Source organism: Salipaludibacillus sp. CF4.18 (genome assembly GCF_051262595.1).
GTDB classification, from domain to species: Bacteria; Bacillota; Bacilli; order Bacillales; family Salisediminibacteriaceae; genus Salipaludibacillus; species Salipaludibacillus neizhouensis.
On sequence record NZ_JBIMEV010000031.1, the window covers coordinates 1 to 53,956 of the forward strand.

A 53,956-nucleotide genomic window follows, 5' to 3' on the forward strand; every position below is an offset into this window, starting at 1 on the left:
CCTCCTTGCTCGCAATGAGCAAAGAGGACCGAACCCTTGATATAAAAGGGATATTAACGCTTTGAGAACTGAGGAGCACGACGTGCACCTTTAAGTCCGTATTTCTTACGCTCTTTCATACGAGAGTCACGAGTTAAGAAACCAGCTTTTTTAAGTGATCCGCGGTATTCTGGATCTGCAATAAGAAGTGCACGAGCAACTCCGTGACGGATTGCTCCAGCTTGACCAGTGTAACCTCCACCTTCAACTTTAACAAGAATATCGTACGTACCCTCTGTTTGTGTTTCATTAAGTGGTTGTTTAACGATAACTTTTAATGTTTCAAGGTCAAAGTACTCGTCGATGTTTCTATTGTTGATCACGATTTTACCGTCTCCAGGAACGAGACGTACACGTGCGACAGAGTTCTTACGACGACCTGTTCCATAATATTCAACTTGTGCCAAGAAAATTCCCTCCTTCTATATTAACCTTTTAATTCAAAAACTTCAGGCTTTTGAGCAGCATGTGGATGCTCAGTACCAGTGTACACGTTAAGCTTCTTATACATTTGACGACCTAAAGATCCTTTAGGAAGCATTCCTTTAATAGAAAGTTCAAGAAGTTTAACTGGTTTACGGTCACGCATTTCTCCTGCACTCATTGACTTCAATGAACCAGGATATTGGCTGTGACGGTAGTACATTTTGTCCTGTAATTTGTTTCCTGTTAAATGAATCTTTTCCGCATTAATAATGATTACGTGATCTCCTGTATCAATATGCGGTGTGAACATTGGCTTGTGCTTTCCGCGAAGAAGGCTAGCTACTTCAGTCGATAAACGACCTAGTGTCTTGTCTTCAGCGTCAACCACATGCCATTTACGTTCAACTTCGCTTGGCTTTGCCATATATGTTGTGCGCATGTGTTTCCCTCCTAATTAACTATAACTATCTCAAAAACTTTCCAACATTTCAACGTTCGATTCCGTACCCGGGGCTAGTGGGCATAAGAATACCATAGATCATCATATAACATCTGAAAGCTGATGTCAACAAAATGTTACACCAGGATTCGTTGTCATTCAATACTTTTTATAATTCAGCTAAATATTTTTCCAAATGATCTCTTTCATAAAAAACTTGCGCCAAATATAATCCACAGCCAGGAGCTGTTGGACCGGCTAACGTTCTGTCCATGCCCACGATGATTCGAGAGATATCTGAAGAATTAATGTCTCCAATCCCAGCCTGTATAATTGTTCCCATTAAAATACGCACCATTTGATATAAAAAACCACTGCCTATAAACCGGAACGTCCACTCATTCTCATATCTCGTAATGTTAACTCGAAAGATTGTACGTACTTTATCTACCACATCGGTTTTAGGAGACGACAGGCTCGTGAAATTATGTGTACCTAATAAATACTCTGCGGCTTCACTCATAGCAGTAAGATCTAAATTTTTCGGTAAATGGTAGACGTAGTTGCGTTTAAAAACGTCCGGTTGCACAGCTGTACTCATGCGATAAACGTATTCTTTCCCAACCGCATCATAACGTGCATGAAAGGTGGAAGGGACATACTGACAAGACTGGACATGCATATCATTTGGAAGGATACTATTCAGGGCCACTGCCCAGCGATCCTCAGGTATTGATAGGGGCGTATCGAAGTGAACTGGTTGATTCAGCCCATGGACTCCTGCATCCGTTCTTCCTGAAGAAGTAGAAGGCCAGAATTCTGCTTTATGAATGATGCGTAATGCCTTTTCTATTTCTCCCTGCACAGAACGTGATACCGGCTGCCGTTGATATCCATGGAAATTTGTCCCGTCATACGATAAGATCGCAAGTACTCTCTGCATGAAGCGTCACTCCTTATGTGTAGACCCTAAAAATAACCGTTATTAAAGCAAAACTCAGCAATACACCTATTGCAATAGTATCCTTACGCTTCCATTGTAACCGCCGAAATTTAGTCCGTCCTTTACTGCCATTATAACCACGAGCCTCCATCGCTGTTGCTAAATCTTCCGCACGCTTAAATGACTGTATAAAAAGTGGCACCAAAATTGGAATAAGTGCTTTTAATCGTGTCCACAGCGAACCCTTTGAGAAGTTGGCGCCTCGTGCCATTTGTGCATTTATGATTTTAGACGTTTCTTCCAACAATGTAGGAATGAACCTCAATGCAATAGACATCATTAAAGCTAATTCATGCGTCGGAATTCCCATTGCTCCTAACGGCTTCATTAATCGTTCTAATCCATCCGTTAAGTCCATAGGCATCGTTGATAATGTTAGAAGAGAAGCCATCAGCACTAACAAAAATAATCGCAAGGCTATTAAACTTCCCTCGGTTACGCCACCTGAATAAACAGTAATCCAAGGGAGATCCAGAAGTACTTTTCCGTCACTGGTCATAAATAAATGCAATAAAAATGTTAATAGTATAATAATAGCAATAAAACGCATTCCTTTTATGTAATAACGAAAAGGTATATTAGCCAATAAAAACGTTACTCCTGTAAGAACAGCTGCCAACGTTAAAACAATCGGGTGACGACTGATAAAAAGAAAAACCATAAAGATAAATATCGCGATAATTTTCGCCCGAGGGTCCATCCGGTGTACAAAGGATTCTCGAGGGACATACTGTCCTATAATCACATTATCAAAAATCGTGATCACTACCCTTCATATTTAAAAACGAAAGGATACTTTCTACCGTTGCCTCTTTCGTAAACTTCCCTGTTTCCAGTTCGATTCCTGACTGGGACTGAATCGCTGAGAGAAGCTTTACAGACTCTGGTACCGATAGGCCATTTTTCTTAAGTTTCTCGACTTGAGAAAAGATCTTTTCAGGCGTCCCAATTTCCAGAACTTTACCCGAACTCATCACAATGACCTGGTCAGAAAACTGTGCAGCATCCTCCATCTGATGAGTCACTAAAACGATCGATCTTTTTTCTTTTGCCTTATACCATTCAGAAAACAATGTCATCATTGCCTGTTGACCTTGAGGATCCAACCCAACTGTTGGTTCGTCTAAAACGAGTAAAAGAGGTTCAATTGCTAAAACACCGGCAATTGCTACTCTTCTCATTTGCCCGCCACTTAATTCAAAAGGGGAACGAGTAAATAAGTCAGCTCCAATACCGACCAATTCCAAGTACTCAGTCGCTTTTCTTTCAGCTTCTACTTTTGACAGACCGAAATTTATTGGACCGTATGCAACATCCTGTAATACCGTCTCATGGAACAATTGATGCTCTGGGAATTGAAATACCATCCCCACTTGCCGACGTAAATCAAAGAGGTGCTTTTGTTTTGTATCGGAGCTAATGGTCCAATCGCCTACCTTAATTTCACCTTTTGATGGTTTAATGAGACCATTCATGTGTTGAATGAAGGTGGACTTACCTGAACCTGTATGACCAATAATAGAGGTAAATTGTCCTGAATCAAGTGTTATATTAAGATCACTTAATGCTTCTCTCTCAAAGGGTGTATCCTTCATATACGTGTAACTTAGATTATTCGTTTGTAACTGCATATAGCATTCACCAACTCTTCATGAGTTAACACTTTCTCATCTATCAATATTTGACGTTTTCGAAGTTCCTTAGCAACATCAACTATAAACGGAGATGAAAGATTATTTGCCGTCAAAACTTCTCCGTTTGCAAATAATTCCCTTGGTATTCCTTCATAGACAATACTCCCGTCATTTAGCACAATGATGCGGTCAGAAGCGATCGCCTCATTCACATCATGTGTAATTGAAATGATGGTTACGTCGTCCTCTTCATTCAATTTCCGAACCATAGAAAGTACTTCATTTCTGCCCTGGGGGTCCAGCATCGATGTTGCTTCATCTAATACAATTACCCTCGGCTTAAGCGCCAGTGCACCAGCTAAAGCCACACGTTGCTTCTGTCCACCTGATAAGTTATGTGGCTCAGTTTTCTCAAATCCTTCGAGTCCTAATCGCTGTATACTATCCTTTACGCGTTGATGCATTTCGTAATATGGTATTCCCGCACTTTCTAGCCCAAACGCCACATCGCCCTCAACAGTCGGTGCCACAAGCTGATTATCTGGATTTTGAAAAACCATCGCTACATCTCTTCGAATGGAAGACCATTCTGCTGAGTCAACAGTATTCTTACCACATGAAACTACTTCCCCTGTCAGAGGTATCAATAGGGCATTAAAAAACTTCGCTAAGGTGGATTTACCAGAACCATTTGGACCGAGAATGGTAAGCCACTCGCCTTTTTTGACATTTAAGGAGATATGCTTTAACACATACGGTAAACTATCCTGATATCTGAAACTCAAATTACGAACACTAATTTCATTAGGCATTAAAGTACTCCTTCTAAAGAAAGTAAGTGTATTAGCATTGAAAAAGTATCTCTAATTTCAACAGTAGCACCTACTAAAAAACGTAGGTGCTACTCAAAAAATATGATTATTATTTGTATCTAATCTCACTCAACGTAAATACTAAAAAAGGGCCAAGACCGACATCTGTTGCCAGACGTGGTGTCTCGCCCTTTGAAGAATCAATGCATCACGAGTTAAACAAGCTCAATAATAGCCATCTCTGCACCGTCTCCACGGCGAGGTCCAAGCTTCATAACTCGAGTATAACCGCCTTGACGGTCTTCATATCGTTTTGCTACATCATCAAAAAGTTTTTGGACTGCGTACTGTCCAGTTTCTTCATCAGCAATCTCATTACGGATAAATGCTGCAACTTGACGACGAGCATGCAAGTCACCACGCTTACCAAATGTGATCATTTTCTCAACGATTGAACGAAGCTCTTTCGCTTTAGGCTCAGTAGTTTCAATTCTTTCGTTAATGATTAAGTCAGTAGCTAAGTCACGGAATAGTGCTTTACGGGCACTACTATTACGACCTAATTTTCTGTATGCCATGTTAGTCCCTCCTTCTCAGGTGAATATACATCTACAGGAACAGTTTGATCACTCAAACTGGCATGGGTAGATTTATTCTTCGTCTCGAAGACCAAGACTAAGCTCTGCAAGTTTCTCTTGCACCTCTTCTAAACTCTTGCGTCCAAGGTTACGAACTTTCATCATGTCTTCCTCTGATTTTTGTGTTAATTCTTGTACGGTGTTAATTCCTGCTCGCTTAAGACAGTTGTATGAGCGAACAGATAAGTCTAATTCTTCGATGGTCATTTCAAGAACCTTTTCTTTCTGGTCCTCTTCCTTTTCAACCATGATCTCTGCATGTTGTGCTTGATCGGTTAAACCTACGAAGATATTTAAATGTTCATTCATGATTTTTGCACCAAGTGACACAGCTTCTTCCGGACGAATACTTCCATCTGTCCACACGTCCAAAGTTAATTTATCGAAGTTAGTAATTTGACCAACTCGAGTATTTTCAACTTGGAAATTCACACGTGAAACAGGTGTGAAGATAGAATCCACTGGGATAACCCCGATTGGTAAATCGTCAGAGTTGTTTCCTTCTGCAGGAACATATCCTCTTCCACGACTTGCCGTCACTTTCATCTGGAACTGTGCTCCTTTAGAAAGAGTGGCAATGTGCAGGTCAGGGTTTAGAACCTCTACATCGCTGTCATGCATCAAATCTGCTGCAGTAACAATTCCTTCTCCCGAAGCATCAATTTCTAGTGTTTTTTCATCATCTGAATAAATCTTTAGTGCGAGTTTCTTCAAGCTGAGAATGATGGATGTAACATCTTCTACGACACCTTCAATGGTTGAAAACTCGTGAAGCACTCCATTAAACTGAACGCTTGTCACTGCAGATCCGGGTAATGACGAAAGCAGGATTCGGCGAAGGGAGTTCCCCAGCGTTGTTCCATAACCTCGTTCTAGAGGTTCTACGACAAATTTACCGTAGGTTACGTCTTCACTCATTTCGACAGCTTCAATTTTCGGTTTTTCTATTTCAATCATTAAACAAACCCTCCTTCAAAACGTCGAAACCCCGGTTGTGAATTAGGCACAACCGGAATCCCTCATTGGGCACACCTTGACCTGTCACGAAACTATAGTTCCTTTTCGTGTCCATTTTATGGACCTAGGTTCTTACACCATTATTGACATAGGCATGAATATTCATACCTCTGATGTACTATACTCTACGACGTTTTGGTGGTCGGCAACCGTTATGTGGAACCGGGGTGACGTCTCTAATCATGTTCACTTCTAAGCCAGTAGCTTGAAGCGAACGAATTGCTGCTTCACGTCCAGCTCCAGGACCTTTAACGGAGACTTCTACAGATTTCATTCCATGATCCATTGCAGCTTTAGCAGCTGTTTCTGCAGCTGTTTGTGCAGCGAATGGAGTCGATTTACGAGAACCTTTGAAGCCAAGTGCACCAGCACTTGCCCAAGATATTGCATTTCCTTGTGGGTCAGTGATTGTGACGATTGTATTATTAAACGTTGAACGAATGTGCGCAATTCCGGACTCTATATTTTTACGTTGACGACGCTTTGAACGAGTCGTTTTTGGTTTAGCCATAATCTAACATGACCTCCTTTACTTTTTCTTGTTCGCAACAGTTCGACGAGGACCTTTACGTGTTCTTGCATTGTTCTTCGTCTTTTGTCCACGAACAGGTAGTCCTCTACGGTGGCGAATACCACGATATGAACCAATTTCAATGAGACGCTTGATATTAAGAGATACTTCTCTGCGAAGATCCCCTTCAACTTTTACTCCGTCTACTACTTCACGGATTTTACCTAATTCATCTTCTGTTAAATCACGAACGCGTGTGTCTTCAGAGACACCAGCTTGTTCCAGAATTTTGATAGATCTAGACTTACCAATTCCGAAAACGTACGTGAGAGATACGACAACTCGCTTATCACGAGGAATGTCGACACCAGCAATACGTGCCATACTTTACACCTCCTGGGTTGTTATCCTTGCTTCTGTTTGTGTTTAGGATTTTCGCAAATTACCATGACGGTACCTTTTCGGCGAATAACTTTGCATTTTTCACAAATCGGTTTCACTGATGGTCTTACCTTCATGCTTTCTACCTCCTTATAGTACGGAGTGACTATAACCTTGCCAGATTATTTATAACGATATGTGATACGACCGCGAGTTAAGTCGTACGGAGATAATTCTACAGTAACCTTGTCTCCAGGTAAAATGCGAATAAAGTGCATTCGAATCTTTCCGGAAACATGGGCCAAGACTTTATGACCGTTTTCTAACTCTACGCGGAACATAGCATTTGGAAGCGGCTCAATGACCGTTCCTTCTACTTCAATTACATCTTCTTTGGCCATGAATTTACTCTCCTTCCTTCAGTAAATTACCAACAATATATGTTGAAATTGCAAACCGCAATTTAGCATTAGTAACACGGCCCGTTTCTACAATACTATTCTTCACTTCTGGAACAACAATGTTCATTCGCTCTACATGCTGGAGGTTTTTTCTTTTCGCACGGTCAACTTTCCTTTTATCCCCGTCCGCGATCCGAATAAAACGTTCATCCAGAATTTCAATAATACAAGCGAATTGCTCTTTGTCCCTTCCGTTAAGAATCCGCACAAGTTCACCAACTTGTGGAATCGAGTCAGGATCTTTCATTTAATGACCACCTTCAACTTTCTTTGGCTTTTGTCAAAATCTCATATCCTGTGTCAACAATAGCAATTGTGTGTTCGAAATGGGCACACATTTCTCCATCGGTCGTTACAACAGTCCAATTGTCTCTCAACGTCCGGACATGTCTCTTTCCAGCATTCACCATTGGTTCAATGGCTAAAACCATACCTTCTTTCAGGCGTGGTCCTTTCCCTGGAGGACCGAAGTGAGGAATTTGAGGATCCTCGTGCAGACTTTGTCCAACCCCATGACCGACATACTCTCTCACTACAGAAAAGTTATGAGCCTCTACATGCTTTTGTATCGCATGAGAAATATTAGAGAGTCTTTCACCAGGTTTCGCTTCAGCAAGTCCTTTGTATAATGATTCTTCTGTTACTTCAAGGAGCTTACTTGTCTTATCATCAATCGTTCCCACTGGATACGTCCATGCGGAGTCTCCGTGGTATCCTTGAAAGTCAGCGCCAATATCTATACTAATAATGTCACCGTCTTTCAAAGCCCGATCTCCTGGAATCCCGTGTACCAATTGATCATTCACTGAAGCGCAAATACTCCCAGTAAATCCATTATAGCCTTTAAAAGATGGAACCGCATCATACGATCGAATAAATGTATCGGCAATGTGATCCAATTCCTTCGTCGTAATACCGGGCTTGATGTGTTTCTGAAGTTCTCTGTGCGTGAGTGCAACAATATTACCAGCCTGCCGCATGATCTCTAGCTCTCGAGCTGTCTTACAGATTATCATTGATGACTTCCTTTCAGAAGTTGATCAATATCCTCAAAAACATCTTGAATATCTTTTTGCCCGTTAATATTACGAAGGTAGCCTTTTTCACTATAGAAGTCAACAAGGGGCTGTGTTTGCTCCATATTAACATCTATTCGCTTTTTAACTGTATCAGGCTTATCATCTTTTCGTTGAGTCAAGTCACTTCCGTCTTTATCACATTTACCTTGTACCTTAGGAGGATTATAAATCTCATGGTAAGTCGCGCCACATTCTGGACAAATCCAACGACCAGTGAGACGTTTGAAAAGATCCTCTTCTGGTACTTTAATATATAAAACATGATCCAATTGACGATCTAGACTTTTCAGAATTTCCTCTAGTGCGGATGCTTGTGCAACAGTCCGGGGAAAACCATCCAGCAGAAAACCTTTTTGGCAATCATCTTTACTTAATCGTTCCTCAACAATTCCAACAGTGACCTCATCAGGAACTAAGTTCCCTTCGTCCATAAAAGCCTTTGCTCTCAGACCTAGTTCCGTGCCATCTTTAATTGCAGCTCGAAACATATCTCCTGTTGAAATGTGGGGAACGCCGTATTTAGCGACAACTTTTTCTGCCTGTGTTCCTTTTCCCGCGCCTGGAAGTCCCATTAAGATTAAGTTCATCTGCTTCTCCTCCATCGTCTTTCTAATTCTACGATCGAAGGCAAAAGGAAAAGTATCCCTTTTATTTAATAAAACCTTTATATGATCGTTTAATTAGTTGACTTTCTATTTGTTTCATCGTATCTAACGCTACACCAACAACAATCAATAACCCGGTTCCTCCAATTTGTACTGCTGGAGGAAGACCTGCTAATTCAGTAAAAAACACAGGTATCGTAGCTACTGTCGCTAGGAATAGGGCCCCGACGAATGTCAAACGATAAAGGATACGAGTAATGTAGACCTGAGTCGTTTTACCGGGTCGGATGCCAGGAACGTAACCACCCTGTTTTTTCAAGTTATCCGCCATTTGTTCAGGGTTAACCTGAACGAACGTATAGAAGTACGTAAAACCAATGATTAAAATCGCATAGGCTAACAAACCAAATGGCTGACTGTAATCAAAATTCGTCGTAATCCAACCGGCTATTGCATTATCATCTCCAAAGAATCCAGCCACAGTAGGAGGGAAAATAAAGAGTGACATTGCAAATATAACTGGAATAACCCCGGCTGAGTTAACCTTTAACGGCAAGTGGGTCGATTGACCTCCTTGCGGCTTCCCAGCAACCAATCGCTTGGCGTATTGAACAGGTATTTTTCTTAATGCTTGTTGAACAAATATAACCCCTACAATGATCGCTAAAGTTGCCAACAGAAGTAACAATACGGTTATGATGTTTATAAACAAGGCATCTCCTGCGTCTTCGAATTGAGTTACATAAATTTGATTAACTCCATTCGGAATCCCAGCAGCAATCCCACCAAAAATCATAATCGAAATCCCATTACCTACACCATGTGCGGTAATCTGCTCACCTAACCAAAGTAAGAAAGCAGTACCGGCAGTTAATGTAAGAGCAATCATCAAGTAAGTTGATATTGTCGGGTCCGGTACGAGACCTGGAAACAAGTTATTAAAGCCAATAGACATTCCTAAAGCTTGAATAAGCGCGATCCCGATTGTACCGTATCTCGTAACCTGTGCCAACTTTTTACGACCTGCTTCCCCTTGTTTAGACCATTCGGCAAACTTGGGAACAACATCCATTCGTAGCAATTGTACGATAATGGATGCCGTAATGTAAGGCATTATACCTGTCGCAAAAATAGAAAAGTTTTCAAGCGCTCCACCGCCAAAGGTATTTAAAAACCCAAAGGCATTCATCTCACCCTGAAAATCCAAAATGTCAGCATCCACTCCCGGAGCAGGGATGTGGGCACCAATGCGGAAAACGATTAACATCGCTAAAGTGAAGAGAATTTTATTTCTCAAATCACCGACTCGCATAATATTGGAGATCGTCTGGAACATTAAACCACCTCAGTCGTTCCGCCGGCAGCCTCAATCGCTTCCTTCGCTGATCCTGAGAATTTATGAGCTTTAACTGTAAGTTTAGACTCTAGAGTTCCTTTTCCAAGTACCTTGATACCACTTTTTTCGTTTTTCACTACACCCGATTCTACTAAAAGAGCCGGAGTAACTTCTGTACCATTATCAAAACGATTTAATGTGTCAAGGTTCACGATAGCGTATTCTGTACGGTTAGGGTTGTTAAATCCACGTTTTGGTAAACGACGGAAGATAGGCATTTGACCACCTTCAAATCCTGGACGAACACCACCACCCGAACGAGCGTTTTGACCTTTGTGACCTTTACCAGCAGTTTTACCATTACCAGTACCGATTCCACGACCTTTACGCTTACGTTCTTTACGAGAGCCTACTGAAGGCTTTAATTCGTGAAGTTGCATATTGACACCTCCTCAACTGTTAATTCTGAATTACGCTTCTACTTCTGTTACTTTAACGAGATGGGAAACTTTGTTTACCATTCCGCGCATTGCTTCGTTATCCTCTTGAACTACCGTGTGGTGCATTTTACGAAGACCTAAAGTCTTCACAGTCACACGCTGATCTTCTGGACGACCGATCAGACTTCTTACGAGGGTAATTTCTAACTTCTTTGCCATGCCAAATCCCTCCTTAACCTAGCAACTCTTCAACAGATTTGCCGCGTAGTTTCGCAACTTCTTCCGGACTTTTTAGGCTTTCAAGTCCTTGGATAGTAGCACGTACCATGTTAATTGGGTTATTTGACCCTAGTGATTTGGAAAGGACATCGCCTACTCCAGCTAATAATAGCACCGCACGAACTGGTCCGCCTGCGATAACTCCAGTACCTTCAGATGCTGGTTTTAGAAATACACTACCTGCGCCAAATTTCCCAGTAATTTGGTGAGGAATAGTTGTACCTTGAACAGGTACGCGAATCATATTTTTCTTACCGTCTTCGATAGCTTTGCGAATAGCTTCAGGTACTTCAAGTGCCTTACCCATTCCAAAACCAACGTGACCATTTTTATCACCAACGACAACTAGTGCTGAAAAGCGGAAGCGACGTCCACCTTTTACTACTTTAGCAACCCGGTTAATCGTTACAACTGTTTCTTCAATTTCCAATTTTGATGCATCGATATGCAAAGTGTTTCCCTCCTTTTAGCCTTGATTAAAACTTCAGACCAGCTTTACGAGCACCGTCTGCAAGTTCTTGTACGCGACCGTGGTAGAGGTAACCGCCACGATCAAATACTACGGATTCATGACCCTTTTCAAGGGCACGCTTAGCTACAAGTTCTCCAACTTGTTGCGCTGCCTCTTTGTTCCCGCCTTTTTCTATGTTTAGTTCTTTATCTAAGCTTGAAGCACCTGCAACCGTGACACCAGAAACGTCATCGATTAATTGTGCATAAATGTGCTTATTAGAACGGAAAACATTCAAGCGAGGACGTTCAGCAGTTCCTGTGATCGAACGACGAACGTGTGCGTGTCGTTTCTTACGTACCGCGTTCTTGTCAGTCTTTGTGATCATCGAACGTCATTCCTTTCTTTCCGTTATTAGGAATTACTTCCCTGTTTTACCTTCTTTGCGTCGTACATATTCACCTTCGTAGCGAACACCTTTACCTTTGTAAGGTTCAGGTTTTCTTGTTGCACGGATGTTTGAAGCCAATGCTCCGACACGTTCTTTATCGATACCTTTCACGATAACTTCCGTGTTTTTCGGAACTTCAATTTCCAAACCATCTTCTTGTACGAATTCTACTGGATGAGAAAGTCCAAGATTAAGGACTAGTTTATTTCCTGACATTTGCGCTCTGTAACCTACACCCACAAGCTCAAGCTTCTTTTGAAAGCCTTTTGTTACACCTTCAACCATGTTGTTGATGACGCTGCGAGTAGTTCCGTGTAGAGCACGGTGATCTTTATGGTCAGAAGGACGTGCTACAACGACTTGATTGTCTTCAACTTTAACAATCATTTCGTGATGAATTTGACGAGTCAATTCACCTTTTGGTCCTTTTACCGATACTGTCGTATTGTCGATTTTCACTTCTACTCCAGAAGGAATCTCAACTGGCTTTAAACCAATTCGAGACATGCCTTACACCTCCATTCTCTTACGTTCTACTTACCAAATATAAGCTAGTACTTCGCCGCCTACTTTTTGTTGACGAGCTTCTTTATCCGTGATTACTCCAGTTGATGAAGAAATAACCGCGATTCCTAATCCACCAAGCACTCTTGGTAGTTCATCAGATTTTGCGTAAACGCGTAAACCTGGTTTACTAATTCTCTTAAGTCCAGTGATAACTTTTTCGTTATTTGCACCGTACTTAAGGAAAATACGAAGGATACCTTGTTTGCTATCCTCAATGAATTCATAATCGCGAATAAATCCTTCGCGCTTTAAAATATCTGCTACTTCTTTTTTAACCTTTGAAGCCGGAAGCTCCAAACTTGTATGACGTACTGTATTCGCATTACGAATACGAGTCAGCATATCAGCAATAGGATCTGTCATTACCATCGTATTTACCTCCTTCCCTAAACGGAATTACCAGCTAGCTTTTCTTACGCCCGGAATTTGACCTTTATGTGCAAGTTCTCGGAAGCAGATACGGCAAAGCTTGAACTTGCGTATAACACTGTGAGGGCGTCCACAACGTTCGCATCTTGTATATTCTTGAACCTTAAATTTCTGCGTGCGCTTTTGTTTTGCGATCATAGATTTTTTCGCCAAGGTCTTCACTCCTTTCTTCGGCAATCATCTTATTTTTGAAACGGCATGCCCATTTGAGTGAGAAGCTCTCGTGCTTCTTCGTCAGTGTTCGCTGTAGTAACAACAACGATATCCATACCTCGAATTTTGTCTACATTATCATAATTGATTTCAGGGAAAATTAATTGTTCTTTAACTCCCATTGTATAATTTCCACGACCGTCAAATGCTTTTTTAGAAACACCGCGGAAGTCACGAACACGTGGTAAGGATACTGAAATTAGCTTATCCAAGAAATCATACATACGCTCTCCACGTAAGGTAACTTTTGCACCGATCGGCATACCTTCACGAAGTTTAAAACCTGCAATAGATTTTTTAGCTTTCGTGATTAAAGGCTTTTGACCAGTAATTAATCTGAGTTCTTCAACAGCTTTATCCAAAACCTTAGAGTTTTGAACAGCCTCTCCAACACCCATGTTAATAACAATTTTTTCAATATGTGGTACTTCCATTACAGAAGTGTAATTGAATTTCTCTGTTAATACAGGAGTAATCTCCTGATTAAATCTATCTTTCAATCGACTCATTGAGTTAACCTCCTTCCAGCCACTAGCGCTTACTTATCTAAAGATTCGCCAGATTTTTTAGCAATGCGTACTTTCTTACCGTTCTCTACTTTATATCCAACGCGTGTTGGTTCACCCGATTTAGGGTCAATTGGCATCACATTAGATACATGAATAGCTGCTTCTTGATTAAGAATTCCACCTTGAGGATTTGATTGGGATGGTTTAGCATGTTTTTTAACCATGTTAATGCCTTCCACTAGCACACGAGAACTATTCGGGTATGCTTCAAGGATTTTACCTTCTTTGCCTTTGTCTTTACCGGAAATAATTTTTACGTTATCACCTTGTTTGACATGCAATTTAGTTTGAGACATGAGGGCACCTCCTCTTAAGACGTATATATCCATTTATTTTATCTAACATTAAAGTACTTCAGGAGCTAAAGAAACGATCTTCATGAATTGGTTTTCACGTAATTCACGTGCAACTGGTCCAAAGATACGAGTTCCTCGAGGTCCTTTATCGTCTTTGACGATTACCGCTGCGTTTTCATCAAACTTGATATAAGATCCATCTTGACGACGTGCACCGCTCTTTGTACGAACGATTACTGCACGAACAACTTCACCTTTCTTGACAACGCCACCAGGTGTTGCTTGCTTTACAGTACAGACGATAACGTCTCCAATGTTCGCAGTTTTACGGCCAGAGCCACCAAGAACTTTAATACATAATACTTCACGAGCTCCAGAATTATCGGCTACTTTTAATCGGCTTTCTTGTTGAATCATAAACTTCTTTACCTCCCTTCAGGTAAGTAAACATAAATATGAAGTTAAACGATGACTGACTCTTCAACGATTTCAGTAAGACGGAAACGCTTGTCTTTAGATAATGGACGAGTCTCCATCACACGTACAACGTCACCTATTTTCGCTGTGTTATTTTCATCATGCGCTTTTAACTTTTTAGAATCTTTAACACGCTTTCCGTAGAGCGAGTGTGTTTTATAAGTTTCTATAACTACTGTTATCGTCTTATCCATCTTATCAGATGTTACACGACCAACATAGCTTTTGCGGTTATTACGTTCTTCCACTGTGCAAACCTCCTCTCCGGACTATTCGTTCGTGATTCCGAGTTCTCGTTCACGTAAAACTGTCTTTGCACGAGCAATTGCTTTTTTCACTTCACGAATGCGGGCTGGATTATCAAGCTGTCCAGTCGCAAGCTGAAAGCGAAGGTTAAAAAGCTCTTCCTTTAACGATTTCGATTTCTGTTCGATTTCGGTAGTGGTTAGGTTTCTAATCTCATTAGCTTTCATTTGCGTCACCACCCACTTCTTCACGTTTTACGAACTTTGTTCTAATTGGTAATTTATGAGACGCAAGACGTAATGCCTCACGAGCTACTTCCTCAGATACACCTGCGATTTCAAACAATATCTTCCCTGGCTTCACTACCGCAACCCAACCTTCTGGTGCCCCTTTACCGGAACCCATTCTTACTTCTAGAGGTTTAGCTGTATAAGGCTTATCTGGGAAAATTTTGATCCACACCTTACCACCACGCTTCATATAACGTGTCATGGAAATACGTGCAGCTTCTATTTGACGGTTCGTGATCCACGAAGCTTCTAAAGCTTGCAAACCATACTCACCGAAATTTACTTCTGTTCCGCCCTTAGCACGACCGCGCATCTTACCACGGTGTTCGCGACGGTATTTAACACGTTTTGGCATAAGCATGATTATTTTCCTCCTTCCTCTTGTTTCGTTCCTTTCGTTGGAAGGACCTCACCTTTGTAGATCCAAGTCTTCACACCGAGTTTTCCATAAGTCGTATCTGCTTCTGCAAATCCGTAATCTATGTCTGCTCTTAATGTATGAAGAGGAACAGTTCCTTCGTTATATGATTCAGAACGAGCAATATCAGCACCGCCAAGTCGACCAGAAACTTCTGTTTTAATTCCTAAAGCGCCTGAACGCATTGTACGTTGAATAGTTTGTTTCATCGCACGACGGAATGAAATACGGTTTTCTAATTGACGAGCAATGTTTTCAGCAACAAGTTTTCCATCAAGATCAGGTCTCTTAATTTCGTTGATGTTAATGTGAACTTTTTTGCCTGTTAATTGATTTAAAGCTTTACGTAGAGCTTCTACTTCAGATCCACCTTTACCGATTACCATACCTGGCTTAGCAGTGAAAATCGTTACGTTCACACGATTTGCTGCACGTTCGATTTCAATAGTAGAGACAGAAGCTTCGCTCAAACGCTTCTCCAAGTATTCACGAATTTTAATATCTTCGTGAAGTAGGTCAGCATAGTCTTTATCAGCGTACCACTTTGACTCCCAGCCGCGAATAACGCCGACACGAAGTCCATTAGGATTTATCTTTTGACCCACACTTATCCCTCCTTCTTTTCTGATAGAACGAGCGTGATATGGCTCGTACGTTTATTGATTCGACTCGCACGTCCCATAGCACGTGGGCGAAATCTCTTTAATGTAACACCTTCATCTACAAATACTTTACTAACAATTAAATTGTCAGGTTCCATTTCATAGTTATGCTCTGCGTTCGCAATGGCTGAATTCAAAAGTTTCTCAACTACAATTGATGACTTCTGAGGTGTAAGACGTAAAATAGATACGGCTTCGCCAACTTTTTTGCCTCGAATCAAGTCAACGACTAAGCGAACTTTGCGAGGAGCAATACGCACTTGTTTTGCAATTGCTTTTGCTTCCATGAATAGTACCTCCCCTCTTTATTAACGTCGTGTTTTCTTATCGTCAGATGCATGGCCTTTGTACGTTCTTGATGGTGCAAACTCACCAAGCTTGTGTCCAACCATATCTTCCGAAATATAAACTGGTACATGTTTACGACCGTCATATACTGCAATCGTGTGACCGACAAATTGTGGAAAAATAGTAGAACGTCTAGACCAAGTCTTGATAACTCTGCGACTCTCGCCCTCACCCATTGCTTCCACTTTCTTCATAAGATGATCATCGACGAATGGTCCTTTTTTCAAACTGCGACCCATAAGTGTACCTCCCTTCGTGATTGACCTACGGTTCGTCTAAAGAACCGTAGCACAACCGCGTTATTTTTTACGACGACGCACAATATATTTATCCGTGTCTTTGTTTTTATTACGAGTCTTATATCCAAGGGTTGGTTTGCCCCAAGGAGACATTGGTGATTTACGTCCGATTGGCGCACGTCCTTCACCACCACCGTGTGGGTGATCAACCGGGTTCATAACAGAACCACGAACTGTTGGACGAATACCTTTCCAACGTGAACGACCAGCTTTACCGACATTCACTAGTTCGTGCTCAACATTACCAACCTGACCAATTGTCGCACGGCAAGTTGCTAAGATTAAACGCGTTTCACTAGAGCGTAAGCGAACAAGAACATACTTACCTTCTTTACCTAAAACCTGTGCTTCCGCACCAGCTGAGCGAACTAGCTGTCCACCTTTACCTGGACGAAGCTCAATGTTGTGAATAATAGTACCTACCGGAATGTCTTGCAGTTGAAGTGCGTTACCAATTTTGATATCCGCATCTTTACCTGACAGAATTACAGTACCAACCTTCAAGTTTTTAGGAGCTATGATGTAACGCTTTTCTCCGTCTGCGTAGTTGATAAGAGCGATATTTGCAGTGCGGTTCGGATCGTATTCAATCGTAGCAACGCGCCCTGGAATTCCATCTTTATCACGTTTAAAATCCATTATTCTATATTGACGTTTGTGTCCGCCACCTTGATGACGCACTGTCAATCTACCTTGGTTGTTACGTCCACCATTTCGCTTAACTGGAGCGAGCAATGATTTCTCTGGTCGATCTGTAGTTAACTCTTGAAAGTCAAGAGTAGTCATACCACGACGACCCGGTGTGGTTGGTTTATACTTTTTGATAGCCATCAGCTTTTCCCTCCTTCTCTAATTATTTGTTATACACTCTCAAAGAACTCTAATTCTTTACTATCAGCAGAAAGTTTAACAATTGCTTTCTTGCGTTTTGGAGTGTAGCCTGAATGACGGCCGAAACGCTTGAATTTACCTTTGTAGTTCATCGTGTGAACACTAACTACTTTCACGCTGAAGATTTCTTCAATAGCATCTTTGATTTGAGATTTATTCGAACGAGGGTCTACCTCAAACGTATATTTCTTATCAGCCATCAAGTCTGTTGTTCGCTCAGTGATGAGCGGGCGCTTAATAATATCTCTTACGTCTGCCATTATGCAAGCACCTCCTCTACCTGTTTCACAGCATCTTGAGTAATGATTAGCTTCTCATGTTTAAGAATATCAAGTACATTTACTCCATCAGCTGTTATAAATTTTACTCCTGGAAGGTTACCAACAGATAATGCAACAGCAGCGTTGTATTCAGATGTTACAACCAGTGTCTTCTTTTCTGCAGATAATCCTGAAAGAATTACTTTCATTTCCTTCGTTTTAGGAGTTTCTAGGCTCAATCCTTCCACTACGCGAATGTTTTCATCATTCACCTTGGAAGAAAGAGCAGATTTTAAAGCCAAACGACGTTGCTTTTTAGGCATTTTAAAACCATATTTACGTGGTGTTGGACCGAATGTAACTCCACCACCAACCCAAATTGGCGAACGGATAGATCCGTGACGAGCACGTCCCGTTCCTTTTTGACGCCATGGTTTTTTACCGCCACCGCGAACATCTGCACGACCTTTTGTTGAATGCGTTCCTTGACGTTGAGATGCTTGTTGCATCAAAACTGCTTCAAATAGGACACTTTCATTTGGTGTAATACCGAAAACATCGGCTGAAAGTTCAATATCGCCTACTTCTGAGCCAGCTTGGTTATATAAAGTAACTTTAGGCATCTGGGCTCCTCCTTTCCTTTTCAATATTAGTCAGCTTTGATCGCTGATTTCACAGTAATATAACTTTTGTTAGCTCCAGGAACATTTCCTTTAACTAATAACAAATTAGTTTCTGTATCTACTTTTACTACTACAAGATTTTGAACGGTGACTTGCTCTCCACCCATGCGACCAGGTAGTAATTTACCAGGGCGTACGTGGTTAGGTGCAACAGGTCCCATTGAACCAGGACGACGGTGATAACGCGAACCGTGAGACATTGGTCCTCGAGATTGGTTATGACGCTTGATAGCACCTTGGAAACCTTTCCCTTTAGAAGTACCAGTTACATCTACAGTTTCACCTTCAGTGAATGTATCTACTTTAATTTCCTGACCAATTTCATAGTCCGCAACTGTAACATCACGCAGCTCTTTAACGAAGCGCTTAGGGGTTGTCTTCGCCTTTTCCGCATGACCTTTTGCAGGTTTAATCACACGATTTTGTTTCTCGTCTGAAAAACCAAGTTGAATTGATTCATAGCCTTCACCTTCGATTGTCTTCTTTTGAAGAACAACGTTAGGCTCAGCTTGGATAACTGTTACCGGAATTGCCTCTCCAGTTTCAGAGAAAATTTGAGTCATACCTAATTTTCTACCTAAGATTCCTTTAGTCATGAGTTACACCTCCTATAATTCTATTCTATAATATTATTTATAATTTAATTTCGATATCTACGCCTGACGGAAGATCCAATCGCATTAACGCATCTACAGTTTGTGGTGTAGGGTCAATGATGTCGATTAATCGCTTATGCGTGCGCATTTCAAACTGCTCACGAGCATCTTTGTATTTGTGTACAGCACGTAGAACCGTGTAGATTGATTTTTCAGTTGGTAGTGGGATTGGACCTGAAACGCTCGCGCCTGAACGACTAGCTGTTTCCACAATCTTCACCGCTGATTGATCTAAGATTCTGTGATCATACGCTTTTAATCGAATGCGAATTTTCTGTTTTGCCATAATATTACCTCCTTTTTCGCCCATTTTTGGAAATAGACTTGCTCCTCGGAAATTTCTCTACGCCGTCCCATGGCAAAGGGGCCTGGTGTGTCGACAACCTTCCGATTCAATGCCTGTCAGTGACCAACATTAAATATTATACAAGATTCATTGATCATATGCAACATTTATTTAAAAAAACTTTATTAGCGCACTTTGCCTATTATACAAGGTGATTAAAAATAATTCAAGAAGTCTTTTTAGAAAGGAGAAATTTTCTAATAAAAAAACTGATCAGGATGATTGCTCACCCCGATCAGCTTTCACTTGTCTCTTGCTATTCAATCAAATATCTTACTCAGTGATTGTAGCTACGACACCAGCACCAACAGTACGTCCACCCTCACGGATAGAGAACTTAGTACCTTCTTCGATAGCGATTGGTGAAATTAATTCAACAACCATTTCTACGTTATCTCCAGGCATAACCATTTCTACACCTTCAGGAAGATGAGTAACACCAGTTACGTCTGTAGTACGGAAATAGAATTGTGGACGGTAGTTTGTGAAGAATGGAGTGTGACGTCCACCTTCTTCTTTTGATAGAACATAAACTTCCGCTTTGAACTTTGTATGCGGAGTGATTGTTCCAGGCTTAGCAAGTACTTGACCACGGTTGATATCTTCACGAGCAACCCCACGAAGAAGTGCACCGATGTTGTCTCCAGCTTCAGCATAGTCAAGAAGCTTACGGAACATTTCAACACCAGTAACCGTAGTTTTCTTAGGTTCTTCAGTAAGACCGATGATTGAAACTTCGTCACCTACGTTTAGTTTTCCACGCTCAACACGACCAGTAGCAACAGTACCACGACCAGTGATAGAAAAAACATCCTCAATTGGCATCATGAATGGCTTATCTTTGTCACGGTCCGGAGTTGGAATGTAGTCATCCACTTGTTGCATTAACTCTAGGATGATGTTTTCGTGCTCTTCGTCACCTTGAAGTGCTTTAAGAGCAGAACCTTTTACTACAGGAACATCGTCACCAGGGAAATCATAATCAGAAAGTAGATCACGAACTTCCATTTCTACTAATTCAAGTAGCTCTTCATCGTCAACTTGGTCAGTTTTGTTTAAGAAAACAACGATTGAAGGTACACCTACTTGACGAGAAAGTAAGATATGCTCACGAGTTTGTGGCATTGGGCCATCAGCAGCAGATACTACTAGGATAGCTCCGTCCATTTGTGCAGCACCAGTGATCATGTTCTTTACATAGTCAGCGTGGCCTGGGCAGTCAACGTGTGCATAGTGACGAGAATCAGTTTCATATTCAACGTGTGCAGTGGAGATAGTGATTCCACGCTCGCGCTCTTCTGGTGCTCCGTCAATTTGGTCATACGCCATTGCAGAACCTTTACCTGACTTCTTGAAAAGTACAGAAGAGATTGCTGCTGTTAGTGTAGTTTTACCGTGGTCGACGTGACCAATTGTACCGATATTAGCATGCGTTTTGGAACGATCAAATTTTTCTTTACCCATGATCGAAATCCTCCTTAATATTTTTAGATATTTTTATTTTTTAAAGATGAAAGACTGTATCTTAACACCTTTTTTTCTTACAATAAATCACTGATAGGGACGATTATCGTCCTGTGCTTTTCTTGATGATGTCTTCTGAAATACTTTTCGGTACTTCTTCATAGTGGTCGAAAGTCATTGTATAATTTCCACGACCTTGTGTGTTTGAACGAAGGGATGTCGCATATCCGAACATCTCTGCTAAAGGAACCATCGCTTTAACTGTTTGTGCATTACCGCGAGCTTCCATACCTTCTACACGACCACGACGGGAAGTGATATCACCCATGATGTCTCCCATGTATTCTTCAGGGATAACAACTTCTACTCTCATTAGTGGTTCAAGTAGAGCTGGGTTACATTTAGTTCTAGCCTCTTTAAATGCCATTGATGCAGCTACTTTAAATGCCATCTCATTCGAGTCAACATCATGGTACGAACCATCATATAATCTTGCTTTAACATCAATTACAGGGAAACCTGCGAGTAGACCGTTGTCTAAAGAATCTTTAACCCCGGCGTGAACTGAATTGATATATTCACGTGGTACTACCCCACCTACAACATTATCAATAAATTCGAAACCTGCACCCTCATCATTAGGTGAGAATTCGATCCATACGTGACCGTACTGACCTCGTCCACCAGATTGACGTACAAACTTACCTTCACATTTCGCAGCTTGGCGAATTGTTTCACGATAAGATACTTGAGGAGCACCTACATTAGCTTCTACATTAAACTCACGTTTCATACGATCAACAAGGATATCTAAGTGAAGCTCACCCATACCAGCGATGATAGTTTGACCTGTTTCGTCATCTGTGTGCGTTTTGAAAGTTGGATCCTCTTCTGCGAGTTTAGCAAGTGCCATACCCATCTTATCTTGGTCGGCTTTTGATTTTGGCTCAACAGACAATGAGATAACTGGATCTGGGAACTCCATAGATTCAAGGATAACGTGATTCTTTTCATCACTTAACGTATCCCCTGTTGATGTGTCCTTCAAACCAATCCCTGCAGCAATATCACCGGAATAACAAGTAGGAATTTCCTCACGGTGGTTTGCGTGCATTTGTAAGATTCGTCCCATACGCTCACGCTTCCCTTTGGAAGTATTGCGAACATAGGAACCAGCATCTACTTTACCAGAATAGACTCGGAAGAATGTTAGTTTACCAACAAACGGGTCTGTAGCAACCTTAAATGCTAAAGCAGAAAAAGGTTGGTCATCCCCGGCTTTACGGATAACTTCTTCCTCAGAATCTGGTTTGATACCTCTGATAGCTTCAACATCTGTTGGAGCTGGTAAGTAATCAATAACGCCATCCAACAACAGTTGAACACCTTTATTTTTAAAAGCCGATCCACATAGAACAGGATAGAACTCTACACTAAGTGTAGCAGTACGAATAGCTTGTTTTAACTCAGCTTCCGTAATCTCTTCTCCTTCTAAATACTTCATAGTGAGGTCTTCATCTAATTCAGACACAGCTTCTACAAGTTTGTCACGATACTCTACCGCCTGAGCTTTATACTCTTCTGGAATTTCACGAGCTTCACTACGAGTTCCTAAGTCATCTAAATAGAAGAATGCTTCCATTGTAACGAGATCAATAATTCCTTCAAAATCGTCTTCAGCACCAATTGGTAACTGTATCGCAGCAGCGTTAGCTCCTAAACGATCTTTTAACGTTTTGAGTGAATATACGAAATCTGCACCTAGTTTATCCATCTTATTTACAAAGACGACTCTTGGCACACCATATGTTGTTGCTTGACGCCAAACTGTTTCAGTTTGTGGTTCTACACCGGACTGAGCATCTAATACTGCTACTGCACCATCTAATACTCTTAATGAACGTTCAACTTCGACTGTGAAGTCTACGTGTCCAGGAGTATCGATAATGTTGATCCGATGACCTCTCCACTGTGCTGTTGTGGCAGCAGACGTAATTGTGATCCCACGCTCTTGCTCTTGGTCCATCCAGTCCATTTGAGAACCGCCATCGTGAGTTTCACCAATTTTGTGAATGCGCCCTGTATAGAAAAGAATACGCTCTGTAGCTGTCGTTTTACCGGCATCAATATGAGCCATGATTCCGATATTACGAGTCTTTTCTAAGGAGAATTCTCTTGCCATTAGTCAATTTCTCCTTCCCTTATTATAAAAACGTTTAGTTGTATTGAAGGGGAACCAATTCACAATTGAATTGATTCCTTATCCAAACCTTTAATTCTACCAGCGATAATGAGCAAATGCTTTATTCGCTTCAGCCATACGGTGAGTATCCTCACGCTTTTTAACAGCTGCGCCAGTGTTATTAGCAGCATCCATAATTTCATTTGCAAGACGCTCTTCCATTGTTTTCTCTCCACGAAGACGAGCGTAGCTTACTAACCAACGAAGTCCTAATGTCGTACGACGCTCAGGTTTCACTTCGATAGGTACTTGATACGTTGCTCCACCTACTCGGCGTGCTTTAACCTCAAGTACTGGCATGATATTCTTTAATGCTTGTTCGAAAACTTCCTGTGGATCATTACCTCCACGTTCACGGACAAGATCAAATGCTTTATAAAGTATAGTTTGTGCTTTTCCTCTTTTACCATCAGACATAATACGGTTAATTAAACGCGTAACTAATTTAGATTGATAAATCGGGTCAGCTAGTACGTCTCTACGAGGTACGGGTCCTTTACGAGGCATTGAAGTCCCTCCTTTCACGAATTAATAGTAGTTTTTGTTTCTGAAAATCTTTATTTCTTAGGTCTCTTCGTTCCATACTTAGAACGGCTTTGCATACGGTTCTCAACACCAGCTGTGTCAAGAGCTCCACGTACGATATGATAACGTACCCCCGGTAAGTCTTTCACACGTCCGCCACGGATAAGTACAACACTGTGTTCTTGCAGGTTGTGCCCAATTCCAGGGATGTATGCAGTTACTTCGATTTGGTTCGTCAAACGAACACGGGCATATTTACGAAGTGCCGAGTTCGGCTTCTTCGGTGTCATCGTACCTACACGAGTACAAACTCCACGTTTCTGTGGTGAATCCTCATCTGTTTGAATCTTTTTAAAACTGTTATAACCTTTATTTAAAGCTGGAGAGTCAGACTTTCTAATCTTCGACTGACGTCCCTTACGCACTAATTGGTTAATTGTAGGCATTGGTTTTCCTCCTCTCTTAATTGAAATATGCAAGACCACTGGTCCAGGTGGTCCACAAATGGGTAAAAGGAAAGCTTTCACCAACAGGGGCGAGCCTGTTGGTAAAAACTATTTTACTTTTTAATAGCTACGATTGCTGCATTGACGTCAATACCACAGGCTTTTCCAAGCCTTTTCATAGAATCAACGGAATTAACTTGAACACCTTTGTCATTTGCCAAAGTCATGACCTTGTCTAACACTTGATGATCAGCATCTTCTGCAACAAAGAGCTCTTTTACCAGCTCATTTTCCAGTGCTTTAAGCGTCTGCTTCGTGCCTACGACTTTATTAGCTGCCTGGGCTACTTTTTCATAAGACATCTGTAATCCTCCAAAGCATCAGGTATTTGGCACACTAGGATATAGTACCACCGTCGTATTTCAGTGTCAATACCTATTTCACTTATTCCTTCATTGCTACTTCTTCAACAACTTCATTTTTATCTGTTTTTGATTTATCAGCTGCTGACATTTGGCGGTAACGTTGCATACCTGTACCTGCTGGAACTAATTTACCGATTATAACGTTTTCCTTCAACCCGACTAATTCATCGCGTTTACCTTTAATAGCCGCATCTGTCAAAACACGTGTTGTTTCTTGGAAGGAAGCTGCAGATAAGAAAGAATCCGTCTCAAGTGATGCTTTTGTAATTCCTAGTAGAACCGGACGACCTGACGCAGGGCGGCCATTTCTTAGAAGTATATCACGGTTTGCATCGTTAAATTGATGAATCTCCACGAGTGAGCCTGGTAATACATTTGTATCGCCTGCATCAATAACACGAATTTTACGCATCATTTGACGAACCATAACTTCGACGTGTTTGTCTCCGATTTCAACACCTTGCATACGGTAAACTTTTTGCACTTCTCGTAACAGATACTCCTGTACTCCTTGAACACCTGATACAATCAAGAGTTCTTTGGGATCGATAGAACCTTCTGTTAGTTCTTGGCCAGGCAACACTTTTTCTCCGACTTCCACTTTCATCCTGGAGCCGTAAAGTGTTGGATAGTTCCGTACCTCAATAGCACCTTGTACCACGATTTCTTTCTTATCGTTAACCTCTTTAATTTCGATAACTTCCCCTTCAATCTCGGAAATAATCGCAAGACCTTTAGGATTACGAGCTTCAAAGACTTCCTGAATTCTCGGTAAACCTTGAGTAATGTCATCTCCAGCTACCCCGCCGGTGTGGAAAGTACGCATTGTTAACTGTGTACCTGGCTCACCAATAGATTGCGCTGCGATAATACCTACTGCTTCACCAACTTCTACTTCAGATCCAGTAGCAAGATTTCGACCGTAGCACTTCTTACATACACCATGTTTCGTATCACATGTGAATGCGGAACGAATTAGTACCGTTTCCACTCCAGCATCTTCAATTACTTTGGACATGTCTTCTGTAATATCCTGGTTACGTTCAACGAGGATCTCATTCGTTTCAGGATGGTAAAGTCTTTGGAAAGATACGCGACCAACTAATCGATCGTATAAACTTTCAATTATTTCATTACCTTCTTTTATTGCTTTAACAATTAACCCTCGATCAGTGCCACAATCGTCATCACGAATAATAACATCTTGAGCCACGTCTACTAGGCGCCGAGTGAGATACCCTGAGTCCGCTGTTTTAAGAGCAGTATCTGCAAGACCTTTACGAGCACCGTGAGTGGAGATAAAGTACTCCAGTACTGTTAGACCTTCACGGAAACTGGATTTAATCGGAAGCTCAATAATTCTTCCGGACGGGTTAGCCATCAGACCACGCATACCAGCAAGCTGGGTAAAGTTAGAGGCGTTACCACGCGCTCCAGAATCACTCATCATAAAGATAGGGTTATTAATATCCAATGTGCCCATCAATTTATTTTGAATCACATCTTTTGCTGCACTCCAGATAGCAATTACTTTGTCATATCTCTCTTCTTCCGTGATTAGACCACGACGAAACTGTTTTAAGATCCGCTGTACTTTTTCTTCAGAATCATCAAGGATCGCTTGTTTGTCAGCAAGAACAACAATATCGGAAACCCCAATAGTGATTCCAGCTTTCGTCGAATAAAAGAACCCTAAATCCTTCATCTTATCCAACATCACAGATGTTTCAGAAATCTTAAATTTCTTAAAGACCTCCGCAATGATGTCACCTAGGAAACCTTTCTTAAATGGCAGGACAAGATCACGTTTTTTAAATTCTTCTTTCACATCCGTCCCTCTTGGTACAAAGAACTTCGACGGAGTCTCTAACTCAAGATTCTCAATCGTAGGTTCGTTAATATAAGGGAACGATTCTGGAAGAATTTCATTGAAAATCACTTTACCTACCGATGTTAGAATAAGTTGGTCTTCAAATTCATCTCTAAAGTTTAATTTACTTAATGATGAAACAGGGACAGCGATTCTTGTATGAAGATGTACATATCCATTTGTATATGCGGTCATTACTTCATTAGGATCGTTAAAAATTCTTCCTTCGCCAATTGCACCTTTTCTCTCAATGGTCAAGTAGTAGTTACCTAATACCATATCCTGAGATGGTGTAACAACAGGTTTACCATCCTTCGGGTTTAAAATGTTTTGAGCCGCAAGCATAAGGATACGAGACTCCGCTTGCGCTTCAGCAGATAATGGAACGTGCACTGCCATTTGGTCACCGTCAAAGTCAGCGTTATATGCTGTACAAACGAGTGGATGGAGTTTAATCGCACGACCTTCAACCAACGTTGGTTCGAAAGCTTGAATTCCCAATCTGTGAAGCGTTGGTGCACGGTTTAATAAAACCGGATGTTCTTTAATTACTTCTTCCAAAACATCCCACACTTCAGGGTGGACACGCTCGACTTTTCTTTTCGCACTCTTGATGTTATGAGCAAACCCTTTACTGACGAGCTCTTTCATAACGAAAGGCTTGAATAACTCCAACGCCATTTCTTTTGGAAGCCCGCACTGGAACATCTTTAAATGAGGTCCTACTACGATAACGGAACGACCTGAGTAATCGACACGTTTTCCTAATAAGTTTTGACGAAAGCGTCCTTGTTTACCTTTCAACATATGCGAAAGGGACTTCAATGGACGGTTACCCGGTCCAGTAACTGGACGACCTCTTCGACCGTTATCAATAAGGGCATCTACAGCTTCCTGCAGCATACGCTTCTCATTTTGAACGATAATGTTTGGTGCGCCTAGATCTAACAGACGCTTTAATCGATTGTTACGGTTAATAACACGGCGATAAAGGTCGTTTAAATCAGATGTCGCGAATCTTCCTCCATCAAGTTGAACCATTGGTCGTAACTCTGGTGGTATAACAGGAAGGACATCTAGCACCATCCAAGAAGGATCGTTTCCTGAGTGTCGAAAAGCCTCGATAACTTCCAAACGTTTAATGGCTCTCGTTCTTCGTTGTCCTTGGGCTGTTTCTAACTCTTCTTTTAAACTTACTGCTTCTTTGTCGAGTTCAATATCTTCTAAAAGTTTACGAATCGCTTCTGCACCCATTTGTGCAGAGAATGTACGACCGTATTTCTCTCGGTAAGCCCGGTACTCTTTTTCAGAGAGCAACTGTTTCAACTCTAATGGTGTATCTCCAGTTTCAGTTACAACGTAAGATGCAAAGTAAATTACTTCTTCGAGTGACCGTGGAGACATATCCAAAACAAGACCCATACGACTCGGAATCCCTTTGAAATACCATATGTGAGACACAGGGGCAGCTAATTCAATATGCCCCATGCGCTCTCGACGAACTTTTGATCTAGTAACTTCAACACCGCAGCGATCACAAACGACACCTTTATATCTGACGCGTTTGTATTTTCCACAATGACATTCCCAGTCCTTTGTAGGTCCAAATATCCGTTCACAGAAAAGCCCGTCTTTTTCTGGCTTCAATGTTCTGTAGTTAATCGTTTCCGGCTTCTTGACTTCTCCTCGAGACCAAGAACGAATCTTATCTGAGGATGCAAGACCGATTTTCATATACTCAAAATTATTCACATCTATCAAGGGGTTAACCTCCCTTTCAGCATTCAAGTTCTTACGTTACCCGTTGGATTCTCCACTGGACTCTAGGTTTAAGTTAAGTTTATCATTTGATTGATCATCATCATCATCAAGCTCTAGCATGTCGATTTCCTCGTCATTACTAGATAGCATTTTCACATCCATACCAAGACTTTGAAGTTCTTTAATCAATACTTTGAAAGATTCTGGAACACCTGGTTCTGGAACGTTTTCTCCTTTGACAATTGCCTCGTACGTTTTCACACGGCCGATCGTGTCATCTGATTTAACCGTTAGGATTTCTTGCAGTGTATAGGCGGCACCATATGCCTCTAATGCCCATACCTCCATCTCACCGAAACGTTGACCACCAAATTGTGCTTTACCACCTAAAGGCTGTTGTGTAACGAGAGAGTAAGGACCTGTTGAACGTGCATGTAATTTATCATCAACCATGTGAGCAAGTTTAATCATGTACATAACACCCACAGAAACACGGTTATCAAATGCTTCTCCAGTACGACCGTCATAAAGAACCGTTTTACCATCTCTGGACATTCCAGCCTCTTGGATCGTACTCCATACATCTTCTTCTTCCGCTCCATCAAAAACTGGTGTAGCGATGTGAATTCCTAGTTGTCTAGCAGCCATACCCATATGGAGCTCTAACACTTGCCCGATATTCATACGCGATGGAACCCCTAGTGGGTTAAGCATGATATCAATGGGAGTACCGTCAGGCATATATGGCATATCTTCCTCAGGTAAAATGCGGGAAATAACACCTTTGTTACCATGTCGCCCTGCCATTTTATCTCCCTCGTGAATTTTACGCTTCTGCACGAGATATACACGCACAAGCTGGTTTACACCAGGTGGAAGTTCATCCCCGTCTTCACGGTTAAATACCTTCACGTCAAGAACGATACCGTCCCCACCGTGTGGAGTTCTTAGTGATGTATCACGAACTTCCCTTGCTTTTTCACCGAAAATCGCATGAAGTAATCGCTCTTCTGCAGTTAGTTCCGTTACCCCTTTAGGCGTAACCTTTCCGCATAGGATATCTCCATCTTTCACTTCAGCACCTGTTCGAATAATACCGCGTTCATCCAGGTTACGAAGCGCATCTTCCCCTACGTTCGGGATATCGCGGGTAATCTCCTCTGGTCCGAGCTTTGTATCTCTAGCCTCAGATTCGAATTCTTCAATATGAATAGATGTATATACATCATCTTTTACAAGACGCTCACTAAGGATAATCGCATCCTCATAGTTGTAACCATCCCATGTCATAAATCCGACTAGAACATTCTGACCTAGTGCCATTTCTCCCTTTTCCATAGAAGAACCGTCAGCAAGGATTTCGCCTTTTTCTACAATCATACCTTCACTTACGATTGGGCGCTGATTATAGGAAGTACCTTGGTTTGAACGTTCGAATTTCATTAATTTATATTGTTTTAGATTACCTTCTACTTCTTTGCCATCTACTTCTTCGATTACGCGAATATCAATATATCTAGCTGATACTCGTTCAACTCTACCTTTCGTCGCGGAAACAACAGAAGCACCCGAGTCTTTCGCATTCACATACTCCATACCAGTTCCTACTAATGGAGAATGTGGTTCTAAGAGCGGAACTGCTTGACGCATCATGTTGGCACCCATTAACGCACGGTTAGAGTCATCGTTTTCTAAGAAAGGAATACACGCAGTAGCGGCGGAAACAACCTGTTTTGGTGATACATCCATGTAATCTACTCGATCACGAGGAACAATAATGTTCTCCCCACGGAAACGACAAATAATATCATCGTCCAAGAAAGCACCATTCTCATCTAACTTTGCATTTGCCTGAGCGACTACATAGTTATCCTCTTCGTCTGCAGTTAAGTAGTCTATATGTTTAGATACCAATTCTGCATCATGATCAACCTTACGATATGGCGACTCTATGAAACCAAAAGGGTTGACCTTCGCAAAACTTGATAATGAGTTAATTAAACCGATGTTCGGTCCTTCAGGTGTCTCAATCGGACACATACGTCCATAGTGGGAATAATGAACATCTCGCACTTCAAAGCCAGCACGCTCACGAGTTAAACCACCAGGTCCAAGGGCAGAGAGACGACGCTTATGCGTTAATTCCGCTAATGGGTTTGTCTGGTCCATAAATTGAGATAGCTGAGAGCTACCGAAGAACTCTTTAATAGAAGCAATAACAGGTCGAATATTAATCAACGCTTGTGGCGTAATCATATTTGCATCCTGAATCGACATGCGCTCACGAACTACACGTTCCATTCGAGATAAACCAATTCTAAATTGGTTTTGCAGTAATTCCCCTACAGAACGTAAACGGCGGTTTCCTAGATGATCAATATCATCGGTATTACCAACGCCATGCAACAAGTTAAAGAAGTAACTGACAGACGAGATAATATCCGCCGGTGTAATGTTTTTAATTTTTTCATCAATTTGACCATTAGCTATTACCCGAATTGGTAATTCATCATCTCCAGCTTGCTGTGAATAAATTAAAACAGACTGAAGCTCTACTTCTTCATCGTTAATAACTCCGCCTTGAAGAGTAATGTGTTTGAAACCAACATTGTTATTCAAGTATGGAATAAGTTTATCCAAAAGACGGCGATCAATTAGGGAACCTTCTTCTGCCAGTATTTCACCAGTATCTGGATCAACTAACGTTTCAGCCAATTTTTGGTTAAATAAACGATTTTTAATATGAAGCTTTTTATTCATTTTATAACGACCTACATTTGCTAGATCGTACCTTTTCGGATCAAAAAAGCGGGATTCTAGTAGACTTTTGGCGCTATCTACAGTTGGTGGTTCTCCCGGACGTAAACGCTCATAGATTTCCAACAACGCTTTTTCTGCAGTGTCAGTATTGTCTTTTTCAAGCGTATTACGTAAATACTCATCTTCTCCTAACAAGTCAATGATCTCTTGATCAGAGCCAAACCCAAGCGCACGCAATAAAACTGTTACCGGGATTTTTCGTGTACGGTCAATACGAACATACACAACATCTTTGGCATCAGTTTCTAATTCTAGCCAAGCACCACGATTCGGTATTACCGTTGTAGTGAAGCCGCGCTTCCCATTTTTGTCTATTTTTTGACTAAAATACACACTTGGTGAACGAACAAGCTGTGAAACAATAACTCGCTCTGCACCGTTAATAACGAATGTACCTGTGTCTGTCATGAGAGGGAAATCTCCCATAAATACTTCTTGCTCTTTTACTTCACCGGTTTCCTTATTAATAAGGCGAACCTTTACTCGAAGTGGAGCAGAATACGTGACATCACGTTCTTTCGATTCATCCACAGGATACTTTGGATCTCCTAAGCTATAATCAATAAACTCAAGAACTAAATTTCCTGTAAAATCTTCAATTGGTGAGATGTCTTGAAACATCTCTCGTATACCCTCATCAAGAAACCATTGATAAGAAGCCGTCTGAATTTCTATCAAGTTTGGAAGATCCAAAACTTCATTAATTCTTGCGTAACTTCTCCTCTGGCGGTGGCGTCCATACTGAACTAGTTGACCTGTCAACTTATTCACCCCTCAAACCTAACGTTTTTATCATCAAAAGGAATCCAAAGATACTTGGCTCTTCCTTTGACAGATACGTAATTAATTCTTGCTAACCTTACCGAATAGCTTGCCATACTTCTAAAAAATTTGTCCTGTTAAAAAACTCCGCTGATAAGCAACCAATAATTAACATTCGGACAAATTTTTGCCTAACGCTAATTAGTTACTCTACTTTCACTATCACCATGAATCTTTCACATAACCAAAATAAAAGGTTTTAAGAGAACCTTTGTAGAATATTGATATGTGGTGAGAAAATTAGATCATTAAATAAAGAAAAAAAGGGTTATAAAGTCTCCTATCACTTTCCTGCATAAAAGACGTTCATAGTTTGTCCAAATCACCCTTTTTATATACATCAATATTTATTAAAAACCTCTTTAATTCACCGACAATTCAACGTTTTCTACTTTTAGAGACATTAATAGAGCATAAAAACCCTATTATCGATTTTTATGTTCATACGCATTAAATAACACTATCACAAACAAAATCCATAGTCAACATTTTTTTCCATGGAAAACAAAATAACCTTTTTCTTTCACTTCCGTCGTAACTTCAAAGTTTAACTGTTCGAGTTTTTTCTTGGTAGATGCTGCACCTTGCTTCTTTTGAATAACCACCCAAATTTCACCTTTTTCATGAAGTGCAAGTGCGGTTTGTTCATAAAGTTGAAAAACAACTGCTTTACCGGCTCGAATTGGAGGATTTGTTATCGCAACTGCAAAAGAATCTTCTTTTACGTTCTCTAGTAGATCACTTTGATATATAGAGACATTTTTCGCACCATTTAATTTAGCATTTTCCTCTGATAGTGATACGGATCTCTCATTAATATCTACCATGTGAACTGTTCGATCAGGTATCAGTTTTGCAACAGTAATTCCAATTGGCCCCCATCCACATCCTATATCTAGTATTGGTCCCTTAATATCAGGCTCACGAAAAGCTTCAATTAATAATCTACTTCCAAAATCAAGTCCACCTTTGGAGAATACGCCACTATCCACACTAAACTTAAATGTTTCATCTTTCACATTTACTTGGATATGTTTAATATTGCTTTTAACCGCAGGTTTTTTAGAATAATAATGATCAGACATCCTTCGTTCACGCCCTTTAGAATCTCTATTCATATGGATAAAGAAAGCTCGCTTTGGGATCCAAAGCGAGCTTTCTTTGTTTATCTAAAAACTAAATTACTTAACTTCTACAGAAGCTCCTGCTTCTACTAACTTAGCTTTGATTTCTTCAGCGTCTTCTTTGCTTACGCCTTCTTTAACTGGAGCTGGAGCACCATCAACAAGTCCTTTAGCATCTTTAAGACCAAGACCTGTGATTTCACGAACAACTTTGATTACTCCGATTTTAGCAGATCCAGCTGATTCAAGGATAACATCAAATTCAGTTTGCTCTTCAACTGCTTCAGCAGCGCCACCAGCAGCTGCAACAGGAGCTGCTGCAGAAACACCAAATTCTTCCTCAATAGCTTTTACTAAATCATTTAATTCTAATACTGACATTTCTTTAATCGCGTCAACCATTTCTTGCTTAGTCATAATATTATTCCTCCTATTTTGATAGTTCTGCCGTTAGGCTAATTTTTTTAATATAGTGTTACAAGATTGCTTACGCACCTTGCTCTTCTTCTTTTTGATCTGCAACTGCTTTAGTAGCCACTGCAAATCCGCGGATTGGAGCTTGCATAACGTTGAGTAGCATAGATAGTAAACCTTCGCGTGATGGAAGAGATGCTAATGCTTTGATCTCCTCTAGTGATGCAACACGTCCTTCAATAATACCTGCTTTAAGTTCTAATGCGTTGTGGTCTTTTGCAAAGTTATTAAGAATCTTTGCCGGAGCAATAACATCATCATTACTAAAAGCAATCGCCGTCGGCCCAACTAACTGCTCATCAATTCCTGACAAGTCTGTTGTTTCAGTTGCACGACGTACCATAGAGTTTTTATATACTTTAAAATCAACATTCGCTTCACGTAATTGCTTACGAAGCTCTGTAATTTCAGATACATCTAACCCGCGATAGTCTACTACGATCGTAGCAACACTATCTTTTAATTTACCTGCGATCTCATCTACAACTTGACTCTTCTTTTCGATCACTGTACTCATACTGACACCTCCCAATGACATTTTGTCACACACCGTTTACCGTTTGAAAGCTATAAAAAAGCCCCCATGTATAGACATGGAGGCAAGTATAATCTATTCCCTATTGTATTAATAGGTTTTCGACGCTACAAACCTCGGCAGGAAATTAAGCACTTTGTGCACCTACTGTCTACGGTATGATCGATTAAATTCACAATTACGAGTATAACTCCCTATGACAGGGAAGTCAACTACAGTTTATAATTAGATGCGTTAATTTTTAAGCCAGGTCCCATTGTAGCTGCAATTGCAACATTACGAATGTAAGTCCCTTTTGTTGCTGAAGGCTTAACTTTTAACAACGTATCCATCATCGTTTTGAAGTTTTCAACAAGCTTGTCGTTATCAAAGGAAGCTTTACCAATTGGTACGTGAATATTCCCTGATTTATCAACGCGGTATTCAACTTTACCTGCTTTGATTTCATTAACAGCTTTTTCAACATCAAAAGTTACTGTACCAGTTTTAGGGTTAGGCATTAAACCTTTAGGCCCTAATACTCGTCCTAGTTTACCAACTTGAGCCATCATGTCTGGAGTAGCTACAACCACATCAAAGTCTAACCAACCTTGAGTTACTTTATTGATCATATCTTCTTCCCCAACAAAATCAGCACCTGCTGCTTCAGCTTCTTTTGCTTTGTCTCCTTTAGCGAAAACAAGAACACTTTGTGTCTTACCTGTTCCGTTAGGAAGAACGACTGCTCCACGAATTTGTTGATCCGCTTTTTTAGGATCCACTCCTAAACGAGCTGCTAATTCAACCGTTTCATCAAATTTTGCAGTAGCCGTCTTTTTCACAAGCTCAATTGCTTCTTCTACATCATATAATTTCTCGCGGTCAACTTGTTTGATCGCGTCTTGATATTTTTTACCTTTAGCCATTGTTCTTTCCTCCTCATGTGGTTTTAGCGGTTAGACCTCCCACTATTAAAGGTTGCGAACCTGAAAGTTTCAGGCAGGACCTATGTCCTGTAATCGCAACCTCAATCTTCTAACATCGGTCCATTAGTCTTCAATAACGATTCCCATGCTACGGGCAGTACCTTCAACCATACGCATCGCTGCTTCTACATCAGCTGCGTTTAAATCAGGCATCTTTGTTTCTGCAATTTCTTTTACTTTATCACGCTTTAACGTTGCCACCTTATTGCGATTCGGTTCACCAGAACCTGAATCAATACCAGCTGCCTTCTTTAGAAGAACTGCTGCAGGTGGAGTTTTTGTGATAAAAGAAAATGAACGGTCTTCAAATACCGTAATCTCAACTGGGATAATTAAGCCCGCGTCTTCTTGCGTACGAGCGTTAAACTCCTTACAAAATCCCATAATGTTAACCCCTGCTTGACCTAGAGCCGGCCCAACCGGTGGTGCTGGATTCGCTTTCCCAGCTGGAATTTGCAATTTAACTACTTTAATGACTTTTTTAGCCACGCGACACACCTCCTTAAGTCCGTGATGTGGTAACCGAGCATATAAGTTATTCAGAAGATCTGAGGCAAAGCCTGTCGAAACTCTGATTTCAATTACTGCTCTCCCACTCATAAATCCTGCTTTTTTGCAGGAAAAAACGTGAACAGAATGTCCACGTTGTTTAAACAACATTCAAATTTTATCACTTCAATGACAAGATAGCAAGAAGTTTTCTCTGTAAAGTTAAAGTTTTTCTACTTGAGTGAATTCAAGCTCTACTGGAGTTTCTCTACCAAACATGTTTACATGCACTTTTAGCTTCTGTTTTTCAATAGATATATTTTCGATTGTACCGATAAAGTTAGCAAATGGTCCTTCTTTAACTTTTACCGATTGTTTCAATTCGAAATCTATTTCCGGTTGTGGAGATTCCACGCCCATTTGTCGTAAAATGGCCTCGACTTCTTCAGGAAGTAATGGAGTAGGTTTTGAACCTCCGCCAGAAGAACCGATAAATCCGGTAACACCAGGTGTGTTACGAACAACATACCAAGAATCATCTGTCATGAGCATCTCTACAATAACATAACCGGGAAATATTTTCTTAGTAACTTGCTTTGACTTTCCGTTCTTAATTTCTGTTTCTTCTTCAACCGGAACTAGAACACGGAAAATTTTATCCGTCATCCCCATTGTTTCTACTCTTTTTTCTAAATTTGTTTTCACTTTATTCTCATAACCTGAGTAAGTGTGAACGACATACCAATTCATTTCCATGTGTGTTCAGGACAATAAAGTCCTTCCCTCCTCTAACCAAATCATATTTGATAGTATAGCCAGCGCCCTCTAAAAGGATGATAACCAAATTCATTTCCGAATCATTACTTGATGTTCGTATAAAACTTCTTCTAACATAACTTATTCCGTAATTAATCGAATAAGGGATGAGATCCCATAATCAGCTATTGCAAAGTAAATTGCAATAAAAATTACTGTAAAAACAACGACGATGGTATATCGAGTTAATTCTTTTCGATTCGGCCAAGATACTCGTTTCATTTCAGTTGAAACTTCTTTCAAAAACTTTAATGGCTTTTTCATTGTGTCGGCCACTTATTCCACCTCCAATATATGTAACTACTTCGTCTCCGAATGAGTTGTATGCTTTTCGCAAGTGCTACAATATTTATTTATCTGAAGTCGCTCTGTCCGACCTTGAGTTGTTTTCGTTGTTGAATAGTTCCTTGAATGACAATACTCGCAAGCAAGCGTCACTTTATGTGACATGACCATTCTCCTTTTATTTCACGTTTAATACATACCCATAAAATTTATCACATTGGTTCCTTTGGTGTCAATGCTTGTTCATCATCAGCATAGACGTCTGAGAATTATTTCATAACACGTAATACAAAAAAACAGGGTCGCCCCTGCTTAAGATAATTTCATGTCTTTTATTTCAACAAAGCGTTCGAGTTTTCTTTTTACACGTTGCAGCGCATTATCAATCGATTTCACATGTCTTTTTAGATCGACGGATATTTCCTGATAACTCCTGCCGTCAAGATAAAGCATGAGTACCTTCCGCTCCAAGTCACTAAGAATTTCACTCATTTTAAGCTCGATATGGTCAAATTCCTCTTGATTGATTAGAAGTTCTTCAGGATTGCTCACCTTGGTCCCACAAATAACGTCAAGAAGTGTCCGATCTGACTCTTCATCGTAAATGGGCTTGTCCAATGAGACATAGGAATTTAACGGGATGTGTTTTTGTCTAGTTGCTGTCTTGATGGCGGTTATAATTTGCCTCGTAATACAAAGCTCTGCAAAGGCTTTAAACGAGGAAAGCTTGTCCCCTTGAAAATCACGTATAGCCTTATACAAGCCGATCATGCCCTCTTGCACAATGTCCTCATGATCTGCTCCGATTAAGAAGTAAGATCTCGATTTTGCACGCACAAAATTTTTGTACTTAGTAATTAAATATTCAAGCGCAGCACTGTCGCCTTCACGTACGTATTCTACAAGACTTTCATCGTCTAGATGGCGAAAATTCTCTTGTAGTATTCCCTTCTCGATGAATTTCAAAGCCACCGCAATCCCTCCGACCTATCTTTTTCTGTCATTCGAAAAAGTTAGTCACTCCCATGACTCCACTCATAAGTGTTCAAAGAAAAATTTTTGCGAATATTTTGCGAATTAATTTAATTGTCTAATTATAACAATATTATACATGGGTAAAATCGATAACGTCAAGGTGTTATCAGTTACCTCTGCGCCATTTTTCAAAAATTTCTGCCATTTCATCAGTAATCGGTAATTTTGTTTTAGCTTTTACTTTTTTCGTATTGTTTACTTCTGTTTCAATTCCTTTTTCAATTTGAAGCATTTCTGTCCGTAACTCTCGTGCAGATTTTCTGAAAGCACCGCTGGCAAAGATAACCCGTTGCTCTACGAAATCTGAAGTCGCGACGTAGATTTGCGTGTCTATCCGCTTCCATTCAATGACTAATCGCTCAATCCGTTCGTCCGCTGTTTCCTTTTCTCTTGTATAAATAACATTTAAAGAAAAATTACTATATTTTTTACCAACGCCAGGAACCATATGAGCATCAAAGATAATTGTTACTTCTATTCCAGTGAATGCTTGATATTCCGCCATTTTTTCAATAAGAATGTCCCTCGAACCTTCAAGATCCTTTTTTTGTAATTCTCGAAGTTCTGGCCAGTCTCCAATAATATTGTAGCCATCCACTAGTAATACTTTTCTCATGCTACCTGTTCTCCGCAGTCGGACGCCTTCTTAAAACTTCATACATGAGAAGACTTGCTGCAACGGAGGCGTTCAAGGATGTCACCTTACCCATGAGAGGAATTCTAATAAGAAAATCACACTTCTCTTTCGTGAGACGGCTCATTCCTTTTCCTTCACTCCCAATAACCAGACACAAAGGCATATCTACTTCAACCTTTTTGTAATCATCCTGCCCTTTGGCATCTGTACCGATAAACCACATACCATCTTTTTTAAGCTCGTCCATTGTCCTCGCCAGATTCGTTACCCGGGCAACTGGAACATGTTCAATAGCACCCGCCGAAGCTTTGGCAACCGTCGATGTTAAACCGACTGCCCTTCGCTTTGGGATGATTACACCATGCGCGCCCGCTGCGTCTGCCGTTCTTAAAATTGATCCTAAATTGTGAGGGTCTTCCAGCTCATCTAACATGATCAAGAAGGGGGATTCTCCCCTTTCAGCAGCGCGTTCTAAAAGTACCGATATATCCTGATATTCATAGGCTGCAATTTGCGCGACAACACCTTGATGATTCGAGTCTGGCACCATATGATCTAGTTTTTTTCTAGGAACACTTTGGATTTGTACCTTGTTCGTTTTGCTCGCTTGAATGACATTCGTCATCGAACCTTTTAAGGAACCCTCAGCAATCCAAATCTTGTTGATCGGGTGATTCCCTTTTAAAGCTTCCAATACTGGATTTCTTCCTACTATATAATCTGAGTTCTCTGCCATTTTATCCCTCCTCCCTTTCTAAAATATCGAAACTCATCGAAACGATTTCATCCATTCGCTCCTGTTTTTCCGTTAAATACAAATAACCAATTAATGCTTCGAAGGCTGTACTGTATCGGTATGTCGTATGGTCAGTATTCTTAGGAACTGTGCCAGACTTCGCATTTCTGCCACGCATTGCTACCGACACTTCTTCTTTCGCTAAGAACCCCTCCTCCAACAAGATGTGAAGCACCTTTGCCTGCGCTTTGGCCGAAACATAGCTTGTTGCTTCCTTGTGTAATCTATTTGGCCGCACTCGCCCTTTAGAGATGAGTCTGTAGCGAACATACGTCTCAAGTACGGCGTCTCCCATGTACGCTAAGGCTAAGGCATTTAACTGTTCCGGTTCGTGGACAACTTCTTTTAGTTTCATCACTCAGAACCCCTCTTCCAACGAGTTCCCTGAGGCGTATCTTCGAGAATAATACTTTGCTCTTTTAAACTATCGCGAATTTCGTCGGCTCTAGAAAAATTGCGATCCTTCCTAGCCTGAATACGTTCTTCAATCAATGCTTCAATTTGACCATCCAGTAACTCCTCCGCTCCTAATTGCATGCCTAAAACGAAGGCCATATCATCAAATTGAGTGAGGAAAGCTTGAAGTATTTCCGGATTCGAATGTTTTTCTTCCAAATAAGAATTACTTACTCTAACTAAATCAAACATTGCGGAAACGGCATTTGCACTATTAAAATCATCGTCCATCGCTTCCGTAAAACGGTCTCTTTGTTCTGTGATTTGTTTCAACCAACGGTCGTTCTTCTCACCAAGTCCCACTGTTTCAGATAAACGGTGCGATAGGTTGAAGTACGTTGTCTTAATGCGTTCTAAACTACTTTTCGCACTGCTAAGCTGGTCATCATTAAAGTTAATTGGACTTCTATAATGCGAATTTACGATGAAAAAACGAACGACTTCCGGGTCAAATTGTTGAATGATGTCTTTTACGAGCACAAAGTTTCCCAGTGATTTCGACATTTTTTCATTGTCAATGTTAATATATCCATTATGAATCCAATAATTAGCCATTTTTTTCTCATTTAAAGCTTCTGATTGAGCAATTTCGTTTTCATGGTGCGGGAACGACAAGTCCTGACCACCCGCATGAATATCAATTGTTTCCCCTAAGTACTTCTTCACCATCGCCGAGCATTCTATGTGCCAGCCTGGCCTTCCTTTTCCCCACTCACTCTCCCAGGAGATTTCACCAGTCTTCGCAGCTTTCCATAATACAAAGTCTAATGGATCTTCTTTTTTGTCCCCTACCTGGATTCTTGCACCTACCCGAAGATCATCGATTGATTGATGGGACAACTTCCCGTAACCATTAAATTTGCGTGTACGGAAATAGACATCCCCAGCAGATTCATAGGCATATCCTTTTTCTACAAGCTGCTCAATAAACGAAATGATTTCCGGCATAGATTCTGTAACACGTGGGTGCAAATCGGCCTTTTTTACGCCTAAAGATGCTGTATCATGATGATATGCTTCGATAAATCGCTCTGCAATACCCATAACATCCTCACCCATATCTTCGGCAGCTTTGATAATCTTGTCATCCACATCAGTAAAGTTGGAGATGTACTGCACTTCGTATTCTCTGTACTCAAAGTACCTTCGTACCATATCAAATACGACTGCGGGCCTTGCATTACCAATGTGAATATAGTTGTATACAGTTGGTCCACATACATACATTTTTACTTTGCCCTTTTCCATAGGCTTAAATGTCTCTTTTTGTCTTGTTAACGTATTATATAATTGTATCGTCATCCATTTTTCCTCCCTGAACTCTCGGTAACCATTGGTCTTTCGTTTATTTCTTTCAATTCCTTCACTTCTCTTTTCAATCGGATAAGTTCTTGTTCCAAAGATCTAAATTTATCAGCTACCGGGTCCGGTAAATTGATGTGATTGAGGTCATGATCTATTCTTATGCCATCTTGAACGACTATTCTGCCTGGAATACCGACCACTGTTGAGTTTGGCGGGACCTCTTTTAATACAACAGAACCCGCGCCAATGTTAGAGTTTTTCCCTATTCGCATAGAGCCTAACACTTTAGCACCTGTAGCTACCAGGACGTTATCCTCTAAGGTTGGATGACGTTTTCCTTTTTCTTTCCCTGTACCGCCTAACGTTACTCCTTGAAAAATAGTGACATCATTGCCGATCTCACAGGTTTCACCAATGACCACTCCCATACCGTGGTCTATAAATAATCGCTGGCCAATAACTGCCCCTGGGTGGATTTCAATCCCCGTTAAAAATCGGCTTACTTGGGAAACAAATCTCGCAATAAAAAATAACCTCTTTTTCCATAACCAATGAGCAAAGCGATGAGACCATATTGCGTGGACTCCAGAATAATTTATCATGACTTCAAATCTGTTTCTTGCTGCAGGATCCTGTTCTAAGACAACATCAACATCGTTTCTAAGCGTCTTAAACATGAAAGGTCCCCCCTTTCTACTTATAATATTTATGAAGAATATTGTTTAAAAACCTCTAAAAATGCCAAAAAACGCCTATGTGCCCTAATAGGACACAGAGACGCTTTTTGGCGCGGTTCCACTCTGTTTGAGCACAAAAAAACAAAGTGCTCCACTCTGAAAGATAACGGTCTTTCACCCGCCTAAAACTACTTTGGAAAGTTATCCGTTTGGAAATAGGACTCAGAGGGGCATTCGAAAGGAGATTATCTTAAGTCACTTTCAGCCACGGTGACTCTCTCTAATAAGATGACACATCCTTTTTACTTTTCCTCTTCAGCGATTTAACTATAAAAATAATGAAATTTAGTCATTGACTCTCTATTAAAAGAAACACATTTAGAGTAATTTGGCTAATCTTTGGTTTACAACAGCTTTCCCTAATAAAGCAATAGCTTGAGGTAAATCCGGTCCATGCATTTGACCAGTTGCAGCAACTCGAACAGGCATAAATAACTTTTTCCCTTTATGGCCCGTTTCCTTTTGTACTGCTTTAATGGCTTTTTTTACATGTTCTGCAGTGAATTCTTCCAAATCATTTAGTTTTGTTTTTAATGCAGCAATAACTTCCGGAACTTGTTCCTCTGCAAGAATTTCCTTTGCTTCTTCATTATAATCGATTTCTGCACGGAAGAACAACTCTGTTAACTCAACAATTTCCGCTCCATAACTCATTTTCTCCTGATGGAGGATAATTAAGTCATGCGCCCACTGCGTTTGAGCTTCGGACATATCTTTTGGTAATCGTCCTGCTTGAATAAGATGAGGAAGAGCAAGCGCTACTACTCTGTCCTCCGCTGCTTCTTTCATGTATTGGTTATTCATCCACGCTAGCTTCTGTGTGTCAAACACAGCTGGTGCTTTAATCACTCTGTCTAATGAAAATTGTTCAGCTAGTTCATCGATGGACAGGATTTCTTCTTCTCCGCCTGGAGACCAGCCTAATAAGGCAATGAAATTCACGATTGCCTCTGGTAAATAGCCGAGATCTCTATATTGTTCGACAAACTGAATAATGGATTCATCACGCTTACTCATTTTTTGCTTGTCTTCATTCAAGATTAACGAAGCATGAGCAAACTCCGGAGGCGTCCATCCAAATGCTTGAAAAAGCAAGACTTGTCGTGGAGCATTCGATAAATGTTCTTCTCCACGAATAACATGGGAAATTTCCATCAAGTGGTCATCAATTACTACTGCAAAGTTATACGTAGGTATGCCGTCCTGGCGAACAATAACAAAGTCGCCAACACCGTCGGACTCAAAGGTTACATCTCCACGCACCGCATCATTCACATGAATTTCTTCTTTCTCCGGCACAAGGAATCGTACGACGGGTTTCCGTCCCTCAGCTTCATAGGCTTGCTTCTGTTCAGCAGTCAAATTACGGTCACGCCCACTATATTTCGGAGTTTCTCCACGAGATCGTTGGTCTTCACGCTCTGCCTCAAGCTCTTCTGTAGTCATGTAACAATGATAAGCCTTGCCTTCTTCTAAAAGCTGATCAACAAACTTTTTATAGATGTCTAAACGCTCCATGCTTCGGTAAGGGGAATGGGGACCGCCAATATCGATGCTTTCATCCCAATTTATCCCTAACCATTTCATACTTTCCATTAACTTTTCCATTGCCGTGTCCACATTTCTGGCTTGATCTGTATCTTCAATCCGTACAATGAACTTCCCGTTTTGATTGCGGGCAAAAAGATAGTTAAAGAGTGCTGATCTAGCTCCTCCAATATGTAAATGGCCCGTAGGACTAGGGGCAAACCTTACTCGAATTTCCTGACTCATAGTATGACACCTTCCATTCTTATATTACTTACTCTATTAAAATGTTCAATGGTGAAATGAATTAGATTTGTTTCATGTTGCTAAGAGCTTTCAAGTCTTTCCCTTTTCTTCAGTAATTACATTCTAACATCAAGTTGTTTTCCAAAGATACTTTCTTTATTTGTTGTTTCCCACAAGTAAAACCACTGCCTGAGCTGCTATTCCTTCTTCTCTTCCGGTAAAACCGAGTTTTTCTGTGGTTGTTGCCTTCACATTTATTTGCGAAACCTCCGCTTGTAGTAATTCAGCAATCCGCTCCCGCATCTTCTGAATGTGGGGAGTCATCTTTGGTTTTTCCGCCATTATTGTACAATCAATATTTCCAAGTTTATAACCTGACTTTTTAACAATTTGCCACACGTGCTCTAATAGTTTTGCAGAATCTGCATCTTTGAATGCTTCATCTGTATCCGGGAAGTGTTTACCTATGTCTCCCTCTCCAATTGCTCCTAAACAGGCATCGGCAATCGTATGTAGCAGCACATCTGCATCAGAATGTCCTAATAAACCTTTGGGATGCGGAATGGTAATTCCACCTAGTATTAAAGGTCTTCCTTCTACTAATTGATGAACGTCAAAACCTTGTCCAATTCTCATGATTCCTTTTCACCCTTTCGTTTTTGAATGATTGCTTCTGCGAAAAGCAGATCTTCGGGAGTGGTTACTTTGAAATTATCATATCCGCCTTCAATAATCGAAACCGGCTGGTTCATGTATTCCATTAAACTTGCATCATCTGTCCCTATGTAACCTTGTTTCACGGCTGTTTCGTGTGCCTGAAGAATATTTTTTAAGTAAAAAGCTTGTGGGGTCTGTATTGACCATAAATGGTTGCGTTCCACCGTCTTCTCTACAAGAGTTCCGTTCACTTGTTTTATCGTGTCTTTCACCGGGACACCAACAATGGCTGCGCCTGTTTCTTCTACACTAGCAACCAACTCTTTGATCACTTGGATTCGGATAAATGGACGCGCTCCATCGTGTATTAATACGACCGGGTTTCCGGACAGAACTTTTAAGCCTTCATGGACACTGTTTTGTCGTTCCTTTCCTCCAACAACGAAATGGCTCACTTTAGCAATACTGTATTCTTTCATCAAGTCTTTCATCATAGCTATTTCTTCTTGATTTACTACTAGAACGATCTCCGAACATAGAAGATCCTCCTCAAACACACGAAGTGTGTGAACGAGAAGGGGAATATGATCGATTAATAAAAATTGCTTGTTTCTTCCCGTCTTCATTCGCTTCCCTTGCCCAGCTGCAGGAATTACAACATGATAGTTTTTCATCGGTACCATTCCTTTTTAAAACTTACTTCTATGTTTATTCTCGCATGCAGATTAGCTTTATAGCAAGTCTGTAGTCAAAAAAATGCAATAAACCTCACTAGTTTGCAAGTAATACATGCAAATACTCTTAAAGAGCAGAAAGCGTCCAGGTTTATTGCATCAGTTTAAACGTAAACAATTATTTTTCGAAAGGTTTTCTAAAAATTTATAGCGCTTTTTCCATTAGTTTCGGACGGGCAAATATCATTCTACCTGCCGATGTTTGTAATACACTAGTAACGACTACTTCTATATTTTTACCAATATAATTTCGTCCTTCTTCCACAACAATCATTGTCCCATCGTCTAAATATGCGATGCCTTGATTCTGTTCTTTTCCATCTTTGATTACCTGTACACCCATTTCTTCCCCGGGTAAAACAACAGGTTTTACAGCATTTGCTAAATCATTGATGTTCAAAACAGCTACCCCTTGAAGATCGCAAACTTTATTTAAATTGAAATCATTTGTTACAACATATCCGTTCATAAGCTTAGCTAATTTAACAAGCTTACTATCTACTTCTTGTATTTCCTCAAAATCACCTTCATAAATCTCCACATTCACATCAAGTTCTTTTTGAATTTTGTTTAGAATATCGAGTCCTCTTCTTCCGCGATTACGTTTTAATACATCGGATGAATCAGCGATATGCTGCAATTCTTCTAGTACGAACTCTGGAATAATAAGCGTACCTTCAATAAATCCTGTCTGACATATATCCGCAACTCGACCATCAATAATAACACTTGTATCTAAGATTTTAAGTTTACTATGATCATTTCCTTCGATTTCAGGATTCTTTTTGGATCCCCCCCTAGGGAATAAACCCAATAACTCGTCACGCTTTTGAAACCCAACCTGAAAACCCAGATAACCAAATAATAAAGTAATCAATACTGGAAGGATAGAGCTCAAAATGGGGATTTCTACTTGATTAAATGCCCACGAAATTACAAATGCAAGCATTAAACCTACCACTAATCCCATTGTTCCAAACAAAAGATCTGTTATCGGGAACTTAAGAAGAGTTTCCTCTATTAGCCGGATAAAGTTAACAATACTGTCAACAAACCAATAAAGTATTAAGAATAATATAAGTGCACCTAAAATCGCGCCAGTATAAGCGTTTGCCAACCAATTTGGTATGGAGTCTACATCAATAACCTGGAATAATTCAGGCATAAAAATGTATCCGACTGTTCCACCGATAAATAGAATCACTATTTGTACAATTTTATGAAGCATATACTTCACCTCCTATACTTATTATAGACAATAGAAATTTTTCCAAACATAAAACATTAAAATTACAAAAAAACACTAAATTCATAGTAACACTTTATCACCGGCTTACTTAATTGTCAATAAAAGTAAACTAGCAATTATATCGTTATTTAGTTCTTACGTCAACACTTGTTTATTTTTGACAAGCCAATATTAGATGTGTCGATCCACAAAAAACTGCTCCTGAATTCTTCTTAAACCCTCTTTTATTTTCTTTGCTCTTGCCGTGCCAATCCCATCCACTTCATCCAATTCCTCAATGGTCGCTCGCATAATTTTAGGTAGATCTTTGTATCGATCAACAAGATTCTCTACCACCAACGGAGGTATTCTAGGTATTTTATTTAAAATGCGATACCCTCTTGGACAGATGGAGTGATCGGATAAATTTAGATTTTTTCCGTAACCTAACAATTTTACAATTACTTGATCCTCAAGTAATTCATCATTAGAAAGCTTTGTCAACTTTTTCAATATATCTTCCGCGGTATGCTTTCCTTCTTTCATATAATCCTTGATCAGAAGTATCGCTTCTTTTTCAGTATTCATAACGAGTTCTTCCAACTGCATCGAAATAAGTCTTCCTTCATTCCCAAGTTCATTGACGTAGTTTAAGATCTCACTCTTAATTCTAAGGACCATTTCAATTCGGTGCATGACTTGAGAAACCTCTTGGAAAGTAACTAATTCCTCAAACTCGAGTGCGCCTAAATTGGTAATACTTTGATCCAGGACTGATTTGTACTTTTCCAAAGTTTGAATAGCCTGATTGGCCTTCGTTAAGATAACACCAATATCTTTTAATGCATATCGGTACTCTCCCTGATATAACGTGATCACATTTCGTCTTTGTGAAATAGAAATCACCAGGTTTGCTGTTTGTCTGGCTACACGTTGAGCAGTTCGATGGCGTATTCCTGTTTCTGTCGATTCGATCATATTATCTGGAACGAGCTGCGTGTTCGCGTAAAGAATTCTGCCCGCATCCTCACTTAATATAATCGCCCCGTCCATTTTAGCTAACTCATATAAATAGGCAGGTGAAAAGTCACTATTAATAAAGAACCCGCCATCAACAAGCCTCGTCATCTCATTATTGTAACCTAGAACAATTAGTCCTCCTGTTTTTGCCCGAAGAACGTTATCAATACCTTCTCTCAACGCTGTTCCGGGCGCCACGAGTCTCAAGACATTATTTATAAAACTTGAATCATAATTCAAACGTTGGTGATCCACTTGAAACTCCCCCTAACGTTAGATTTAGTGCTTCATTTACACTGTTAATACCTATGACTTCAATACCATCAGGTATTTTCCAGCCTCCAAGGCACTTTTTAGGAATAATGACGCGCTTAAACCCTAATTTTAAAGCTTCCTGCACACGTTGTTCTACTCGAGACACACGCCGGACTTCTCCTGTTAATCCCACTTCTCCAATGATCACATCTGCCGGTGCTGTAGGTGAATCACGAAAACTAGAAGCTATCGATACGGCTATAGCAAGATCGATCGACGGTTCATCTAAACGAACTCCCCCCGCTACTTTTACATAAGCGTCATGATTCTGGAGCATCATACCTACTCTTTTTTCTAATACAGCCATAATTAAGGATATCCGATTGTGATCGATACCAGTAGCCATTCTTCTAGGATTCCCAAAGCTTGTTGGAGATATAAGTGATTGGATTTCCACTAAGACTGTGCGAGTACCTTCCATGGAGGCAACAACTGCTGAGCCTGCAGCTCCTGAGGATCTTTCTTCAAGAAATATTTCGGAGGGGTTCAACACCTCTTCTAAACCTAACTCTTTCATTTCAAAAATACCGATCTCGTTTGTGGAACCAAAGCGGTTCTTCACAGCTCTTAATATGCGATAACTATGATGACGGTCCCCCTCAAAGTAAAGAACACAATCGACCATATGTTCAAGAATTCTCGGTCCTGCAATAGAACCTTGTTTTGTCACGTGACCTACCAGGAATATCGCAATACCTGTTGTTTTTGCAATTCGCATAAAGGCTGACGTTGATTCACGCACTTGCGTTACACTTCCTGGAGCACTTGTCACACCATCCAGATAAACGGTTTGAATAGAGTCAATAATGACAAGAGAAGGGTTCATTTCTTCGATTACTTTTTCAATATGTTCTACATCCGTTTCAGCTAGTACAAACAGATTATCATTCCCAATTCCTAAACGATCGGCACGGAGTTTTGTTTGTTTCACCGATTCCTCTCCGGAAATATAGAGAACACGCTCGTTCCGCTCAGATAATGTTGCCGAAAGTTGTAAAAGTAAGGTGGACTTTCCAATCCCCGGGTCCCCACCAACTAATACAAGTGAGCCAGGTACAATCCCTCCGCCTAGCACTCTGTTAAGTTCATTGATATGCGTGCTTATTCTTGCTTCATCTGTACGTTCAATTTTTGTAATCGGCTGCGGTTTCGTTATCCTCGTTGCGGTTGCCGAACCAAACCCTCTTTTTCTCGCTGTAGGTTCAGCCTCCACCTCTTCTACAAGGCTGTTCCAACTTTGACATCCAGGGCATTTCCCCATCCATTTTGCTGATTCATACCCGCAGTCCTGGCATACAAATTTTGTTTTTCTTTTTGCCATCTGGCTGTCTCCTTTACATGATGAATTTTCAGATTTCCGAACGTATCTTTATTAAAATCTATGTCCTTTTACCTTGTCAAACAACCTTTTCTTCCTCATTATAACAAGAATCTTCTTTTAGAGCTTGTTTCAAAGATGTAAAAGGGAGAAGCCTCAATAAGCGACTTCTCCCGTTTCAATTCTTATTTTTTTTCTGGTTCTGGTTCTGGTTCAAGTTTACCTTGGGAGGTAACAACATATTCTCCGTCTTTTAGTTCCAACTTAACGGATTCACCTTTGGAAATATTTCCTCGAAGAAGTTCTTCGGATAACCGGTCTTCTACTTGTTTTTGCAGAGCGCGACGTAATGGTCTTGCTCCATATTCAGGATCAAAACCTTCATCAGCGATTTTCGTTTTCGCTTCTTCTGAAAGATCGAATCCAATTCCTTGCTCTTTTAATCGCTTGGTCAATTGATTTGCCATAAGTGTGACAATCTGTTGAATATGAGATTTCTGTAAGGAATGGAACACGATAATCTCATCGATACGGTTCAGGAATTCAGGCCGGAAGCTTTTCTTCAATTCTTCCATTACCTTTCCCTTCATATCCTTGTACTCTGCGCCTTCTTGTTGAGCAGTAAAACCAAGGCTAGATCGTTTAAGTGTACTAGCCCCCACGTTAGAAGTCATGATAATTGCAGTATTTCTAAAATCCACACGACGTCCTTTTGAATCTGTTAAGAATCCGTCTTCAAGCACTTGAAGAAGAATATTGAATACTTCCGGGTGAGCTTTTTCTATCTCATCTAACAAAATAACAGAGTAAGGCTTGCGGCGAACTTTTTCTGTCAGCTGTCCACCTTCTTCATGACCGACATAACCTGGAGGGGCTCCAACTAATCTGCTAGTCGAATGCTTCTCCATATATTCCGACATGTCTATACGAAGGATCGCATCTTCATCACCAAATAGTGATTCCGCAACCGCTCTTGCAAGTTCTGTTTTACCTACACCAGTAGGTCCTAGGAATATAAACGATCCAATTGGACGTTTCGGATCCTTTAAACCCGCTCTTGCACGACGAACGGCTTTTGAAACAGCAGTCACTGCCTCATCTTGACCAATTACACGATTATGCAAGATCTCTTCCATGCGCAGAAGGCGTTCAGTTTCTTCCTCTGCTAACTTGTTAACAGGAACTCCTGTCCAAATGGATACTACAGATGCAATATCTTCTTTTGTTACTTCTGAATTTTCTTGTCCTTGCTTTTCTTTCCACTCATTTTTTAGAGTTTCAAGTTCTTCTCGCTGCTTTTGTTCTTTATCTCTTAAAGATGCTGCCTTCTCAAATTCCTGGCTTTGCACTGCTGCATCCTTTTCTTTGCGAAGTTCATCAAGAGTTTGTTCTTTCTCTTTTAAATTCGGTGGTGCGGTATAAGAACGCAAACGAACTTTCGAGCCAGCTTCATCAATTAAATCAATTGCCTTATCCGGAAGGAATCGGTCCGCAATATAACGATCGGACATTTGAACAGCAGCCTCAATCGCTTCATCCGTAATTGTTACTCGGTGATGAGCCTCGTAACGATCACGTAAACCACTAAGTATTTGAATAGACTGCTCAGGTGTCGGCTCATCCACTTGGATTGGCTGGAATCGACGTTCAAGTGCAGCATCTTTTTCAATATATTTACGGTATTCATCAATCGTAGTAGCACCGATACATTGAAGTTCTCCTCTTGCAAGGGATGGCTTCAAAATATTAGAAGCATCAATTGCTCCTTCTGCTCCACCTGCACCAATTAATGTATGCAATTCGTCGATGAATAAGATAACGTTCCCGGCTTGACGGATTTCTTCCATCACTTTCTTTAAACGATCTTCAAATTCACCGCGGTATTTTGTCCCCGCAACGACCGTTCCCATGTCTAATGTCATTACGCGTTTACCGCGAAGTGTTTCAGGAACCTCGTTATCTACAATTTGCTGTGCAAGTCCTTCCGCAATCGCCGTCTTACCTACACCTGGCTCCCCAATTAAAACGGGGTTGTTTTTAGTACGTCGACTCAACACTTGAATCACACGTTCAATTTCCTTAGCCCTTCCGATCACCGGATCAATTTGATCTTCTTTCGCAATGGCCGTTAAGTCTCTTGCTAAGCCATCAAGTGTTGGTGTATTAACATTTGATGAACCTGCTCCTGAAGAAGATTGTTGCTGGCTGTTCGCTGACTCACTACTTCCTAAAAGGTGAAGCACTTGCTGTCTTGCTTTATTTAAACTTACGCCAAGGTTATTCAAAACTCGTGCAGCTACGCCTTCTCCTTCACGAATTAAGCCCAATAGAATATGCTCTGTTCCAACATATGAGTGACCAAGCTTTCTGGCTTCATCCATAGATAATTCAATTACCTTTTTAGCTCTTGGAGTGTAGTGAACTTGCTTTGTAGTTTCTTCTCCACGCCCTATAAGATTTTCTACTTCTGTTTGAATTTTTTCAGCACCTAAGCCCAAAGCCGTTAATGCCTTTGCTGCAATTCCTTCACCTTCACTAACTAAACCTAACAAAATATGTTCTGTCCCTATATTACTGTGCCCTAATCTACTTGCTTCTTCTTGGGCTAATGCTAATACTTTTTGAGCTCTCTCTGTAAATCTCCCGAACATCATATGCTGCACCTCCGTGATATAATCAATCTGCTAATTCTAGTTTTAATCGCTCTCTAATAAGCGCTGCTCTTCGTTGATCCCGATCTTCTGACAATAACGCCTCACCTGCATACTGCTGTAAAAATCCAGGTTGAGTTAAAATCATGAGTTCATTTAAAATATTTCCTTTTACGTCTTTAATTAAACCCATATCAATTCCCAATCTTACATCGGACAATCTCTTCATTGCTTCTTTAGATTCAATCCTGCGGCTATAAGCCAAAATACCATATGAGCGGTAAATACGATCTTCCAATAAAATTTGTGATTGCTGAAGAAGTGATTCTCTGGCCGCACGCTCATGTTGGATCAACTGACTCACAACACTCCGCAAATCCTCTACAATATCCTGTTCCTTTTTTCCTAAAGTAGTCTGGTTTGAAATCTGAAATAAATTTCCCTGAGCCTCACTACCTTCGCCGTAAATCCCTCTCACAACAAGGCCAAGTTGATTAATTGCTGGTAAAATTCGATTAAACTTCTTTGTTAAAACTAAAGCCGGTAAATGCATCATGACCGAGGATCGAAGGCCTGTTCCCACATTTGTAGGGCAACTTGTTAAGTATCCACGTTTCTCATCAAAGGCAAAATCAAGTTTTTCTTCCATCCAGTCATCCATATCGTTGGCGTATCTCAATGACTCATCAAGTTGAAACCCGGAGAGCAAACATTGAATACGAAAGTGATCTTCCTCATTAACCATAATACTTAATGACTCATCCTCGCTTAATAAAACAGCGCCTGCTTTTGTTTCTCTAGAAAGGTTAGGACTGATTAAATGTTTTTCCACTAACACACGTTTTTCATTTTCTTTTAATTCATTCATCTGGAGTAATTCCAACACTCCAAACTTTATATGGTTTTGACCAGCATATTTCTCCTTTACCTGAGAGATAATTTCTCCTAATTGGTTTTCTTTCGCAATAATTGGATAGGGTATATGCTGTAAGTTTCTTGCTAATCTAACTCTACTGCTAATCACAATATCTGACTCTGGCCCTTCATTTTTCATCCAGGGGCTAATCGCATCGTTCATAAAGGATTCGATAGACATGATCAATCACCCTCCTTTTCCTGCAAATTATTTTTCAGAGAACGGATTTTATCTCTTATCTCAGCAGCCTGCTCAAACTCCTCATTTTCTATTTGGGTCTTCAAAGTACTTCTTAGATTCTCTATTTCCCGGTGAACATGCAAATCCTTCCCTTTTCTTTTAGGTATTTTACCCGCATGCTCCGCGTTTCCTCCATGAATTCGTCTGAAGATAGGGTCTAACTTTTCATCAAAAGTTCGATAGCACTCTGCGCAACCGAATCTTCCAATCTCCGCAAACTGCTGGTACGTCAAACCGCAGTTTTTACATGTGAGTTCTTCCCGCTGACTCTTTAAGGAAGGACTTTCTTTTGTCGTAGAAAAAGGCTGCTCCGTATCCAGTAGTCCAGATAGTAATTGATGAATAGAAAAGCTATTTGATCCAGGGATATAATCCCCTTTGTCTTTGGCACAAGTCTCACAAATATGAAATTCAGTCTTCTCGCCATTAATTATTTTTGTAAAGTGTAAGCTCGCCTGTTTCGATTGACATTCCTGGCAAAGCATCGATTCCCCTCCTCATCTTTACTCATTCTTTTCCTCATATTTCAAAGTAGCCAGCATTGCTTTTAAAAGGTTGGCACGTAACTCATCCCGATATGGTAATTTTAAAGCGATAACTTCCCTATGCATGCAACTGACCATAAGGTTTGCTTCTCTTTTTGTAATCGCTTCTTCTTCTACTAATCGTTTGATCATATTCATTGCTGCCGTTTGGGAAATCCCTTGCCCGACTAATTCAATTAGTTGATCATATAAAGCAAGCTGATTATGGTGGTGAACTTTTATGATGCGAATATAACCACCACCACCGCGCTTACTTTCCACGATATAACCCTTCTCGACAGTAAAACGCGTTCGAATGACATAATTTATTTGCGATGGTACGCATTCAAATTGTTCTGCTAGTTCACTTCTTTTCACTTCGATTAAAGCTTTCTCATTTCCTGCTATTACTTCCTTCAGATAATGCTCGATTAGATCAGAAATATTTCTCATCGCATCGCACTCCTCACCTTGCACAGTTGATGCCCATTATATATGATATGCAAAAAACAGTACTTCATTAAAATATTCATAATAAAGATCTGACTTTGACTATATTTGACTTTAATACTATTATAACTATTTTTTTTCCCTAAGCAAATATTTTGAACTTAAATTTCAAATTGTTTTGCACTAAAATTAGCTACAATTTTCTCAATTATATTCATCATGTATGTATCTCTCGTTCCAAAACCTTTCTTATATCTATTCCACTAAACACCAAGGTTCAATCTCATGATTTTAATCAAGTTTTGAAATAGGTTGTCGAAAAAACTGTTTATTAAATCCTGATTCATATAATACGGAATACATTAGACGTGCTTTTAAGTCCTTTCTTTCTTCCAGTACCGCTGGTAGGTGCTACCGCCGTAGCACCTACCTCAAGATTACAAACACAT

68 protein-coding genes and 2 other annotated features are annotated in these 53,956 nt (G+C 40.5%); all 68 genes read right to left on the minus strand.

Going from position 1 to position 53,956, the window contains the following annotated elements; all coding sequences use genetic code 11:
- Window positions 1–53: 53 nt before the first annotated feature.
- Window positions 54–446 (minus strand): 30S ribosomal protein S9, encoded by a 393-nt coding sequence (rpsI, locus tag ACHABW_RS16630; RefSeq protein WP_110937956.1) that lies wholly within the window; start codon window positions 444–446, stop codon window positions 54–56.
- 20 nt (window positions 447–466) lie between these two features.
- Window positions 467–904 (minus strand): 50S ribosomal protein L13, encoded by a 438-nt coding sequence (gene rplM, locus ACHABW_RS16635; RefSeq protein WP_110937957.1) that lies wholly within the window; start codon window positions 902–904, stop codon window positions 467–469.
- A gap of 169 nt (window positions 905–1,073) precedes the next feature.
- Window positions 1,074–1,847 carry a tRNA pseudouridine(38-40) synthase TruA gene (truA, locus tag ACHABW_RS16640; RefSeq protein WP_435756844.1) on the minus strand — a complete coding sequence of 258 codons (774 nt, stop codon included), beginning with the start codon at window positions 1,845–1,847 and terminating at the stop codon, window positions 1,074–1,076.
- A 13-nt stretch (window positions 1,848–1,860) separates the two neighbouring features.
- The gene (locus ACHABW_RS16645; RefSeq protein ID WP_435756846.1) at window positions 1,861–2,673 is read right to left on the minus strand and encodes an energy-coupling factor transporter transmembrane component T family protein; all 813 of its coding nucleotides are present in this window, start codon (window positions 2,671–2,673) and stop codon (window positions 1,861–1,863) included.
- Entirely contained in the window at window positions 2,657–3,538 is an 882-nt protein-coding gene (locus tag ACHABW_RS16650; protein WP_435756848.1) for an energy-coupling factor transporter ATPase, read from the minus strand. The genes ACHABW_RS16645 and ACHABW_RS16650 overlap by 17 nt, the downstream gene beginning before the upstream one ends.
- Window positions 3,514–4,353 (minus strand): energy-coupling factor transporter ATPase, encoded by an 840-nt coding sequence (locus ACHABW_RS16655; protein WP_435756850.1) that lies wholly within the window; start codon window positions 4,351–4,353, stop codon window positions 3,514–3,516. The genes ACHABW_RS16650 and ACHABW_RS16655 overlap by 25 nt, the downstream gene beginning before the upstream one ends.
- Before the next feature lie 215 nt (window positions 4,354–4,568).
- Entirely contained in the window at window positions 4,569–4,931 is a 363-nt protein-coding gene (rplQ, locus tag ACHABW_RS16660) for a 50S ribosomal protein L17 (RefSeq protein WP_110937961.1), read from the minus strand.
- Window positions 4,932–5,003: 72 nt separating this feature from the next.
- Window positions 5,004–5,948, minus strand: coding sequence for a DNA-directed RNA polymerase subunit alpha (locus tag ACHABW_RS16665; RefSeq protein ID WP_110937962.1), 945 nt, complete (start codon window positions 5,946–5,948; stop codon window positions 5,004–5,006).
- A 178-nt stretch (window positions 5,949–6,126) separates the two neighbouring features.
- Entirely contained in the window at window positions 6,127–6,519 is a 393-nt protein-coding gene (rpsK, locus tag ACHABW_RS16670; protein ID WP_110937963.1) for a 30S ribosomal protein S11, read from the minus strand.
- An 18-nt stretch (window positions 6,520–6,537) separates the two neighbouring features.
- Window positions 6,538–6,903, minus strand: coding sequence for a 30S ribosomal protein S13 (gene rpsM / locus ACHABW_RS16675; protein WP_110937964.1), 366 nt, complete (start codon window positions 6,901–6,903; stop codon window positions 6,538–6,540).
- A gap of 20 nt (window positions 6,904–6,923) precedes the next feature.
- A complete protein-coding gene (gene rpmJ / locus ACHABW_RS16680) occupies window positions 6,924–7,037 on the minus strand; it encodes a 50S ribosomal protein L36 (protein WP_003322638.1) in 114 nt (37 codons plus the stop codon).
- Between the two features lie 45 nt (window positions 7,038–7,082).
- A complete protein-coding gene (gene infA, locus ACHABW_RS16685) occupies window positions 7,083–7,301 on the minus strand; it encodes a translation initiation factor IF-1 (RefSeq protein WP_003322635.1) in 219 nt (72 codons plus the stop codon).
- Window positions 7,302–7,305: 4 nt separating this feature from the next.
- Complete coding sequence (locus ACHABW_RS16690; protein WP_110937965.1) at window positions 7,306–7,608, minus strand: KOW domain-containing RNA-binding protein; 303 nt, start codon at window positions 7,606–7,608, stop codon at window positions 7,306–7,308.
- Between the two features lie 13 nt (window positions 7,609–7,621).
- The gene (map, locus tag ACHABW_RS16695) at window positions 7,622–8,377 is read right to left on the minus strand and encodes a type I methionyl aminopeptidase (RefSeq protein WP_435756857.1); all 756 of its coding nucleotides are present in this window, start codon (window positions 8,375–8,377) and stop codon (window positions 7,622–7,624) included.
- Window positions 8,374–9,027, minus strand: coding sequence for an adenylate kinase (locus ACHABW_RS16700; protein WP_110937967.1), 654 nt, complete (start codon window positions 9,025–9,027; stop codon window positions 8,374–8,376). The genes map and ACHABW_RS16700 overlap by 4 nt, the downstream gene beginning before the upstream one ends.
- A 61-nt stretch (window positions 9,028–9,088) precedes the next feature.
- Window positions 9,089–10,381, minus strand: coding sequence for a preprotein translocase subunit SecY (gene secY / locus ACHABW_RS16705; RefSeq protein ID WP_110937968.1), 1,293 nt, complete (start codon window positions 10,379–10,381; stop codon window positions 9,089–9,091).
- On the minus strand, window positions 10,381–10,821 hold the full coding sequence (rplO, locus tag ACHABW_RS16710) for a 50S ribosomal protein L15 (protein ID WP_435756860.1): 441 nt from the start codon (window positions 10,819–10,821) through the stop codon (window positions 10,381–10,383). Before rplO ends, secY begins: the two co-directional genes overlap by 1 nt.
- Before the next feature lie 30 nt (window positions 10,822–10,851).
- A complete protein-coding gene (rpmD, locus tag ACHABW_RS16715; RefSeq protein ID WP_110937970.1) occupies window positions 10,852–11,040 on the minus strand; it encodes a 50S ribosomal protein L30 in 189 nt (62 codons plus the stop codon).
- A gap of 13 nt (window positions 11,041–11,053) precedes the next feature.
- Window positions 11,054–11,551, minus strand: coding sequence for a 30S ribosomal protein S5 (gene rpsE / locus ACHABW_RS16720; RefSeq protein ID WP_110937971.1), 498 nt, complete (start codon window positions 11,549–11,551; stop codon window positions 11,054–11,056).
- A gap of 25 nt (window positions 11,552–11,576) precedes the next feature.
- Entirely contained in the window at window positions 11,577–11,939 is a 363-nt protein-coding gene (gene rplR, locus ACHABW_RS16725; RefSeq protein WP_110937972.1) for a 50S ribosomal protein L18, read from the minus strand.
- Window positions 11,940–11,972: 33 nt separating this feature from the next.
- On the minus strand, window positions 11,973–12,509 hold the full coding sequence (gene rplF / locus ACHABW_RS16730) for a 50S ribosomal protein L6 (RefSeq protein ID WP_435756863.1): 537 nt from the start codon (window positions 12,507–12,509) through the stop codon (window positions 11,973–11,975).
- Between the two features lie 30 nt (window positions 12,510–12,539).
- On the minus strand, window positions 12,540–12,938 hold the full coding sequence (rpsH, locus tag ACHABW_RS16735) for a 30S ribosomal protein S8 (RefSeq protein WP_110937974.1): 399 nt from the start codon (window positions 12,936–12,938) through the stop codon (window positions 12,540–12,542).
- A 27-nt stretch (window positions 12,939–12,965) separates the two neighbouring features.
- Entirely contained in the window at window positions 12,966–13,151 is a 186-nt protein-coding gene (locus ACHABW_RS16740; RefSeq protein WP_110937975.1) for a type Z 30S ribosomal protein S14, read from the minus strand.
- 29 nt (window positions 13,152–13,180) lie between these two features.
- Window positions 13,181–13,720, minus strand: a complete 540-nt coding sequence (rplE, locus tag ACHABW_RS16745) for a 50S ribosomal protein L5 (protein ID WP_110937976.1) — start codon at window positions 13,718–13,720, stop codon at window positions 13,181–13,183.
- A 29-nt stretch (window positions 13,721–13,749) separates the two neighbouring features.
- Window positions 13,750–14,061 (minus strand): 50S ribosomal protein L24, encoded by a 312-nt coding sequence (gene rplX / locus ACHABW_RS16750; protein ID WP_110938799.1) that lies wholly within the window; start codon window positions 14,059–14,061, stop codon window positions 13,750–13,752.
- A gap of 63 nt (window positions 14,062–14,124) precedes the next feature.
- Window positions 14,125–14,493 carry a 50S ribosomal protein L14 gene (rplN, locus tag ACHABW_RS16755; RefSeq protein ID WP_110937977.1) on the minus strand — a complete coding sequence of 123 codons (369 nt, stop codon included), beginning with the start codon at window positions 14,491–14,493 and terminating at the stop codon, window positions 14,125–14,127.
- Between the two features lie 44 nt (window positions 14,494–14,537).
- Complete coding sequence (rpsQ, locus tag ACHABW_RS16760; RefSeq protein WP_435756866.1) at window positions 14,538–14,801, minus strand: 30S ribosomal protein S17; 264 nt, start codon at window positions 14,799–14,801, stop codon at window positions 14,538–14,540.
- A gap of 21 nt (window positions 14,802–14,822) precedes the next feature.
- Window positions 14,823–15,026 (minus strand): 50S ribosomal protein L29, encoded by a 204-nt coding sequence (rpmC, locus tag ACHABW_RS16765; protein WP_110937979.1) that lies wholly within the window; start codon window positions 15,024–15,026, stop codon window positions 14,823–14,825.
- Window positions 15,016–15,450, minus strand: coding sequence for a 50S ribosomal protein L16 (gene rplP / locus ACHABW_RS16770; RefSeq protein ID WP_110937980.1), 435 nt, complete (start codon window positions 15,448–15,450; stop codon window positions 15,016–15,018). Before rplP ends, rpmC begins: the two co-directional genes overlap by 11 nt.
- A gap of 2 nt (window positions 15,451–15,452) precedes the next feature.
- Complete coding sequence (rpsC, locus tag ACHABW_RS16775; protein WP_435756869.1) at window positions 15,453–16,112, minus strand: 30S ribosomal protein S3; 660 nt, start codon at window positions 16,110–16,112, stop codon at window positions 15,453–15,455.
- 2 nt (window positions 16,113–16,114) lie between these two features.
- Window positions 16,115–16,456 (minus strand): 50S ribosomal protein L22, encoded by a 342-nt coding sequence (gene rplV, locus ACHABW_RS16780; protein ID WP_110937982.1) that lies wholly within the window; start codon window positions 16,454–16,456, stop codon window positions 16,115–16,117.
- Between the two features lie 21 nt (window positions 16,457–16,477).
- A complete protein-coding gene (gene rpsS / locus ACHABW_RS16785; RefSeq protein WP_110937983.1) occupies window positions 16,478–16,756 on the minus strand; it encodes a 30S ribosomal protein S19 in 279 nt (92 codons plus the stop codon).
- A gap of 60 nt (window positions 16,757–16,816) precedes the next feature.
- On the minus strand, window positions 16,817–17,647 hold the full coding sequence (gene rplB, locus ACHABW_RS16790; protein WP_110937984.1) for a 50S ribosomal protein L2: 831 nt from the start codon (window positions 17,645–17,647) through the stop codon (window positions 16,817–16,819).
- A 29-nt stretch (window positions 17,648–17,676) separates the two neighbouring features.
- The gene (gene rplW, locus ACHABW_RS16795) at window positions 17,677–17,967 is read right to left on the minus strand and encodes a 50S ribosomal protein L23 (RefSeq protein WP_110937985.1); all 291 of its coding nucleotides are present in this window, start codon (window positions 17,965–17,967) and stop codon (window positions 17,677–17,679) included.
- Entirely contained in the window at window positions 17,967–18,590 is a 624-nt protein-coding gene (rplD, locus tag ACHABW_RS16800) for a 50S ribosomal protein L4 (RefSeq protein ID WP_435756873.1), read from the minus strand. Before rplD ends, rplW begins: the two co-directional genes overlap by 1 nt.
- A gap of 26 nt (window positions 18,591–18,616) precedes the next feature.
- The gene (gene rplC / locus ACHABW_RS16805) at window positions 18,617–19,246 is read right to left on the minus strand and encodes a 50S ribosomal protein L3 (protein ID WP_110937987.1); all 630 of its coding nucleotides are present in this window, start codon (window positions 19,244–19,246) and stop codon (window positions 18,617–18,619) included.
- 37 nt (window positions 19,247–19,283) lie between these two features.
- A complete protein-coding gene (rpsJ, locus tag ACHABW_RS16810; protein WP_110937988.1) occupies window positions 19,284–19,592 on the minus strand; it encodes a 30S ribosomal protein S10 in 309 nt (102 codons plus the stop codon).
- 333 nt (window positions 19,593–19,925) lie between these two features.
- The gene (gene tuf, locus ACHABW_RS16815) at window positions 19,926–21,116 is read right to left on the minus strand and encodes an elongation factor Tu (RefSeq protein ID WP_110937989.1); all 1,191 of its coding nucleotides are present in this window, start codon (window positions 21,114–21,116) and stop codon (window positions 19,926–19,928) included.
- A gap of 103 nt (window positions 21,117–21,219) precedes the next feature.
- Complete coding sequence (fusA, locus tag ACHABW_RS16820; protein WP_110937990.1) at window positions 21,220–23,298, minus strand: elongation factor G; 2,079 nt, start codon at window positions 23,296–23,298, stop codon at window positions 21,220–21,222.
- 96 nt (window positions 23,299–23,394) lie between these two features.
- Window positions 23,395–23,865, minus strand: coding sequence for a 30S ribosomal protein S7 (gene rpsG / locus ACHABW_RS16825; RefSeq protein ID WP_110937991.1), 471 nt, complete (start codon window positions 23,863–23,865; stop codon window positions 23,395–23,397).
- Between the two features lie 50 nt (window positions 23,866–23,915).
- Window positions 23,916–24,329, minus strand: a complete 414-nt coding sequence (rpsL, locus tag ACHABW_RS16830) for a 30S ribosomal protein S12 (RefSeq protein ID WP_110937992.1) — start codon at window positions 24,327–24,329, stop codon at window positions 23,916–23,918.
- A gap of 113 nt (window positions 24,330–24,442) precedes the next feature.
- The gene (locus ACHABW_RS16835; RefSeq protein ID WP_110937993.1) at window positions 24,443–24,691 is read right to left on the minus strand and encodes a 50S ribosomal protein L7ae-like protein; all 249 of its coding nucleotides are present in this window, start codon (window positions 24,689–24,691) and stop codon (window positions 24,443–24,445) included.
- A gap of 82 nt (window positions 24,692–24,773) precedes the next feature.
- A complete protein-coding gene (gene rpoC, locus ACHABW_RS16840) occupies window positions 24,774–28,385 on the minus strand; it encodes a DNA-directed RNA polymerase subunit beta' (protein WP_110937994.1) in 3,612 nt (1,203 codons plus the stop codon).
- 36 nt (window positions 28,386–28,421) lie between these two features.
- Entirely contained in the window at window positions 28,422–31,967 is a 3,546-nt protein-coding gene (gene rpoB / locus ACHABW_RS16845; RefSeq protein WP_435756879.1) for a DNA-directed RNA polymerase subunit beta, read from the minus strand.
- 542 nt (window positions 31,968–32,509) lie between these two features.
- Complete coding sequence (locus tag ACHABW_RS16850) at window positions 32,510–33,112, minus strand: class I SAM-dependent methyltransferase (protein ID WP_110937996.1); 603 nt, start codon at window positions 33,110–33,112, stop codon at window positions 32,510–32,512.
- Between the two features lie 96 nt (window positions 33,113–33,208).
- Window positions 33,209–33,568 carry a 50S ribosomal protein L7/L12 gene (gene rplL, locus ACHABW_RS16855; RefSeq protein WP_110937997.1) on the minus strand — a complete coding sequence of 120 codons (360 nt, stop codon included), beginning with the start codon at window positions 33,566–33,568 and terminating at the stop codon, window positions 33,209–33,211.
- A 70-nt stretch (window positions 33,569–33,638) separates the two neighbouring features.
- Window positions 33,639–34,142, minus strand: a complete 504-nt coding sequence (rplJ, locus tag ACHABW_RS16860; protein WP_435756881.1) for a 50S ribosomal protein L10 — start codon at window positions 34,140–34,142, stop codon at window positions 33,639–33,641.
- Window positions 34,143–34,187: 45 nt separating this feature from the next.
- Window positions 34,188–34,335, minus strand: a sequence feature (ribosomal protein L10 leader region).
- 37 nt (window positions 34,336–34,372) lie between these two features.
- Window positions 34,373–35,065 (minus strand): 50S ribosomal protein L1, encoded by a 693-nt coding sequence (gene rplA / locus ACHABW_RS16865; protein ID WP_110937999.1) that lies wholly within the window; start codon window positions 35,063–35,065, stop codon window positions 34,373–34,375.
- Between the two features lie 123 nt (window positions 35,066–35,188).
- Window positions 35,189–35,614 carry a 50S ribosomal protein L11 gene (rplK, locus tag ACHABW_RS16870; RefSeq protein ID WP_147422022.1) on the minus strand — a complete coding sequence of 142 codons (426 nt, stop codon included), beginning with the start codon at window positions 35,612–35,614 and terminating at the stop codon, window positions 35,189–35,191.
- 222 nt (window positions 35,615–35,836) lie between these two features.
- A complete protein-coding gene (gene nusG / locus ACHABW_RS16875; protein ID WP_110938000.1) occupies window positions 35,837–36,370 on the minus strand; it encodes a transcription termination/antitermination protein NusG in 534 nt (177 codons plus the stop codon).
- 141 nt (window positions 36,371–36,511) lie between these two features.
- Window positions 36,512–36,694 carry a preprotein translocase subunit SecE gene (secE, locus tag ACHABW_RS16880; RefSeq protein WP_110938801.1) on the minus strand — a complete coding sequence of 61 codons (183 nt, stop codon included), beginning with the start codon at window positions 36,692–36,694 and terminating at the stop codon, window positions 36,512–36,514.
- Window positions 36,695–36,730: 36 nt separating this feature from the next.
- On the minus strand, window positions 36,731–36,886 hold the full coding sequence (gene rpmG / locus ACHABW_RS16885; protein WP_407690425.1) for a 50S ribosomal protein L33: 156 nt from the start codon (window positions 36,884–36,886) through the stop codon (window positions 36,731–36,733).
- Window positions 36,887–37,027: 141 nt separating this feature from the next.
- On the minus strand, window positions 37,028–37,681 hold the full coding sequence (sigH, locus tag ACHABW_RS16890; RefSeq protein ID WP_407690433.1) for an RNA polymerase sporulation sigma factor SigH: 654 nt from the start codon (window positions 37,679–37,681) through the stop codon (window positions 37,028–37,030).
- Window positions 37,682–37,856: 175 nt separating this feature from the next.
- Window positions 37,857–38,366 carry an NYN domain-containing protein gene (locus tag ACHABW_RS16895; RefSeq protein WP_110938003.1) on the minus strand — a complete coding sequence of 170 codons (510 nt, stop codon included), beginning with the start codon at window positions 38,364–38,366 and terminating at the stop codon, window positions 37,857–37,859.
- 1 nt (window position 38,367) lies between these two features.
- Window positions 38,368–39,123 carry a 23S rRNA (guanosine(2251)-2'-O)-methyltransferase RlmB gene (gene rlmB / locus ACHABW_RS16900; RefSeq protein WP_110938004.1) on the minus strand — a complete coding sequence of 252 codons (756 nt, stop codon included), beginning with the start codon at window positions 39,121–39,123 and terminating at the stop codon, window positions 38,368–38,370.
- Window position 39,124: 1 nt separating this feature from the next.
- Window positions 39,125–39,538 (minus strand): Mini-ribonuclease 3, encoded by a 414-nt coding sequence (locus tag ACHABW_RS16905; RefSeq protein WP_435756885.1) that lies wholly within the window; start codon window positions 39,536–39,538, stop codon window positions 39,125–39,127.
- Window positions 39,538–40,941 (minus strand): cysteine--tRNA ligase, encoded by a 1,404-nt coding sequence (gene cysS / locus ACHABW_RS16910; RefSeq protein ID WP_110938006.1) that lies wholly within the window; start codon window positions 40,939–40,941, stop codon window positions 39,538–39,540. Before cysS ends, ACHABW_RS16905 begins: the two co-directional genes overlap by 1 nt.
- Complete coding sequence (gene cysE / locus ACHABW_RS16915; RefSeq protein ID WP_435756888.1) at window positions 40,938–41,621, minus strand: serine O-acetyltransferase; 684 nt, start codon at window positions 41,619–41,621, stop codon at window positions 40,938–40,940. The genes cysS and cysE overlap by 4 nt, the downstream gene beginning before the upstream one ends.
- Before the next feature lie 93 nt (window positions 41,622–41,714).
- Window positions 41,715–41,949 (minus strand) — a binding site (T-box leader).
- A gap of 50 nt (window positions 41,950–41,999) precedes the next feature.
- Window positions 42,000–43,454, minus strand: coding sequence for a glutamate--tRNA ligase (gltX, locus tag ACHABW_RS16920; protein ID WP_435756890.1), 1,455 nt, complete (start codon window positions 43,452–43,454; stop codon window positions 42,000–42,002).
- A gap of 156 nt (window positions 43,455–43,610) precedes the next feature.
- The gene (gene ispF / locus ACHABW_RS16925; RefSeq protein ID WP_435756904.1) at window positions 43,611–44,093 is read right to left on the minus strand and encodes a 2-C-methyl-D-erythritol 2,4-cyclodiphosphate synthase; all 483 of its coding nucleotides are present in this window, start codon (window positions 44,091–44,093) and stop codon (window positions 43,611–43,613) included.
- Entirely contained in the window at window positions 44,087–44,785 is a 699-nt protein-coding gene (gene ispD / locus ACHABW_RS16930) for a 2-C-methyl-D-erythritol 4-phosphate cytidylyltransferase (protein WP_435756892.1), read from the minus strand. Before ispD ends, ispF begins: the two co-directional genes overlap by 7 nt.
- Window positions 44,786–44,990: 205 nt before the next feature.
- Window positions 44,991–46,073, minus strand: a complete 1,083-nt coding sequence (locus ACHABW_RS16935) for a PIN/TRAM domain-containing protein (RefSeq protein ID WP_435756894.1) — start codon at window positions 46,071–46,073, stop codon at window positions 44,991–44,993.
- Between the two features lie 192 nt (window positions 46,074–46,265).
- On the minus strand, window positions 46,266–47,348 hold the full coding sequence (gene disA, locus ACHABW_RS16940) for a DNA integrity scanning diadenylate cyclase DisA (RefSeq protein WP_435756896.1): 1,083 nt from the start codon (window positions 47,346–47,348) through the stop codon (window positions 46,266–46,268).
- Window positions 47,323–48,729, minus strand: coding sequence for a DNA repair protein RadA (gene radA / locus ACHABW_RS16945; protein ID WP_435756898.1), 1,407 nt, complete (start codon window positions 48,727–48,729; stop codon window positions 47,323–47,325). The genes disA and radA overlap by 26 nt, the downstream gene beginning before the upstream one ends.
- Before the next feature lie 182 nt (window positions 48,730–48,911).
- Window positions 48,912–51,380 carry an ATP-dependent protease ATP-binding subunit ClpC gene (clpC, locus tag ACHABW_RS16950; protein ID WP_110938014.1) on the minus strand — a complete coding sequence of 823 codons (2,469 nt, stop codon included), beginning with the start codon at window positions 51,378–51,380 and terminating at the stop codon, window positions 48,912–48,914.
- A 22-nt stretch (window positions 51,381–51,402) separates the two neighbouring features.
- A complete protein-coding gene (locus tag ACHABW_RS16955; RefSeq protein WP_110938015.1) occupies window positions 51,403–52,473 on the minus strand; it encodes a protein arginine kinase in 1,071 nt (356 codons plus the stop codon).
- Between the two features lie 2 nt (window positions 52,474–52,475).
- Window positions 52,476–53,018, minus strand: coding sequence for a UvrB/UvrC motif-containing protein (locus tag ACHABW_RS16960; protein ID WP_435756901.1), 543 nt, complete (start codon window positions 53,016–53,018; stop codon window positions 52,476–52,478).
- A gap of 18 nt (window positions 53,019–53,036) precedes the next feature.
- Window positions 53,037–53,510 (minus strand): CtsR family transcriptional regulator, encoded by a 474-nt coding sequence (locus ACHABW_RS16965; RefSeq protein WP_110938017.1) that lies wholly within the window; start codon window positions 53,508–53,510, stop codon window positions 53,037–53,039.
- Window positions 53,511–53,956 lie beyond the last annotated feature (446 nt).

Bases quoted from the DNA above. Each gene is read 5' to 3' on its own strand.
- rplB (WP_110937984.1), bottom strand. From the start codon at position 17,647: ATGGCTATCAAAAAGTATAAACCAACCACACCGGGTCGTCGTGGTATG.
- secY (WP_110937968.1), bottom strand. From the start codon at position 10,381: ATGTTCCAGACGATCTCCAATATTATGCGAGTCGGTGATTTGAGAAAT.
- rplJ (WP_435756881.1), bottom strand. From the start codon at position 34,142: ATGAGTACAGTGATCGAAAAGAAGAGTCAAGTTGTAGATGAGATCGCA.
- rplQ (WP_110937961.1), bottom strand. From the start codon at position 4,931: ATGGCATACAGAAAATTAGGTCGTAATAGTAGTGCCCGTAAAGCACTA.
- rplR (WP_110937972.1), bottom strand. From the start codon at position 11,939: ATGATCACAAAGACTGACAAGAACGCGGTACGTAAGAAACGACACGCA.
- rpmG (WP_407690425.1), bottom strand. From the start codon at position 36,886: ATGGTCATGTCACATAAAGTGACGCTTGCTTGCGAGTATTGTCATTCA.
- gltX (WP_435756890.1), bottom strand. From the start codon at position 43,454: ATGAGTCAGGAAATTCGAGTAAGGTTTGCCCCTAGTCCTACGGGCCAT.
- ACHABW_RS16935 (WP_435756894.1), bottom strand. From the start codon at position 46,073: ATGCTTCATAAAATTGTACAAATAGTGATTCTATTTATCGGTGGAACA.
- rplC (WP_110937987.1), bottom strand. From the start codon at position 19,246: ATGACTAAAGGAATCTTAGGTAGAAAATTAGGTATGACTCAAATTTTC.
- ACHABW_RS16905 (WP_435756885.1), bottom strand. From the start codon at position 39,538: ATGAAACTAAAAGAAGTTGTCCACGAACCGGAACAGTTAAATGCCTTA.
- rplW (WP_110937985.1), bottom strand. From the start codon at position 17,967: ATGGCAGACGTAAGAGATATTATTAAGCGCCCGCTCATCACTGAGCGA.
- clpC (WP_110938014.1), bottom strand. From the start codon at position 51,380: ATGATGTTCGGGAGATTTACAGAGAGAGCTCAAAAAGTATTAGCATTA.
- rplA (WP_110937999.1), bottom strand. From the start codon at position 35,065: ATGGCTAAAGGTAAAAAATATCAAGACGCGATCAAACAAGTTGACCGC.
- map (WP_435756857.1), bottom strand. From the start codon at position 8,377: ATGATAATCTGTAAGACAGCTCGAGAGCTAGAGATCATGCGGCAGGCT.
- ACHABW_RS16955 (WP_110938015.1), bottom strand. From the start codon at position 52,473: ATGTCTATCGAATCCTTTATGAACGATGCGATTAGCCCCTGGATGAAA.
- rpsG (WP_110937991.1), bottom strand. From the start codon at position 23,865: ATGCCTCGTAAAGGACCCGTACCTCGTAGAGACGTACTAGCTGACCCG.
- radA (WP_435756898.1), bottom strand. From the start codon at position 48,729: ATGGCAAAAAGAAAAACAAAATTTGTATGCCAGGACTGCGGGTATGAA.
- nusG (WP_110938000.1), bottom strand. From the start codon at position 36,370: ATGGAAATGAATTGGTATGTCGTTCACACTTACTCAGGTTATGAGAAT.
- rplP (WP_110937980.1), bottom strand. From the start codon at position 15,450: ATGCTTATGCCAAAACGTGTTAAATACCGTCGCGAACACCGTGGTAAG.
- rpmC (WP_110937979.1), bottom strand. From the start codon at position 15,026: ATGAAAGCTAATGAGATTAGAAACCTAACCACTACCGAAATCGAACAG.
- cysE (WP_435756888.1), bottom strand. From the start codon at position 41,621: ATGTTTAAGACGCTTAGAAACGATGTTGATGTTGTCTTAGAACAGGAT.
- rpmD (WP_110937970.1), bottom strand. From the start codon at position 11,040: ATGGCAAAGAAGTTAGAAATTACCCTCGTAAGAAGTCTGATCGGTCGT.
- rplN (WP_110937977.1), bottom strand. From the start codon at position 14,493: ATGATTCAACAAGAAAGCCGATTAAAAGTAGCCGATAATTCTGGAGCT.
- rplM (WP_110937957.1), bottom strand. From the start codon at position 904: ATGCGCACAACATATATGGCAAAGCCAAGCGAAGTTGAACGTAAATGG.
- ACHABW_RS16965 (WP_110938017.1), bottom strand. From the start codon at position 53,510: ATGAGAAATATTTCTGATCTAATCGAGCATTATCTGAAGGAAGTAATA.
- fusA (WP_110937990.1), bottom strand. From the start codon at position 23,298: ATGGCAAGAGAATTCTCCTTAGAAAAGACTCGTAATATCGGAATCATG.
- secE (WP_110938801.1), bottom strand. From the start codon at position 36,694: ATGAAAAAGCCATTAAAGTTTTTGAAAGAAGTTTCAACTGAAATGAAA.
- truA (WP_435756844.1), bottom strand. From the start codon at position 1,847: ATGCAGAGAGTACTTGCGATCTTATCGTATGACGGGACAAATTTCCAT.
- rplE (WP_110937976.1), bottom strand. From the start codon at position 13,720: ATGAGTCGATTGAAAGATAGATTTAATCAGGAGATTACTCCTGTATTA.
- rplO (WP_435756860.1), bottom strand. From the start codon at position 10,821: ATGCAACTTCACGAATTAAAGCCTTCAGTAGGCTCTCGTAAAGAACGT.
- rpmJ (WP_003322638.1), bottom strand. From the start codon at position 7,037: ATGAAGGTAAGACCATCAGTGAAACCGATTTGTGAAAAATGCAAAGTT.
- ACHABW_RS16700 (WP_110937967.1), bottom strand. From the start codon at position 9,027: ATGAACTTAATCTTAATGGGACTTCCAGGCGCGGGAAAAGGAACACAG.
- ACHABW_RS16655 (WP_435756850.1), bottom strand. From the start codon at position 4,353: ATGCCTAATGAAATTAGTGTTCGTAATTTGAGTTTCAGATATCAGGAT.
- rpsS (WP_110937983.1), bottom strand. From the start codon at position 16,756: ATGGGTCGCAGTTTGAAAAAAGGACCATTCGTCGATGATCATCTTATG.
- rpsK (WP_110937963.1), bottom strand. From the start codon at position 6,519: ATGGCTAAACCAAAAACGACTCGTTCAAAGCGTCGTCAACGTAAAAAT.
- ACHABW_RS16960 (WP_435756901.1), bottom strand. From the start codon at position 53,018: ATGCTTTGCCAGGAATGTCAATCGAAACAGGCGAGCTTACACTTTACA.
- rpsM (WP_110937964.1), bottom strand. From the start codon at position 6,903: ATGGCACGTATTGCTGGTGTCGACATTCCTCGTGATAAGCGAGTTGTC.
- rplD (WP_435756873.1), bottom strand. From the start codon at position 18,590: ATGCCTAAAGTTACTTTATATAACCAAGCTGGCTCAGAAGTAGGCGAT.
- ACHABW_RS16650 (WP_435756848.1), bottom strand. From the start codon at position 3,538: ATGCAGTTACAAACGAATAATCTAAGTTACACGTATATGAAGGATACA.
- tuf (WP_110937989.1), bottom strand. From the start codon at position 21,116: ATGGGTAAAGAAAAATTTGATCGTTCCAAAACGCATGCTAATATCGGT.
- ispD (WP_435756892.1), bottom strand. From the start codon at position 44,785: ATGAAAAACTATCATGTTGTAATTCCTGCAGCTGGGCAAGGGAAGCGA.
- cysS (WP_110938006.1), bottom strand. From the start codon at position 40,941: ATGACGATACAATTATATAATACGTTAACAAGACAAAAAGAGACATTT.
- infA (WP_003322635.1), bottom strand. From the start codon at position 7,301: ATGGCCAAAGAAGATGTAATTGAAGTAGAAGGAACGGTCATTGAGCCG.
- ACHABW_RS16665 (WP_110937962.1), bottom strand. From the start codon at position 5,948: ATGATTGAAATAGAAAAACCGAAAATTGAAGCTGTCGAAATGAGTGAA.
- rlmB (WP_110938004.1), bottom strand. From the start codon at position 39,123: ATGGCAGAGAACTCAGATTATATAGTAGGAAGAAATCCAGTATTGGAA.
- rpsH (WP_110937974.1), bottom strand. From the start codon at position 12,938: ATGGTAATGACAGATCCTATTGCTGATATGCTGACTCGTATTCGTAAT.
- ACHABW_RS16690 (WP_110937965.1), bottom strand. From the start codon at position 7,608: ATGAAAGATCCTGACTCGATTCCACAAGTTGGTGAACTTGTGCGGATT.
- ACHABW_RS16895 (WP_110938003.1), bottom strand. From the start codon at position 38,366: ATGAGAAAAGTATTACTAGTGGATGGCTACAATATTATTGGAGACTGG.
- rplL (WP_110937997.1), bottom strand. From the start codon at position 33,568: ATGACTAAGCAAGAAATGGTTGACGCGATTAAAGAAATGTCAGTATTA.
- ACHABW_RS16850 (WP_110937996.1), bottom strand. From the start codon at position 33,112: ATGTCTGATCATTATTATTCTAAAAAACCTGCGGTTAAAAGCAATATT.
- rplF (WP_435756863.1), bottom strand. From the start codon at position 12,509: ATGTCTCGAATTGGTTTAAAGCCAGTTGAGATTCCTTCTGGAGTAGAA.
- rplV (WP_110937982.1), bottom strand. From the start codon at position 16,456: ATGGAAGCAAAAGCAATTGCAAAACAAGTGCGTATTGCTCCTCGCAAA.
- rpsJ (WP_110937988.1), bottom strand. From the start codon at position 19,592: ATGGCAAAACAGAAAATTCGCATTCGATTAAAAGCGTATGATCACAGA.
- ACHABW_RS16835 (WP_110937993.1), bottom strand. From the start codon at position 24,691: ATGTCTTATGAAAAAGTAGCCCAGGCAGCTAATAAAGTCGTAGGCACG.
- rpsL (WP_110937992.1), bottom strand. From the start codon at position 24,329: ATGCCTACAATTAACCAATTAGTGCGTAAGGGACGTCAGTCGAAGATT.